Source organism: Lysinibacillus sp. NPDC097279 (assembly GCF_044761745.1).
GTDB lineage: Bacteria > Bacillota > Bacilli > Bacillales_A > Planococcaceae > Lysinibacillus.
In genome coordinates, this window is record NZ_JBIWDA010000001.1 from 797,710 (window position 1) to 855,380 (window position 57,671).

Consider the following 57,671-nt stretch of genomic DNA (forward strand, 5'->3'; position numbering starts at 1 on the left):
CAAATCGAGAAAGCAAAAGCCTGTCTTTCTTAACTATTTTGCGTGCAAGTCCTAAGCGACATTTGCATAGATATTCATTAAAGCTGTCCAGTGAGGCACTATGAAAACCTTATTATTCCTTTTTCTGTGGAGCCAGAGGGTGAAACAAAAAAGAGCACCTGACATAAGTGAAGGACAATCCCCAATTTTCGGAGACGCGAAATTGGGGTTTTTGTATAAGATCAATGGGAGGAATGGTATGTGATGGATCGTTTTACAAAGGGGTTAGAAACGATAAAACAATATGTCAATGAAGAAGAAGTAGCTCGTATGGTCGACTCAGATGCACTAGCTGATATAGCGCCCGATTTACGTAAAATGATTATTGAGTTCGCCTATGGAGATGTTTATTCACGGCAAGGTCTTGACGCAAAAAGTCGAGCACTTGTCGTAATCACAGCAGTTGTTACACAAGGTGCCATCCAACAAACAAAAACGCATATTACCCGCGGTTTGTATGTAGGGTTAACACCTACTGAAATTGTAGAAGCTCTTTTACAATTAGTGCCTTATATAGGATTTCCATGCGTGCAAAACGCATTAACTGTTGCTCAGCAAGTTTTTCAGGAAAAACAGTTAAGTGTAAAATTAGATGATGTGTAAAGTGGTGGTGACATAGTATGACGATCCCTTTAAACATGTAGTCCAACAAAAACATAAAAAAATTAAAAACTACATGTATAGATTTTTGAAATGTGTCCCATACTGTTAAAGGATACACTTAATCATCGAAATTGATGAGGAGGATGCAGAATGAGTAGTTCAAGTTCAACACCAGTAGACAATGAATCTCAGGAAAGTCCGCCACAGCTGAATAAGGTGAATACTTCACATATCTTATGAAGTAGGTAATGAGAGAATACTCTGTGTTACTGAATCTTAGGATGAAGTAGAAACCGCAACTGTACAATCAAATAGAAGGTATAAGTGTCCAAAAGACCCGGAATTTTTCTGGGTCTTTTTCTATTTTTAGTTGATTTTGTAAATGCAACTGTTATACTCTGAGTATGACAGTTTCACACTATGGTTTTTTTATGGAATGCGAATTTAGCAAATACATAGTGCAAAGACCTCATCTAACATATGAGTCGTTTGTAACACTTTTTATTGATAAGGAGGGACTTTTATGAAAAAGTTATTTGTTTTATGCTGTATCGCACTATTATTAGTCGCCTGTTCACAAAAAGAAGAGGCAACAAAGGCGGACAAGAAGAAGGAGGGACAAGTGATGAATGAACAACTAATTGGGAAATGGGCAGGCGACATTGAAATTCCAAATGGATCGCTACCAATAATTGTAGATTTACAAAAAGAGGGTGGAACTCTATCTGTTCCAGCACAAGGTTTAAGCAACTACCCATTTAAAAGTGTAACGTATGATGGGAATGAAGTACAAATTATCATTAACTTAAATGGTTCATTTATTGAAGTGAAGGGATTATTAAAAGACGACCAAATTGAAGCAACATTTAATCAAAATGGTGTGAAATTCCGCCTGCTATTAAAACCTTACGAAGAACAGCCTTCTGAGCCAGTTTCCTATGAAACATTTTCAGTTCCTGTAAAGGATGGCGATTTAACTGTCGCACTGCAAAAAAGTAATAAGGAGCCATCACCTGTCGTCCTCATTATTGCAGGCTCTGGACCGACCGATAAAGATGGGAATTCTGCAATTGCTGGGAAAAATAATAGCTTGAAAATGCTTGCTGAAGGATTGGCGCAAGAGGGCATTGCAAGTGTGCGATATGATAAAAGAGGCATCGGAGATAATACGAATTTGTTAACAAAAGAAGATGATATCTCCGTCGATTTATATGTTGATGATGCTGTTCAAGTACTCAATGCACTGACTGCAAATAAAGCTTTCTCAAGCGTCCATATTATTGGTCACAGTGAAGGCTCGTTAATAGGTATGCTTGCTGCACAAAAAGCGAGCGTGGAATCATTTGTTTCAATAGCAGGTGCAGGCAGAGCTGCTGATGAATTGTTGCTAGAGCAAATAACTGGACAATTAACACCTACTCTAACTGCTGAAGCAACAACTATTCTTGCAGCGCTCAAAAAAGGAGAGCAAGTAAAAAATATCTCTCCTGAGCTACAACCATTATTTAGAACTTCAGTGCAGCCCTATATGATTTCCTGGCTAAAATATAATCCAGCTACGGAGCTACAAAAATTAACAGGTCGCGTATTAATTGTTCAAGGTACAAATGATATTCAAGTAAAGGCTACTGATGCAGAAGCGTTAAAGCATGGGAATGAAAAAGCAGAGCTAATTTATATGGATGGCATGAATCATATTTTAAAAAACGCACCAGAAGATCGACAAGGGAATCTGGCTACCTATGCAGACCCAACATTACCGTTACATCCGAACTTACTACCGACGATTCAAAAATTTATCGCAAATAACTAGCAGAATAAAGCAAATTTGAAAGAAGCTCAAATATGTTATTAGTCGTTAATGTTTTCGTAAAAACGTCGTCGATCGCAACCGTATTGGGGGAATTTTTATAGTGGATACCATTGTCTGTTTGATTATTATGATTCCATTTTTAATTTTTGCAATTGTTTTATCGCAAGGCAAAGGTGCATTTTTACTAGCAGGTTATAACACAATGAAGGAAAGTAAAAAAGAGACTTATAATGAAAAAGCACTAGCTAAATTTATGGGCAAAATCATGTATGGTTACACTTTTTGTATACTATTATGGGCACTCGATGGGGTATTCAAAACGGAATGGCTATTTATTGTTAGTGTCGTTCTATTTATAGGGCTCACCGTTTTTACGCTTCTATATGCGAACTTGGGAAATCGCTTTAAAAAGTAAAGTATGGGGAACGGTACAACGTAAGCCGCAACTTTTATTACATAATAGTTCGACTTACGTTTGGTACTGTTTTAGTATTTATTTACAATAACTTTTTCTCAAAACAAAAACATTCATGTACTCTTGCATAGCGCTCTCTTATCATCTCTTTTTCCTTGCCTACATAGTGTGCAAAGGCTTGAACTGGATAGAGTTCTGGTGTTTCGGTTATAAATGTTTGCTTTATTTCATTTTCACCTTCTATAAATACTTGTAAATAAGAATCAACTATTGAAAACTTGTTGTTTATGTACCATTCGTTTACCCACTTATCATCCCTTGTCCAAGCTTCCAAACGGTTTAATTTTTGTGCTTTCGCTCTTTTTTCACCTTCTTGCAATAATTGATGACCAACGCCCATTTTTTGATAGTCAGGATGAACAGCAATATGCCAAATCATTCCTCCTAATCCTTCACCTTTAGAACAAACAGTTTGCGGTTGCAACTCGTATTCAATATCTAATAGTCCTATGACTTGATGATCTTTTATCGCTACTAATTCAATAGCTGGATTAGCATAGGTCTCTTTTTTCTGAAGAACATTGTCAAAATAAGCAGTATTTAAAAAGGATAATACTCTACAACGAATCCACCCAATTTCGTCTTCGATTTGAAAATCTCTTATTTCCATAAGTTCCTCCTTATTTGCCTAATATACATATGATACTAAATTTATTTGGGAATTTGTAACAAAAATATAATAATTTCTTTTAATTTACCGTTCAACTATTAAATTTCTCACTGCTTCAATCATTTTCTTATGGTATTTTGGATAAGAAAAATAAAAATTTTCCATTTAATGTTTGTGGAGGGAAAGGTTTTGGACATAATTAACAAGGTTTTAAGGCAAAATACGATAAGGAACCAGCTTCGAAGAGGGCATATCGTGATTATTTTTATCATGAGTTTATGTATTTTTATTCCGACAATCTTTAATGAATATCAGCAAACGATTAACCATCAAAAAGAAGAAATGACCAATTACTTAGATGCTCAAACGTACTTTGTTGAAAGCTGGTTAATGGAGCGTTCTGAAGATATACATACAATAACAAATTTAGCTTTTGTCAAAGACTATCAATATGAACAAACGCAGGCATTTTTTCAAGAATATAAAAAACAAACAGTTTTTACTGATTTAGTCTTTGTAAACAAAGAAGGAATAGTACAATTCGATACAGTGACAGAAAATCAACAGAATGGGATTGGCATCGATGTGAAAAATCGTACATATTTTCAAATAGCTAAAAAAACTAAACAGCAATATATTACAGATGTATTAATTAGTAAAGTAACAAAAGAGCCCATCATTGCTTTCGCATCTCCAATATTAGATGAGCAACAACAATTTAATGGTGTAGTTTTTGGTACTGTAAATTTTAGAACAGTTGATTTGCTCTTAAATGAATCAAGAGTGGGCTTTCAGGGTCATGCTTATATAGTCAATCAGGATGGGACATTATTGACTGAATTAGGTCCCAATAAGAAAGAAGCTACTGCAATTATTCCAAATATATTGTCGCAAAACTATAACATTGAAGAACGAATATTAACGATTGCTCAAGCCAATCAAGCTCAATCACCTATCAATTTCTATAAGGATGCAAAAGGAGAATGGGTGTTGGCAAAAAGTAAGCCAATTAATCAAGGGAAATGGTATTTTATTTCTGAAGTTAATCTGTTGGAAGCATATACACCTTTAATCAAACGCTTTGGCTTATTAGCGATTTGTATTTTATTTGGTACATTTTTAACTATAAAAGTTATGTTAATGATAACGAAAAAAATAGAAGAGCCGATCCAACAATTACTTAAAGGTGTTGATAAGGTTGAACAAGGATACTATGATTATCAAATTAATGAAAAACAATTAGCACCGTATGCCAAAGAGTTTCAAGAGCTTTGTACATCTTTTAATGAGATGAGTGCGAAAGTGAAAGAAGATACAATATTACTTAGAGAGTTATCGGTTACTTGCCAACTAACGAAACTATATAATCGGCGTTATTTAATTGAGCAAGGTGAGCTTGTTTTTCAAGAATGTAAAAGCAATAAGCATCATTGTTCCTGTATAGCGATTGATATCGATTTTTTCAAAAATGTTAATGATACATATGGGCATCTAGTTGGGGATGAGGTATTAAAGCATGTAGCAAAGATAATTAAAGAATCCGTACGAATAAAAGATATTACAACGAGATATGGTGGAGAGGAATTTGTAATATTATCTCCAGCAACGACATTGGATAGTGCTGTAAAAATAGCTGAACGAATAAGAAAAAATGTTGAAGAATGTCCATTTACTATAGGTGAGCAGTTTATTCCGATGACAGTGAGTGTGGGCATTGCAGAATTTGCAAATGATAAGGAAATTTCGACTTTTTACGATTTAATTGATAAGGCAGACCAGGCGCTTTACATTGCTAAGGAAAGTGGTCGAAATATGTTAAGAGCGTATGATGGTATAAATAACTTTGTGATACGGTAACTTTTTAAATCTTATTTTTTCACAATAGTGAATATGAACGTGTAGTAATTTTAAAAATGGTCATACTAACATGGATTCACTTATGAAGTCTATATTGATGAGGAGGATGTAAAATGAGTAGGCCTGAACAACTAGACCCGAAATCTCAAAAAATCCACCGTAACTGGACAAGGATTAAGCGTTCAAAATCTCAAGTAAATGGTGAAACGGAGATAACTCTTCATAACCGTATCTTGAGAAGTGAAGCGAAAGCCCGACAGTTCTAATCATGCTAGAAGCAATAAGTGTTATCAAGCTCAGATAGTATATCTGAGCTTTCAGCTTGTCGACAAAAGGGATTAAGAATAGAAATCTTAATCCCTTTTGTAATTTTTTTGTAAAAAAGGGGCTCTTACTTTCGTCTTGCCATTCTATTCGAGCATCCCCTCCCTATGAAGCTGTTCGCCATAATTGTAGTAGACGGCTAGTAATACATATAAAGTTGCTTGGAGTGGAGGGCGGGCGACTCATGCTCAGAATGCACAGTACGTAAGACGCACCAAAGGCGCGCGCTAGCGAGGGTTATGGCTTACGATGGGCCCGCGGAAAGCGCCCGCCCGTAGCGTAATTCAACCGCAGTAGTCATCTCCAATAGTAGTTTTAAATAAAAAAGACTATAGACAAATTCGAAAAACTTCGAGTTTGTCTACAGTCTGCAAGCTCAGATAGTATATCTGGGTTTTTTTGCATGATTAATTAAAACAAATAATATCCATGTAATAATTTATAGTAAAATATAAGAAATAAGGGAATAGGAGGGGGAAGGAAATGAACAATCCAATTACCATTCGTGTGGCACGACTTGCGGATGCACAAAAAATGCTTGAAATACAACGTGAAGTTTTAGCAGAAGAATTATTTTTAATAACAACCACTGAGGAATTTCAACAAACTATTGAAGGACAGCAAGCATGGATCCAGACGAAATTAGCAAATGACCATGAAATAATTTTCGTAGCAGAACATCATAATGAGGTCATAGGGTGGCTTGCATTTCAATCGCCGAATCGAAAACGTTTAGCTCATACTGGCAGTTTTGGCATGATGATACAAAAAGATCAAAGAGGGCAGGGAATTGGTAAACGGCTAATAGAGGCATTACTGACATGGGCAGTTGCCAATCCAGCAATTGAAAAAGTGTGCTTAGGCGTGTTTTCAACAAATGTAGGCGCCATTGCGCTTTATCAAAAAATGGGTTTTATTGAAGAAGGTAGAAAGATTAACGAAATTAAAGTAAGGGACGGTGAGTATGTTGATGATGTGTTAATGTATAAAATGGTTTAAGTAGTATGCGCAATTCTATAAAAAGATTAGGTAAAGAGAGGCAGTTATTATGAAAATGTATCATTTCTCAAAGGATTGTGGTAATGCAATTGTCAATTACGACTCTTTTCATTCATCTTATACTAAAATATTGAAAACTGTAGAGCCAACATAGAAGCGGGTGGTGAAGTTGGATTACATGAAGCACCAGTTCCACAGCTATTCATTGTTATTCAGGGAGAAGGATGGGTATATGGTAAAGAGAGGGAAAAATTACTTGTAAAACAGGGAGATGGGGTTTATTGGAAAGAGGGGCAGGCGCATGCATCGGGAAGTGACACAGGGTTAACAGCCCTCGTTATTCAATCTACACAAATTGATTTGCCTGTATAAAGGGAGAGCAAATAACGGGGTGCAAGTGACTCCGTTATTATTTTGCTAACGCAAGCTCTAATCGTATTGTTCTTAAAATATGCCCATCAAAAAAATCATCGAACTCTTCTACTTGCTGAAAGCCTTTTGCCTTGTAGAAGTGTCCTCCAATTGTATTGTCCTTCTCCACGCATACAGTCAGTAAAGTGATATCTTGTATTTTTTCAATTCCACATTCTAATAGAGCTGAGCCAATACCATTGTTTTGGGCTTCAGGAAGTAAATAAATAGCGAAAAGCTCTGCTTGTCCATTGTCATTAACATCTGAAAAGTTAGCAAAGCCAACAAGTGATTCACCGAATTCAGCAACTAAAAATAGGCTATTTTGAAGACGTGTGAATAAACGTTTTTCGCTATAGGCAGCTTCGAGAAAGCGCTCCTGAATTTGCATCGGTATGATTCCGTCATATGTTGCAAACCAACTTGTCTTGGCAATTTCCTGCACAAAAGAGATGTCATCTTCCGTCATTTGTCGTATAATGAGTGTCAACACTTATCACCTACAATTTCAATAATTTCTAATTATTGTAACATTTTAATTGATAAAAGGGGATGGATGAATGGAAGTTTTGGAAAAAGCATTTGGTTATATTACGAGGGAATGGGAGGGGCGAATCCAAATACTTGTATTTGAACAAAATACCGTTGGAGCTGGTATCCAAATTCCAAAGGGGACAGTTGAAGACGGAGAAACGCCTTTAGAAGCAGTACTACGAGAAATGGTAGAGGAAACGGGTTTAACAAATTTGAAAGTAAAAGGCTTAATTGCTCAAGATTATGCTGAACATTATTCTGGAGCCATACATAAACGTTATTTTTACCATTTACTATCAAATGAGTCACGTCCTACATGGCAACACAACCCGACAGGATTAAATGAAGGTAACTTACGATTTACATTTTACTGGATTGAAGAAAACGATAATGTTGTATTAGCAAAAGGACATGGCGATTATTTATATCGGGTATTAAAAAATCCTTTATGTTAAATAAGGGGTTATTATCATAAAGACAAGGAAGCCTAATTTGAGAGTAAAGGAGGAAAAACTTTGACGATTTATTATGAAGAGTTTGGAAACAAAAATGCGCCACTTATCGTGTTTTTACATGGGGGAGGTGTCAGTGGATGGATGTGGGAAAACCAAATAGAATACTTTGCACAACACTATCATTGTTTAGTCCCTGATTTACCTGGACATGGGAAAAATAGCGAAAATACATATTTTTCAATGAAACAAGCTGCAAAGCAAGTAATTGACCTAATAGAAAAGGTATCTAATAATCGAAACATAACAATTATCGGTTTTTCCTTAGGGGCGCAAATAATTGTGCAATTGCTAAGTATGAGACCAAATTTAGTTGATCGTGCAGTTATATATAGTGCTTTAGTAAGGCCTATGCCTAGTTTTAAAAAATGGATTGCTCCTGCGATAAAACTCACTTCTCCTCTTATTTCAAATCGAACATTTTCAAAAATTCAAGCTAAGACCCTTTATATTCCTCAAGAAAAGTTTACGCAATATTATGAAGATAGTTGCCGTATGTCTCAACAGACGTTGATATCTGTCCTAACAGAAAATATGTCATTTTCAATACCAGAAAACTTTAAATACGTGAAAACGTCCATGCTCGTGTTGGTTGGGGATAAAGAAAAATCAATGATGAAAAAATCCGTGAACGACTTGGTGAAAAGCAACGCTAACTGTAAAGGAATGGTCGTAGCCGATATTGGACATGGTATTTCCTTTGCAAATCCAGCATTGTTTAATGAAATTATTGATAATTGGCTTAGTGCCAGTCACTCAAACAATTCTGAATTTTTTTCGCGCAGTTAAATTTTGAATAACAAATTAAAAACCCACTTAACTCCTGCGGCTTATACTGTGCCGCAGAAAGCGAAGTGGGTTTGAAGTGCCAGTCACCCAAACAATTCTGAATATTTATGCTTTAGCAGCAAATTCTAATGCTTGGGCAAAGTCGGCAATTAGATCATCAACATGCTCTAATCCTACTGAAAATCGTAATAGGCCATCTGTAATTCCGCGTTTTGAACGTTCTTCAGGCTCCATCGCAGCATGGCTCATTTTAGCTGGGTAGGAGAGAATGGATTCTACACCACCGAGAGATACTGCAAAAACAGGGATTTTCATAGCTTCCACTAATGCTTTTGCTGCGGCATAGTTTGGTAGGCGGAAAGACAATACTGCACCTGGACTTGTACATTGGCTATGATGGATATCGTAACCAGGATGTGAAGCAAGACCTGGATAATACACTTGTTCCACAAGTGGGTTCGATTCTAAAAACTGTGCAATCTTTTGTGCGGATGCCGTAGAACGACTAAAGCGCACATCCGTAGTTTTCATGTTTTGCAGTAATGTGAAGCAATCTTGCACACCTAATATATTACCAAAAGAATTTTGGATAAAGTAAAGGTCGTTTCCTAATTGCTCATCGGCTGTAACTGTTAGACCAGCAATAATATCAGAGTGACCAGATAAAAATTTCGTAGCACTATGAATGACTACGTCTACCCCTAAATCAAGAGGACGTTGGTGTAAAGGTGTCATAAACGTATTATCTAAAAATGTTAAACATTGATATTGTTTAGCTAACGCAACTACCCCACGAATGTCAGTAATCCCGAGTGTTGGATTTGATGGTGTTTCCATATAAAGAAGCTTTGTTGCAGGTGTAATCGCTGCTTCAATCGCCGCTAAATCAGAGAAATCAACGAATGTATGAGAAATCCCAAAACGAGGTAATACTTTCGAAACAAAGCGATATGTGCCACCATAGACATCTTCAGTAATAACGATGTGGTCACCTTGAGATAATAACATTAATGCTGCGGAAACAGCCGCAATTCCTGAAGAGAAGGCGTGTGCTCGAACGCCACCTTCAAGCTCTGCGACAGCTTTTTCTAATGCATCGCGCGTCGGGTTACCAGAACGTGCATAGTCATACTCCCCGAACTCATCGATGCTCTCTTGATGAAAAGTAGAGGATACATACATTGGCACATTTACTGCACCTTTTTTATTTTCATAGCCATCACGCACACCAGCGTGGATCAGCGCTGTTTCAATATGTTGCTTCATGTTTTATGCCTCTTTTCTCAGCGTATCAAAAACTTGTTTTAAATCTGCAATTAAATCTTCAACTTCTTCAATACCAACAGAGAAGCGTAGTAAACGATCGCAAACGCCGCGTTCTACACGTTCTTCGTAAGGCATATCTGCATGTGTTTGTGTCGCAGGATACGTGATAAAGCTCTCAACGCCACCAAGGCTTTCTGCAAAAATTATTAACTTTAAGTTACGAAGGAATGGGTCGATCCATTCAGGCTTTTGCAGTCGGAATGACAGCATACCACCTTTGCCCGTATAAAGTACGTCTGTTACAAGTTCTTCTTCTTCTAAATAAGCAGCGATTGCCTTCGCATTTGCATCATGCTGTTTTAAGCGAAGATGCAATGTTTTTAAACCACGAATTAATAACCACGAATCCATCGCACCTAATACCATTCCGCTACCATTATGAATATAGCCGATACGTTCTGATAGCTCAGCGCCTTTAGCGACAACTAGACCAGCTAAAACGTCATTATGGCCCCCAATATACTTAGTAGCAGAATGGAACACAATATCTGCACCTAGTTCGATTGGTCGCTGGAAATATGGCGTGTAAAAAGTATTATCAACGATTAACAAAGCACCGTGTTTATGTGCAAGTTCAGCGTATACTTCGAGATCGAATTCCTGCATAAGTGGATTTGTTGGTGTTTCGATAAAAAGGGCACGAGTATTTTCGTTGATTAAGGACTCTACTTGCTCAACAGTCTCAAATTTCGAATAGATTGGTTTAATATTGTATGTTTCTTTAAAAAAGTTAAAAAGTCGATATGTACCACCATACAAATCATCTGGTACGATTAATTCATCTCCTGGCTTGAACAGAGACATAATGAGTTGAATCGCTGCCATACCTGAACTACAGGCAAAGCCAGCGTCTCCACCTTCTAAATCAGCAATTCCTGCCTCTAAAATGGTACGTGTTGGATTTTTTGTTCGTGCATAGTCAAAGCCTGTAGATTCACCAATGCCTGCATGTTTATATGCGGTCGATAAATGAATGGGAGGGCTGACAGCGCCAGTTGTTGGATCACTTAAATTTCCTAGCTGTACAAGTTTTGTTTCAATCGTTCTATTGTTTGTCATGTCGTCACTCTTTTCTTCATCATTGATATAGAAAGAGCCCCCTAAGGCCTCAATTTCTTCATAGAATAATTTGATTAGTATCTTCAAGATTCTCTATAATTGTTACCAATTTAACATGTATAGTACAGAAGGACAAGATGATTTCAGAAAATTACATAGATTATTGAAATTAAATCATGTAGGAATAGTAGGGGATTAATTTCCGAGGGTGGAACAGTAAGCACATGCAAAAAGGCTATAGAGTATTCGTTTGAACGAATTGCTCTATAGCCTTGTCCATTATGCTTGTTGTTTTTTTAATAAATCTCGAATTTCTTTAAGAAGTTCCTCTTTTGGATCAAGCTCTGGTGTAGGCTCCTCCACAACAGCTTCCTCTTTTTTTCTTGTAAATTTGGTCATTAGACGCAATGCTAAGAAAATAGCGAAAGCAATAATTAAAAAGTCAATGATAGACTGTAAAAACACACCGAGCTTGACTTGGGCTGTACCTGAGCCAAACATAAAGCTTTCTGTTAAATCAATGCCACCCGTTAAAACACCGACTAATGGCATAATAATATTTTCTACTAAAGAGGTAACAATTTTACCGAAAGCACCACCAATTACGACTGCAATCGCTAAATCAATTATGTTACCTTTCATCGCAAATTCCTTAAAGTCTTTCCACATAAAATAAATCCTCCTACTATTATCCAATAAAACAATCGCTTTGTATTTTACTATATTGGCCTCATTATAACAAAGTAAAAATATAAAAAGAAAAAATCTACAACATAAAACGGTAAATTTGGTAATATGGAAGTAGACAAAGAATGATTAGGTGTGACATATGGCGAAAAAAAAACAAAAGAAACCACTGCTATCACCAACTGTAAAGATGGGGATGATAGCATTATTAATTCCCGTAGCGATTACTGTCTATGTACTAGCCTTTTTTGCGTGGAAGGAACTTCAAACATTACCTATCTTTGAAAAACTCGCACAACAACAAGAAATTGAAGAAATACAGCAAAACTTTGATATGAATATTCCCGAACAATATATCCCCGTATACGTTGCTGCTGAAGAAAAATATGGGGTGCCTTGGACATTGTTAGCTGCCCATCATCGCATTGAAACGCGATTTTCCACTATGAAATCGCTTGTATCGCCAGCTGGCGCTATAGGTCATATGCAATTTATGCCTTGCACGTTTGTTGGCTGGAAGCACCCAACTTGCTCTGGACTGGGCAAGGGCAATATTTCAAAGACAGAGTTAATGGATCCAGCTATTATAAAAAAATACGGTGGCTATGGAGTAGACGGAAACGGTGATGGAGTTGCCGATCCATATGATATAGAAGATGCAGTGTTTAGTGCAGCAAATTATTTATCAAAATATGGCGCGGCTAAAGGCGATGTAAAACGGGCAGTTTTTAATTATAATCATAGTGAAGAATACGTCAGTAATGTGTTATATTACTATAATTTATATAATGATTACCATGATGAATTAAAAACAGCAGTTCTTCTGAACGTAAAAAAATAACTGGATTAAATTTACATAATGTAGAAAATATCTGCCATAGTGGATGTCTATGAAATTAAAAGGTGTTAGATTGAACGCAATCAATCTAACACTTTTTTTGTTTATCATTGCATTAAGGCTGTATGAAAAAAAGCGTAAAACAGCACAAGCAAGGAACAATGCAGCGTGCGAAATGCCATCGCATTATTTAGCAAGAGAACAAAAAATAAAAAACTATTGACATTTTTCTGAATAATTAATATCATCTTTATAAGTTTACTTGGTATTAAAGTAAAGATGTACTTTGATAGTAAATCCACGTAAATTAATAAACCAATAACAATAGAACTTTTCGTTACGAAAAGCTGACTAGTAAAAACTAGAGGCCCTTAAGTATTTATTTACTTAAGGGTTTTATTTTGTTCAAAAGTAAAGGAGGCAAGCAAGTGAGTGAACGAGCACTCGTAATTGAACATTTGAATAAAATTTTTACAACGCAGAGTGAGCAGATTGTGGCATTACAAGACGTCGATTTGCATGTGAAGCAAGGAGAATTTATGACAGTCATTGGGCCAAGTGGCTGTGGAAAAAGCACGCTGCTGAAAATTATAGCTGGGCTTGATGTAGACTACGTCGGGAAAGTGGAACTAAATGGTCAGCCTATCAAAGGACCAACTTTAGAAAAAGGCTTTATTTTTCAAGAGCCGCGATTATTTCCTTGGTTAACGGTAGAAAAAAATATTGCGGGCGACCAATCTTTAAAAGATCCTGAAGTGCGTGAACGTGTAAATAGGCTTATTCAGTTAGTAAAGCTTGAAGGATTTGAAAAAGCTTACCCTAAAGAGCTTTCAGGTGGCATGGCACAGCGTGTATCAATTGCGCGAGCATTACTACGAAACCCTGACATTTTATTACTAGATGAACCTTTTGGCGCTTTGGACGCATTTACACGTTCACATATGCAAGAAGTATTGTTAAATATTTGGGAAACAAATAAAACGACAATGATTTTTGTGACACATGATTTAGATGAAGCTGTGTTTTTAGGGCAACGAGTAGTAGTGATGAATCCAAGACCTGGTCACATTAAATCTGTATTACCGATTGAGTTATTCTTTCCAAGAAAGCGTTCATCACACGGATTCCAGGAGATGCGTCGAGCAGTGTTAAATGAATTTGAAAAGGTCGAAGAAGAATCTTACACGGTAGGTGCTGGAATTTAAAAGGGGATGAATGAAGATGAGAAAACAAGTGACAATATTGGCGTTATTTTTAGCGCTCATTGTTTTTATTATAGGTTGTGCACAGGATGATACAACTTCAAAAGATTCGCAAGCTTCAAAAGATGTAGTAGTCAAAATTGGTGTTCAAGGAAGTGGTGGCCTATTCGGTAAGGCACAAGAAGAGAAGCTATTTGAAAAGGCATTTGCAAAATACGGAGCAACAGTCGAATGGGTCGAGTTTCAAAGTGGTCCTCCTATGACTGAGGCAATTGCGTCAAATAAATTAGACTTTGCTGGGCTTGGCAATATGCCAATTATTGCTGCCCAGGCTGCTGGTATTCCATTTACTGTAATTTCACAAGTGCTAGAAGGAAAGAAAAATGTTGGTGTTGTGGTGAACTCAGCAAGTGGCATAACAAGCTTGCATGATTTAGTTGGCAAAAAGGTTGCAGTTGGCAAAGGGACGAACGCATATGACTTTTTATTACGCGGGCTCTTTAAAGAGGGGATTGATCCAGAAAAACTTGAAATAATTAATCTAAATCCAGACGAAGCACAGGCTGCGTTTGATGCAAAAAGTGTGGATGCGTGGGCAGTTTGGGAACCGTATTTAACGATCAATACTTTATCTGGGAAAGGCACAATTATCGCAGATGGGGAAAAGCTTAATCTTTTGTCACCATCCTATCAAATTGTTCGTACTTCATTTGCCGAGAAACACCCAGATTTAGTAGTTGCTTTTTTACAGACCTATGATGAGCTGTTGCAATGGGAGTTAGAGCATGAAGAAGAAGCAGTGAATCGTTATGCTAAAGAACGGAATTTGCCAGTTGCATTAATGGAAGAGACGCGAAAACGTGCACGTGGCATCAGTATTCCAGTTAGTGAGGAAGTTATTGCAGAGCACCAAAGAACGGCAGATTTCCAATTTAAAATAGGCACCATTCGAAAAGAAATTAATGTCAGTGATGTATTCGATAATCAATATATTGAAAAAGCATTAAAGTAATGATTAGGGGTTGACGGGATGGAATCGATAATTGAAAAAAATATGCAAGTACGACGAAAAAAACAACGACTGAAATCGCCTGTACAGCTTCGAACACTACTATTGGGATCGATTTTACCCATTGGACTTCTCATTGTATGGGAAGTTGCTGGACGCAACGCGTATTTAAATCCGTTGTTACTATCGATGCCATCTGACATTTTACTTGAATTCATCTATTTAATGCAGCATGGGCACTTGTTAGGGCATTTACAAATTTCAACTTGGCGTGCATTAAGTGGATTCGTTTTAGGAGGAGTGCTAGGGTTGCTAGCTGGAATTGTAGTAGGCTTTTCATATTTGTCCGAAAAGCTACTAAATCCATCCATTCAAATGCTACGAATGTTACCACATTTAGCGATTGCCCCATTATTTATATTGTGGTTTGGCTTTGGGGAAACATCGAAGCTGTTGTTAATAGCGAAAGGATCTTTTTTCCCGCTTTACGTAAATACGTTTCTAGGTATTCGTTCGATGGATCGGAAGCTATTTGAAGTGGCACATGTACTGCAATTTAATAAATGGCATTTATTGACGAAGGTTATTATTCCATCAGCCCTTCCGAACATCTTTTTAGGACTTCGATTATCGCTAGGTATTGCATGGCTTGGATTGGTTGTAGCTGAGATGATGGGCTCGACGTCGGGGATTGGGTTTCTCATTAATGATGCACGTGCAATGGCGATGATTTCAACAGTGTTCGTAGGAATTATTATTTTTGCTGCACTTGGGAAAATATCAGATTCACTTATTCTATTGATTGAACGCAAATGTTTACGTTGGCAGCAAAATTTTAAAGGAGGTTGAATGGATGGCAGTTGTAAACAATGAACAAATCTATGTAAAGAAACAGAAGCGTCCATTGAATTGGATGGATTTAATTTATCCATGGATTGTCCCTTTACTCGTCATCCTTCTATGGCAAGCCATTGGAAGTTTCGGTTTTGTCGAAGAACAAATCCTCCCAACGCCCATAAAAATTATATCAACTTTTGTAACATTACTTGGAAATGGAGAACTTTTCTATCACTTCACTATCAGTGGGCAACGTGTGTTAGGAGGATTTATTGTTGGGGCTGGAACAGGTATTTTACTTGGTATTTTGACAGGCTTTAGTCGTTTCGCGCAAGAGGTGATTGATCCAAGCTTGCAAATGCTTCGGACAGTACCGTTACTTGCGTTAATTCCATTATTTATATTGTGGTTTGGGTTAGGTGAATTTGGGAAAGTGCTAATGATTGCACTCGGGGCATTTTTTCCCGTGTATGTAAACTTCTTTTTAGGGATTCGGTCAGTCGATCAAAAGTTGATGGAGGTTTCAAAAATATTGCAGTTTTCGTTTTGGAAAACAATCACGAAGGTTATTCTGCCATCAGCACTTCCAAATATTTTACTAGGTTTACGATTAGCATTAGGCACTTCATGGTTAGTACTTGTTGTTAGCGAAATGATGGGAACAAGTGCAGGGCTTGGCTATATGATTCAAGATGCACGAGCATACGCGCAAACAGACATTGTATTTGTTGGACTTTTGATGTTTGCAATGTTAGGGAAATGTTCAGATTCAATCATCTATGCAATAGAACGCAAATGTTTAAGATGGCGAGATACTTTTAAAGGATAAGAGGGATCAATTATGGTGAAAAGAAATGGACAATTACGATTAGGGGCTTTTATCTACTACAGCGGCCATCATAGTGCAAGCTGGAGACACCCTGAAGCCCGCAGCAACGAAATATTTTCAGTAGATTTATATAAGGATTTAGCACAGACAGCAGAACGTGGGAAATTCGATATGATGTTTTTAGCAGACTTATTATACGCAATCAACGTAGAAAAGGCAGCTTCTGGTATGCTTGACCCAGTCACTCTACTGTCAGCGATCTCAACTTCTACAACAAAATTAGGGCTAACCGCTACTGTATCTACTACGTATAATCAGCCTTATAATGTAGCGCGGCGCTATGCCACTTTAGACCATATAAGTAAAGGTCGAGCTGCTTGGAACATTGTAACCTCTCAACTGGATATGGAAGCACATAATTACGGCAAAGAGAAGCATCCTGAACATGCACTCCGTTATGAGATGGCTGAAGAATTTGTAGATCTAGTTACAGCGTTATGGGATAGCTGGGATGATGATGCCATTGTATTAGATAAAGAGAATGGAATATTTGCACATGCGCAGAAAGTGAAAGAAATTGATTACCAAGGTCGGTGGTATAGCTCGAAAGGACCGTTAAATGTACCTCGTCCCCCTCAAGGTTATCCAGTACTTGTAGTAGCAGGTTCATCTGAAGCGGGCAAAGAGTTTGCTGCGAAAACAGGTGAAGTAGTGTTTACTGCACAGCAGTCTCTTGAAGCGGCTAAACAATTTTATCGTAGTATTCATGAAAAATTAGCTGCACATGGACGACATGAAAATAGTATAAAAATTATGCCAGGGATTTCGCCTATTGTTGCACTAACAGAAGAAGATGCTTGGGCAAAACATGAAAGCTTGCAAAAACTAATTACAGTAGAGGATGCGGTTACAGCGGTTGCAGGCTTTATTGGCTTTGACCTATCCAGCTACGATCCACATGGACCATTACCAGAAAACTTACCCGATGTAGCGGCAGCTTCGAATGGGATGAAAAGTCGTGTCCAATTATTTCTTGATACTGCAAAGGCTGGGAACTTATCAATTGTAGAATTAGGTCGTAAAATGCTTGGAGCACGTGGACATTTGCAATTTGTCGGCACACCTGAGCAGTTAGCAGATTTATTGGAGCTTTGGTTTAATGAGTATGCCTGTGATGGTTTTAATATTATGCCGCCTGTACTGCCAGTTGGGTTGGATGATTTTGTAGATTTAGTTATTCCAGTGCTGCAGGAGAGGGGGCTATTTCGTAAAGAATATGAAGGGAACACGTTGCGTGAGCATTTAGGTTTAGAGCGACCATCTTATCATCATTTTAAAAAGCTCCAGTCAATTTAACTATTGCTAACTTTTTCAATAGGCATAAAAAGTTGCTTATAAGTACAAAAAGAGCTATCTAAAAAGATAGCTCTTTTGTACATATTTAGGCGGCTTTACGCATACCCTTTAAAATAAGACTTACAATGAAGATAAGTACGATTGCACCTATTAATGCTGGGAATACATAAAAATCACTGACTCTCCAACCCCAATTTCCTAAAACCATACTACCTATCCAAGAACCGACGATCCCGGCAATAATATTACCAATAATGCCTCCAGGAACATCTTTTCCTAATATGACGCCAGCTAACCAGCCTAAAATTCCTCCGATGATTAAATACCAAATGAAACTGATCATAATTATTCATCTCCTCAAAGTTAAGATATAATGGCATTACTTAGTTATATCCTTTTTGAGTATAATTAAACCTAAAACAGCTCCATTTTTTTTTAATTCACAAGTTATTTCACAACGGTTGCACCTAGCGTATTTTCAAAATGACGTAAAGCCCATTGATGACCAGCTGCGTCAAAGCTAGCGACAGCATTTGCATAAATAACTGTAGAAATGCCCAAATTATAAGCATCTACAGCAGTATGCAAAATGCAAATATCCGTGCAAACACCAACTAAATGAATTTCCTCTATGCCACGTTCTTTTAGTAAGATGGCTAAATTTGTTCCTGCAAATGCACTATAGCGTGTTTTATCGAGCCAAATTACTTCTTCTTTGTGCAAGTCATAAACTTTACCAACATGACCATATAGATTGCGCCCAAGCGTGCCCCTTATATTATGAGGAGGAAAAAGCTTCGTTTCGGGATGGAACGGATCATTTTCTTCATGTAAGTCATTAGCAAAGACCACTAAATTTTTGTCAGCAAGAAATTGCTCAATTAATGTCGCAATAGGCGTATCTAGTAATTGTCCTGGTTCTCCACATGTTAGTTTGCCTTCTGTCGCTACAAAATCATTTGTATAATCAATGACAAGTAATGCTTTTTTCAAAATTTTTCTCCACTCCTTTAGGCATGATTTCACTCTTTATCATGCCATATTTGGTTTTGGTTGTCAGAAAAATAGTTATATTTTAATATTAAGAATAATTTGAAAATTGATGAATGAGCGCGTATAATGTGAAAAAAGGAGAGGTGATAGATTATGAATATGACTGCTATGAAACGTTTAGATCGCCAAGGATTCTTAATCGCTGCGTTACATTTAGTGGTGGTGTTAAATTTAGCTGCGGAGTTTTTATTTGCCTCGTAATTAAAAATACAATAGAAAGGTGAGAACAATGCTTGACCTATACTAAAACAACCGTGAAGGCAATTTCGTCGTAGTCCACGGTTGTTTTTTGTTGTCTATTATTTTGTAATGCTAGAATGCAAGAACAGTTAAAAGCCCCTAGTAAATTTAAATATGAAAGAGAAAAGGGATTTATCTTAAAAAGGTGAATTTTTCTTTCTACTGTCAAATATATAAAGCATATGGAGGGATTTAATGACGACAAGATTTCAACAAGCTTTTAATGGACTAGAGCGACCATTTGCCTGGCTTGACTTTGATGCACTAGATGAAAATATTAAATATGTTCAACAAGCATGTGGGCAGAAAAAAATACGCATTGCCACAAAATCAATTCGTTCGGTGGAGGTACTGCAATATGTACAGCAAAACCTTTCGAATGTAGTAGGCCTCATGACTTTTACTGCAGCAGAAACATTATTTTTACTTGAACAGCAATTTGAGGATGTGCTACTTGGCTATCCCATTATGGAAGAAATAGCAGTTCGCCAGCTTTTACAATTTGTGAAAGAAGGAAGAACGGTCACATTTATGGTGGATAGACATGAACATATAGCATTTCTACAGAAAATTGGGTCGGAGCTAGATATTAAAGTATCCATATGTATCGATATCAATTTGTCGACCGATTTTAAAGTGCTTTATTTTGGTACGAAGCGTTCTTCTCTTCATTCACTTGAGTTAATCACACCTTTCTTATTATATATAAAAGAGCAATCGCATATAGAAGTGGTAGGCGTCATGGGCTATGAAGCGCAAATTGCTGGTGTTGGCAATCGACCTGAAAACGCTATCAAAGGAAGATTAATAGATTTAATGCAAACACAAGCAAAAAAGCAAGTCACACAGTTTCGTAGATTAGCTATTGCGCATATTAAGGCATATTTTCCAAAATTACGTTTTGTTAATGGTGGTGGGACAGGCAGTATGACATATACAGCTATGCAGAAGGAAGTTACGGAAATCACAGTTGGTTCAGCATTTTATGCACCTGCGCTGTTTGATCAGTTTGCTCATTTACAGCTTGCCAAAGCAGCAGGCTTTGCACTTCGTGTTACGCGAAAACCAGCGCATCATATTGTGGTTTGTCATGGTGGGGGCTATCCGGCATCGGGAGCGATAGCTACTGATCGATATCCAGCATTTTATGAGCCTGCTTATTATTCATTTCTCGATTTAGAAGGAGCAGGAGAGGTGCAAACCCCTATTAAGGTGAAGGGCAAAACAATCTCAATTGGTGACACGATTTATTTTCGTCATGCAAAAGCCGGTGAGCTGTGTGAAAGATTTCAAGCACTCCATGCAATAAGGGGAGATAAATACGTAGGTAGCTTTGCAACATATAGGGGGGACGGTCAATGTTTTCTATAGAGAAGTGGAAAAGTGGAGAAAAATGGACGAATTGGGCGGGGAATATTATTTCGTATCCAAGTGAGAAGTATTTACCTCATTCTATAGAAGAAGTAGTCAACGTAGTGAAGCATGCACGAGATGCTAAGAAAACAATACGAGTAACTGGTGCGGCTCATTCTTTTAGTGCTGTTGCCATGCCTGAGCATATTGCACTTTCATTACATAATATGCGGGGGCTTATTTCAATTGATGCGGACAAACAAGAGGCCACTTTATGGGCAGGAACATATTTATATGAAATCGGTCCACAGCTTGCCACACATGGTTTTGGTCTAATCAATATGGGCGATATTCAAGAACAAACAATTGCAGGTGCAGTATCAACAGGTACACATGGGACAGGTGTTACGTTAGGCTCGCTATCGTCGGCAGTGACTCGCTGGTGCTTTGTCGATGGCAATGGAACATATCACGAACATAATAGAGGTGTTGATGATTTATCGGAAACGCTCCATGTCTCACTCGGGATGCTTGGTGTTCTTGTAAAAGTAACAATAAAAGTGGTACCGCTCTATAGCTTACATTATATTGGGGCGAGGGACACATTAACAAATGGGCTTGAGACATTCGCAAAAGATATTCGACAGCATCGTCATGTGGAGTGGTTTTACTTCCCTGGCAGTGAGACGATTCAAATTAAACGAATGAATGCACTGGCTCCTGTGTATCAGAGTCAATGGAGTAAATACGTAGAAAATATAAAACTACAAATAGTAGAAAATGGTGCGTTTTTTGCTATTTCTGAACTATGTAAGTGGAAGCCATCCTTAAGTAGTACGATGAGCAAATTAGCAGCTGCAAATGTAGTGGAGGCTGAGAAGATTGGTATAAGCTATGAAATTTTTCCTTCTCCTCGAAGTGTAAAATTCCAAGAGAGTGAGTATGCAATAGCATTACCGCAATTTGAAGCATGTATGGAGGAGATTCATGCAACGTTTAAAAAAGGACATTTGAATGTGCACTTTCCATTGGAATGTCGAACAACAGCTGGTGAATCTGGTTATTTAAGCCCTACTCAGGGACAGGAATCAGCTTTTATTGCATTTCATATGTATAAAGGCATGTCGGAAGAGCCTTATTTTAAATGGGTGCATATGCTTATGCAAAAATATCAAGGACGGCCACATTGGGGAAAACAAAGTCATTTGACTGCCTCACATGTTCATGCATTGTATCCAAATGTAGATAAATTTTTAGCAATCCGTGCACAATACGATCCTGAAAAAGTATTTTTCACACATTACCTAGAGCAATTATTCGTATTGTAAAATTCTGAATTTCGGAAATTTAGGTGCCAAACATAATGGAAAACAATAAGTACTTTTACAAATAATTCATTATGAATGTTGTTTATAATAAAAAAATTAAAATTTGAACGAAATGTCAAAATATTTATCAATTCGAGATAAAAGTGATGCTTAATCAGCATGTAAACGATTTCATATTTAGCAGAGTATTTGAATTTTTTAAACAATTCAAAAAACACTGTTGACTTAGCCTAGTTATTCGTACTATGATAACAACAATTTAATACGTTCGTTACAACAAAGTTGCCGAAAAGGCGTGATGCTAGTTAAAAACAAAATAGACAGAACATTTTGTATATAAAAACGAACATAGCAATAAATGAGGGGCGTTTAATATGAGAAGTGACATGATTAAAGTAGGCGTAGATCGTGCGCCGCATCGAAGTCTTTTATATGCAACAGGTAAAGTAAAAGCAAAAGATTTAGGTAAACCATTTATTGGGGTTTGTAACTCTTATATTGACATTATTCCAGGTCATGTTCATTTACGTACATTTGCTGATGTAGTGAAAGAAGCAATAATTGAAGCGGGTGGTATTCCATTCGAATTTAATACAATCGGTGTTGATGATGGTATTGCAATGGGGCATATTGGTATGCGCTACTCCTTACCTAGCCGTGAAATTATAGCAGATTCAGCAGAAACAGTTATTAATGCACACTGGTTTGATGGAGTATTTTACATTCCAAACTGTGACAAAATCACACCAGGGATGTTAATGGCAGCGGTCCGTACTAACGTACCATCGATTTTTGTATCTGGTGGTCCAATGGAGGCGGGAACATCTGCTACAGGAAAACAGCTTTCTTTAACTTCAGTATTTGAAGGTGTAGGGGCTCATAAATCAGGTAACATGTCAGCTGAAGAGCTGTTAGATATTGAAAATAATGCATGTCCAACATGTGGCTCATGTTCAGGAATGTTCACAGCGAACTCTATGAACTGTTTAATGGAAATGCTAGGTGTAGCACTTCCAGGTAACGGTACGATTGTAGCCACTTCTGAGGAGCGTCATAAACTTATTAAGGAAGCGGCTAAACAATTAGTGCGAATGGTTAAAGAAGACATCAAGCCGCGTGACATTATTACGAAAGAAGCAATTGACGATGCATTTGCACTAGATATGGCTATGGGTGGTTCTACAAATACGGTGCTTCATACATTAGCAATTGCAAATGAAGCAGAAATTGACTATAACATCGAAGATATTAATAAAGTTGCAGAGCGTGTACCTTATTTAGCGAAAATTATGCCAGCTTCAGATGTTTCAATGGATGATATTAATAAAGCTGGTGGCGTAAGTGCCATTATTAATGAATTAACATCTATTCCAGGTGCAATTCATCCGAATCGTCCTACTGTTGCAGGTGTAACAATGGGTGAACTAGTAAAAGATTATCAGATTACGAATGATCAAGTCATTCGTACAAAAGACAATCCATATAGTCCTGTCGGTGGTTTATCAGTATTATTTGGCAATATCGCACCAGATGGCTCTGTTATTAAAGTTGGTGCTGTAGATCCTTCTATTAAAGTATTTACAGGAGAAGCCATTGTCTTTGAATCACAAGAAGCAGCCCAAGAAAATATTGATAACGGTACTGTTAAGGAAGGCCATGTAGTCGTCATTCGTTATGAAGGACCAAAAGGTGGCCCAGGGATGCCAGAAATGTTAGCACCAACATCAGCAATTCAAGGTCGTGGTCTTGGTACCAAGGTGGCGTTAATTACTGATGGTCGTTTCTCAGGTGCATCTCGCGGTATTTCAATAGGGCATATTTCACCAGAAGCAGCAGAAGGCGGTCCAATCGCTTTAGTTGAAAATGGTGACATTATTACAATTGATTTACCGAATCGTACAATCAATTTAGAAGTATCCGATGAAGTATTAGCTGAACGCCGAGCAAAACTGCCCGTTTTTGAACCGAAAATTAAACGTGGCTGGTTAGCAAGGTATTCAAAATTAGTAACAAGCGCCTCAACGGGTGGCGTAATGAAAATTTAGCTAAAAAAATAAGTTAAAACGTTGATGAGGTTAAAGGTTCTAGAGCCTTGTATCTACCAGAGAGCCGGTCGTGCTGGAAGCCGGCGATACAACTAGATCCGACATCCCCTCGGAGTGAACTATTAAACGCGTAATCGCCATTAGATAGTTCCGGGCATAATCGAAGTGCTCGTTATTAATGAATAAATGATTTATGACACCGTATTGGATGTGAGGTTACTTGCATGGTCCATAAATGCTTTCATTTATTCGCGAGGTAGCAATTTTTATTGCTATAAACAAGGGTGGTACCATGAAAAGTCTTTTTCATCCCTACGCAAGGTAGTTATTTGCGTTCGGAGAAAAAGGCTTTTTATTTTTTTCAAAAAGAACAATAAATTACGTTTTCCAGCATCAATTTCTCAACCTTTTCAACGTTAAATCATTAAAGTGTTCATTAACTAGAACAGGTAGTCGTATGCTGTTGTGAATCGAAAGACAAGAAGGAGGCATATTTTGATGAGTGTGAATATTTCAATTAATGAAAAAGAACAATTGGCGTCAGAGGAAGTAGAACAAACTTTTCAAGCGAAAGACGGTGCAGACGTTTTAGTCCAAGCGCTACATGATCAGGGTGTAGAGATAATTTTTGGATATCCAGGTGGGGCAGTACTTCAAATTTACGATGCAATGTACAAAAACCCAATTCGTCATATTTTAACTCGTCACGAGCAAGGTGCCATTCACGCAGCTGAAGGCTATGCACGTGTATCGAATAAACCAGGAGTTGTTATTGCAACAAGTGGGCCAGGGGCAACGAACCTAGTAACAGGCATTGCGGATGCAATGATTGATTCGATTCCACTAGTTGTTTTCACAGGACAGGTAGCGACATCTGTTATTGGGACAGATGCATTCCAAGAGGCAGATATTATGGGCATTACAACACCTATTACAAAGCATAACTATCAAGTACAGGATGTTAATGACATTCCACGCATCGTGAAAGAAGCTTTCCATATTGCCAATACAGGCCGTAAAGGACCAGTTGTTGTGGATTTCCCGAAAAACGTCTCTCAAATGCTGTTTGATGTCGATAATCCACCGAAAGAACCAGAAGAAATCTATTTACCAGGCTATCAGCCAACATATAAGCCGAACTATTTACAAATTCAAAAGGCCATTCAAGCCATTTCATTAGCAAAAAATCCAGTAATTTTAGCAGGCGCTGGTGTACTATTTGCTGATGCACGTGAAGAATTAACAACATTCGCTGAAAAGTATCGAATTCCAGTGGCCAATACTTTATTAGGGCTAGGCTCAATCCATGGTGACCACGAATTATTTATTGGTATGGCAGGGATGCATGGGACGGTCACAGCGAATATCGCGATTACAAAATCCGATTTACTTTTAAATATCGGTGCTCGCTTTGATGACCGTTTGACAGGGAATTTAGCAACATTTGCACCAAACGCGACAATTGTCCATATCGATATTGATCCGGCTGAAATTGGTAAAAACGTACCAACGGATATTCCAATCGTTGCGGATGCGAAAGAGGCGTTAAAGTCATTATTGAAAAAGGACTTTGATGGTCCAGATACTGCGCAATGGCTAGAATTTTTAAGCAATCATGCAAATGAATATCCGCTTTGGTATACAAAAGAAGCTGGTGACTCAGAAGTTTTACCGCAGGAAGCGCTAGAGCTTGTGCATAAAATTACTGAAGGTGATGCCATTGTTACGACGGATGTCGGTCAGCATCAAATGTGGGCTGCACAATATTACCGCTTGAACAATGATCATGGATGGGTAACGTCTGGTGGACTTGGTACGATGGGCTTCGGCTTCCCAGCCGCAATTGGAGCCCAGTTTGCGAAGCCAGACAAAAAAGTTGTTTCGATTGTAGGCGATGCAGGATTCCAAATGACTGCACAAGAGCTTTCCTTATTACAAGAATTCAACTTACCAGTAAAAATTGTGATTTTAAATAACAGCTGTTTAGGAATGGTTCGCCAATGGCAACAAACTTTCTATGAAGAGCGTTATTCATCTTCACTTATGCCGATCCAGCCAGACTTTGTTAAATTAGCGGATGCATACGGCATTAAAGGCTATCGCATTAACACAATTGATGAAGCGGAAAGTATTTTCCGTGAGGCGCTTCTTAATGACGAGCCAGCGTTAATCGATTGCCGTGTAAAACAGCTTGAATGTGTATATCCAATGGTTGCACCAGGTAAAGGGTTACATGAAATGATTGGGGTGAAAAAGAATTGAAACGAGTAATTACCGTAACAGTGATTAATCAAAGTGGTGTACTAAACCGTGTAACAGGTTTACTTATGAAGCGTCAATTCAATATCGAATCGATCACAGTTGGTCATACAGAACAGCCAAACTTCTCTAAAATGACGTTTGTTGTAAACGTAGAAGATGAGCGGAAAATTGAACAACTTGTGAAGCAACTATCGAAGCAAATTGATGTGTTAAAGGTCAATGACATTACAGATAAATCTATCGTGCTTCGTGAGCTAGCGCTTGTGAAGGTTATTTCACCACCAAATTTACGTCTGGAAATGAACTCAATAGTTGAACCGTTCCGTCCACAAATTATTGATACAGCGAAAAACGTTGTGACATATCAAGTAGTAGGACATCCAGAAAAAATTGATGCCTTTATTGAGCTTATTCGCCCATATGGCATTAAAGAATTAACACGTACGGGTGCAACAGCATCTGTTCGTGAAACACAAAAAATCATGAATACACAGCTCTCTATTTTAAAATAGTTTGCATATAAAATGGAAACTTGTGATTTGAAATACTGAATAAGTAGTAATGATCACAAGCAAAAAAATAAACCCACTATTAGGAGGAAACAAACAATGGCTACTATGTACTATGAACAAAACATCAACGAGGACGTATTAAAAGGGAAAAAAATCGCAATTATCGGTTACGGATCACAAGGTCACGCACATGCATTAAACCTAAAAGAATCAGGTTTCGATGTAGTAGTAGGTGTTCGTCCAGGCGGATCTTTCGACGCAGCTAAGGCGGATGGCTTAGATGTTAAAACAGTTGCTGAAGCAGCGCAACAAGCAGATGTAATCCAAATCTTACTTCCAGATGAGCGTCAAAAAGCAGTTTATGAAGCTGAAATCGCGCCATATTTAGAAGCTGGTAAAGCACTTATGTTTGCGCATGGCTTCAATATTCACTTCGGTCAAATTACACCACCTGCAGATGTTGACGTATTTTTAGTAGCACCTAAAGGTCCAGGGCATCTAGTTCGTCGTCAATTCCAACAAGGTGCAGGTGTACCAGGTTTGTTCGCAATCCATCAAGATGCAACTGGTCAAGCAAAAGATTTAGCACTTGCTTACGGTAAAGGTATTGGTGCAGCACGTGGCGGCTTACTAGAAACGACATTCAAAGAAGAAACAGAAACAGATCTATTCGGTGAGCAAGCAGTACTTTGTGGTGGGGCAACACAATTAGTAAAAGCAGGCTTCGAAACATTAGTAGAGGCTGGTTACCAACCAGAACTTGCTTACTTCGAAACATTACACGAATTAAAATTAATCGTGGACTTAATGTTTGAAGGTGGTATGGCAACAATGCGTTACTCAGTATCTGATACAGCTGAGTGGGGTGATTATGTTGCGGGTCCACGTATCATTGATGAATCTGTAAAAGGTCGTATGAAGGAAGTACTAACAGATATCCAAGATGGTACATTTGCTCGTCGTTGGATTCAAGAAAATGAAAACGGTCGTCCTGACTATACAAAATTCAAAGAAGCTGGGGCTAACCACCAAATCGAAGAAGTTGGTGCTAAATTACGCGAAATGATGCCATTCATCAATGAAGGTAAGGAAAAAGTTGTGAGAGAAGTGGCGACTAGTGCGAAAAATTGATATTTTCGATACAACACTTCGCGATGGCGAACAATCTGCAGGTATTAACTTAAATACGGCAGAGAAAATTGAAATTGCTAAGCAACTTGAACGACTAGGTGTAACGATTATTGAAGCAGGTTTTCCTGCTTCATCACCTGGTGACTTTGAGGCGGTTAATCGGATTGCTGGTACTGTGAAAAACTCAATCGTTACAGGGCTAGCACGTTGTGTCCAAAAAGATATTGATACAACTTGGGATGCAATTAAAGTAGCAGAGCAACCACATATTCATATTTTTTTAGCAACCTCTCCAATTCATATGGAATACAAGCTAAAAAAATCACCAGATCAAGTAGTAGCGCAAGCAATTGAAGCAGTGAAATATGCGAAAAAATACTTCCCTCTTGTGCAATGGTCAGCAGAGGATGCTTTCCGCTCAGATCGCGCATTTTTAGTCCGAATTATGAATGAAGTCATTGCAGCAGGTGCGACGACGATTAATGTGCCTGATACTGTTGGCTATGCATCACCACAAGAATATGGGGCATTGTTTAAATTTTTACTAGAAAATGTGAAGGGTGCTGAAAAAGTTAAATTCTCAGCACATTGCCATGATGACTTAGGGATGGCGACAGCGAACACAATCGCAGCTATCGAAAACGGTGCATCACAAATAGAAGGAACAATTAATGGTATTGGAGAGCGTGCGGGGAATGTTGCCTTAGAAGAAATTGCGGTTGCGCTTCATATTCGTAAAGATATTTACCCAGTTGAAACAGGCATTAATCTACAAGAGATTAAGCGTACATCTCAACTAGTAAGTAAACTAACAAATGTCGTTATTCAGCCGAACAAAGCAATCGTTGGTAAAAATGCATTTGCACATGAGTCTGGTATTCACCAAGATGGCGTGCTAAAAAACCCTGAAACTTACGAAATTATATCGCCTGCATTAATAGGCGAAGGGGAAGTGCCACTTGTCCTTGGAAAACATTCTGGGCGTGCTGCCTTCCGTGATCGTGCCGTAACAATGGGCTTTACACTATCAGATGAAAAGCTAAACAAAGCCTTTACTGAGTTTAAACAGTTAGCAGATCGTAAAAAGGAAATTACGGAAGAAGATTTACTAACGCTACTTACGGAGCAACAAGTTCAAATTGAAGATGTGCCATTATTTGAACTGAAAATGGTCCAAGTGCAGTATGGTACTGAAAATATTCCGACTGCTACTGCAACTGTTGTGACACCAGAAGGACATTTGAAAAATGTAGTGGCAACGGGCTCAGGCTCAGTGGAAGCTATTTTTAATACATTAGAACAACTTGTTCCTGGTGACATCAATGTTATTGATTATCGTGTGAAATCTGTTGGTAAAGGAAGAGATGCCCTTGGTGAGGCTGTTATTAATATTCGATATGACGGTGTATCCACAACGGGACGGAACTCATCTCAAGATGTATTAGAAGCATCTGCGAAAGCGTATTTAAATGCGATTAATCGACATTTAATTCAAGTAAGTCTTCGAGCGCAAGGTCAATTAGTTTAATTGGAATTGGCTCTCATCTATATAAATAGGTGAGAGTTTTTCCTAAAATAGCGTAACCATACTCTATAAAAAGAAAGGTGTTTTATTAATGGAGAAAAAAATTACAGTACTACCTGGCGACGGAATTGGGCCAGAAGTGGTTGCGTCAGCTATACGTGTATTACAAGTAATCGGCAAACGATTTAACCATACCTTCCATTTAGGCTATGGAACGATTGGAGGCGCTGCTATCGATCAACACAATAATCCACTACCCGATGAAACAATTGAAATGTGTGAGGGCAGTGATGCTATTTTATTAGGAGCAGTAGGGGGTCCGAAATGGGACAATAACCCTCCAGAACTACGTCCAGAAAAAGGATTGTTACGTATCCGCAAGCACTTTGACTTATTCGCAAATTTACGTCCAGTAAAGGCGTTCCCGAGTTTACTAGATGCTTCACCTTTAAAACGTGAAGTAGCCGAAAACGTCGATTTAATGATCGTACGTGAACTTACAGGCGGCGTATACTTCGGGGAACCACGTATGCGTACTGAAAATGGCGCAATTGATACTACAGTATATTCAACAGCAGAAGTAGAGCGTATCGTTGAAAATGCCTTTGAATTAGCACGTTTACGTGGAGGCAAATTATGTTCTGTCGATAAAGCAAACGTACTTGAAACAAGCCGATTATGGCGTGAAGTTGTAGAAGCGAAGAAAAAGGATTATCCAGATGTGCAAGTTGAGCACAACTTAGTAGATTCAGTAGCAATGAAGTTAATTACAAACCCAGCTCACTATGATGTCGTTGTGACGGAAAACATGTTTGGAGATATTTTAAGTGATGAAGCATCTGTTATCACAGGGTCTCTTGGTGTTTTACCATCTGCATCTATCCGTGGTGATAATTTTGGGCTTTATGAACCGGTACACGGTTCAGCACCAGAAATCGCAGGGCAAGGTGTTGCTAATCCAGCAGCAACAATTCTTTCAGTTGCTATGATGTTACAATACTCTTTTGGCCTAGCAGAAGAAGCGGCTGAAATTGAACGTGCAGTTAGCGCTGTCTTTGATGATGGTTACTTTACAGCAGATCTTGCCCGTGATGGAGGACGCACACTATCAACAAATGAATGGACAGATAAAGTAATTAACGAAATTGATACTAGCTTTGTATCGGAAAGTATTATGACAACATACATTTAAGAAATAGGTGAAGACAATGGGAAAAAATATAATTGAAAAGATTTGGGATAAACATGTTGTTTATCAGGAAGAGGGCAAACCGGACCTGTTATATATTGATCTTCATTTGATTCATGAAGTAACTTCTCCGCAAGCATTTGAAGGCTTACGCATGAACGGACGTAAAGTGCGTCGTCCTGATTTAAGCTTTGCAACGATGGATCATAACGTTCCAACGAAAAATTTACCGACGATCAATGACCCTATTGCACGCAATCAGATTGAAACACTAGCGAAAAATGCGGCTGAATTCGGCATTGAACTTGCTGGTATGGGTCACCCTGATCAAGGAATTGTCCACGTTATTGGACCAGAATTAGGGTTAACACAACCTGGTAAAACAATCGTTTGTGGTGATTCGCATACATCTACACACGGTGCATTTGGAGCGATTGCATTTGGTATCGGTACATCTGAAGTAGAACATGTTATGTCCACACAAACGTTATGGCAAAATAAGCCTAAAACAATGGAAATCCGAGTTGAAGGAGAACTACCATTTGGTGTTGCGGCAAAGGATATTATTTTAGCAATTATCTCGAAATTCGGTATTGGCGTTGGTACAGGACATATTGTGGAATTCACTGGAGAGGCAATCCACAAACTGACAATGGAAGAACGAATGACAATCTGTAATATGTCAATCGAAGCAGGAGCAAAGGCTGGTCTTGTATCACCAGACCAAATTACAGTAGATTATATTCGCGGTCGTAAATATGCACCACAAGGTGAAAAATTTGAAGAAGCTACAGCATATTGGCTAAGTTTAGCATCAGATGAGGATGCTACATATGATGAAGTTCGCATTATTAAAGCTGAAGAAATTGAGCCAATCATTACTTGGGGAACAAATCCTTCAATGGGTTCAGGCGTATCGCAAAATATTCCGACGCAGGCAGATTATAAGGATGAGTCTGACAAAGCGGCACTTCGTAAAGCGCTTGAATATATGGGCTTAGAAGAAGGGCAGCCATTAACATCCATCGATATCCAATACGTATTCATTGGCTCATGCACGAACTCACGGTTAAGTGATTTACGTGCTGCGGCAAACGTTATTCAAGGCCGTAAAGTCCATGAAAACGTTACAGCAATCGTTGTGCCAGGTTCCCATTCAACGAAAAAACAAGCTGAGGATGAAGGGTTGGATAAAATTTTCATCGATGCTGGTTTTGAATGGCGCGAATCAGGTTGCTCGATGTGCTTGGCAATGAATGATGATGTTGTACCAGCTGGAAAACGCTGTGCATCAACATCAAACCGTAATTTCGAAGGTCGACAAGGTGCAGGCGCGCGCACGCATTTAGTATCACCGCCAATGGCAGCGGCAGCAGCGATTGCCGGACATTTCGTTGATGTACGGGAATTCGTGAAGGAAACTGTGTAAAAGCTAAATTTACACGGAAGGGATGATTGAAATGGAACCAATTAATATTGTAAATAGTGTTATTACACCACTTGATCGTAAAAATGTTGATACAGATCAAATTATATCGAAAGAATTTTTAAAACGAATTGAACGTACAGGCTTTGGTCAATATTTGTTTTATCACTGGCGCTTTGATGCACAAGGAAATGAAGTGCAAGACTTTGTCTTAAATAAAGCTGAATTTAAAAACTCTAAAATTCTAGTTGCCCAAGATAATTTTGGTTGTGGCTCTTCTCGTGAGCATGCACCATGGGCCATTTTAGATTATGGCTTTAATGTAGTCATTGCACCATCGTTTGCAGACATTTTCCATAATAACTGCTTTAAAAATGGTATTTTACCAATTAAGCTAACAGAAGCAGAGTGCGACGAAATTTTAGAAAAAGGTTTAACAAAGCCTTATCATGTTGAAGTAAATTTAGAAGCACAAACTGTAACGGGCGAAGATGGTAAAGTTTATACATTTACTATCGACTCGTATTATAAAGAAACATTATTAAATGGCTGGGATGAAATTGCCCTAACAATTAAGTATGAAGATCAAATTGCTGCATATGAAGCGCAGCGTGTAGCCTACTAATTAAATGGTACAGATAAAAAGTGTTAGATTGACTGCGAGCAATCTAACACTTTTTTTGCTGGAAACATTGCTGTCAGTTATAGCGAATATTTGCCATCACCGATACAATTGGTGGAATCGCCGATACATGGCGAGAAAGAGCCGATAAAACGAGTAGAATCGCCGATACATGGCAACAAATCGCCGATAAAACGTGTGAAATCGCCGCTACAACGTAACACTGCTAACAAGTAAGTCTTTGTCTTTCTATTGTTGACTCTGTAAAATGGTAAGGAAGATTGGAAAGGATGATGCAGATGATAACCGTAATTGGTAGTTTGAATATGGATTTAGTAATACAAATGGCAAATTTTCCTCAGCAAGGAGAAACAGTACTTGGTGAAGCATTTCGAACGAGCCCAGGTGGAAAAGGTGCGAATCAGGCAATTGCCGCTGCACGTTTAGGCAGTGAAGTATCAATGGTTGGTTGCGTAGGCAATGATGACTTTGGTAATACATTGCGAACAGTTTTAGAGCAGGAGCATGTAAATACGAATACGCTTATGTCAGCTTCAGAGCCTACGGGTGTAGCTAATATTTTAGTTCATCATCATGATAATCGCATTATTGTTGTACCAGGTGCAAATTATAAGTTGAATCCGTCCCATTTAGATGCAGTTAAAGACGTGATAGAACAGAGCAAAATCGTAATTTTACAGCTGGAAATTCCAAAAGAAACGACGGCATATGCATTGGAATTATGTAAAGATGCTAATGTGCCAGTATTATTAAACCCAGCACCAGCAGCCAATTTTGATATGCAATGGATGGAGGATATCACATACATTACACCGAATGAAATAGAGTGTGCCCAGTTATTTGGAGACAATATTGACAGTATACTAGAAAAATATCCGAATAAGATGATTGTTACATTAGGAAGTGATGGTGCGCGTTACTTTGATGGAGAATATCCTATACATGTGCCTGGCTATATGACAAAAGCAGTAGATACAACAGGAGCAGGCGACACATTTAACGGTGCACTTGCTTATGCATTAACAGAGGGGCAATCTTTGGATGAAGCTGTTTATTTTGCAAATATAGCGGCATCACTTTCTGTGGAGAAATTAGGCGCACAAGGCGGTATGCCAACACTTAGCCAAGTGTATGCGCGAATGGCGGGTTTTGACGAATAGACAAGATAGCACTTAAAATTGAGCTTTTAATGCATTAGTTGTTAGCGAGAAAATTCTCATTGCATTTACCTATTTGTGCAATAAATAAAGAAAATAAAGAAAAACAACTAAGAACTAAATCCTATTTGTGACAACCCGAACTAAGTAGTTTGTCCTTTTTTGTTATTAATTTTCAACTATGTATAAGAATTAGAATAGTTTCATTTATAATGAAACTATAGATACATAGGAAAGAGGTTTTGAGGATGACGAATATTGACACTACGCCAATCGACTATACAGCCTCAGCGAATAATATTTTGCCACAGTTTGTGGATCGTTTACGTCAACTGCACAGCATTATTGTACAAAATACATATGTAAAAGATACAGCTAAGCACTTAAATCGTATAATCCAAGATGCAAACAATGAAACAATGGTACTTATAGTCGGGAAAGAGCGGGTAGGAAAAACAACACTTGTGAACGGACTTCTTGGTCGTTCTATTTTACCTGTTAGCGATCAAAATCCGACAGGGGTTAATACGTTTTTACGTTACGGTGAAAATGAGGAAGTAAAAGCTTATTTCTTAGATGGTATGGTGGCAATATTTGATATGAGTAAGCTAGAATTACTCACTACTGGAGATACTTTTGCATCACAAATTTTACGTGAACATTTAGATTATCTAGAAGTATATATAAAACATGATTTATTGAAATCTGTTACAATTATCGACTCTGTGTCTTTAGAAGCAGGCGGGGGAGAAATGGCCTATTTCTCTGAATCTTTAATAAATCGTGTGGATGAAATTTTCTGGGTGCTACGCTCGCAGTCAATGGCAATCGATGCAGAAATTTTATTAATGGAAGCTTTAAAAAATAAAGGGGTCGTCCCTCTTTGTATTGTAAATGCAATCGATAAAGATAATAATACAGAGGCGTTTATAAGTTCTGAAAAAGAACGAATTGGTCATTTAATTAGCGACTTTGTTCCTGTTTCGGCAGTAAATGCACTTGAAGCACAACGAACTGAAAATAAAGAATTATGGCATCAAAGTCAATATGATCATTTAATTGCGCAAATTCAACGGGTTGCGATGAATAGTGATAAAAAAACGTACGCTATTATTATTCGTTTTTTACAATGGCTAGAACGTTTCCGTTTCGAATTAACAGTTATACCACAACGTGATCCATTCCAATCAGCCGTTGAAAATATAGAAAAGGTCGCGGGAGATTCACAATATGAATTTTCACGTTATCAGCGTGATTTAGCGATTGTACAAGAATACGAACAAGAATATGGACAAGTAGCAAATGTATTCAAAAATGTACAAACGTTGTATCAGCTCTTACAAACGATTTCTCAAAATGATTATTTACAAGATGATTACGTAGAACAGTTTACTGAAAAGGCAATAGTCTACCAACAAGCTTTACGTGAATATCGAAATATGCACAACGAATATATGCGAGAATATGAGCGCTTAGATGCGCAACATAAAAAAATTCATGGCAAAGGACTCATGAAAGCCATCTTTGGCCAACATACCCAAAATGAATTTTTCAAAGAGCGTGTTTTACGCTTAAATGAACAGCAAGAAGAATGTGTTTCTCAATATGCGAAAGTACGTGAAGCGGAAGCCTCAATTATGGACGAAATGCAAACAGTTCAAAGCTATTTGATTGGGTTATCGAAACAGCGTCTAGCTCGAATAGAAAAAAGAGTTAAAGAGCTTAACCAACAACGTGCCAAAGAAAAAAAGCAACTAAAATTATATGCGGCTAAATTAAATGAGTTTTCATGTTTAATTGAAGCACAAGGATTTATTAAAGATAATATCCAACCATTCCTAATGGGGGATAGTATGCCACTTCGCATAAAAGATCAACAAATGCTGAAAGAAACAATCGACAGTATTATTGATATAGATTTATCAAAAAATGGCTTACTTGCTAGAAGTCAGATGAACAATAAAATGGAAAGTATAGAGATTCCTTTTGAGGTTCACAGTAAATACCCTCTACAAGAATTACGCCTTGCAGAGACGGATGTTAAATCCAACGATATTCCAGCAATACCAAATAAATTAGAAATTCAATATGAAGCATAGTATTTGTTAAGTCAAAGTCCTAAAAGTGATGGATTCTTTTAGGGCTTTGTTTTATTTACCTATGATTAATTTGAGTATGAAAGGAAACAACTTCAATTTTAGCTTGCAGCTTAACTAGATACATCCTATTAACATTCTTCTAATGATGATATAAAATAGGCATACAAAGATGAAGTGGGTGGTTTTTTGGTTTCTTCTAAAGATGTAGCAAGGTTTGCGGGTGTCTCACAGACAACTGTTTCTCGAGTATTAAATACTCCTGAACTAGTTAAACCGAAAACAATAAAAAAAGTGATGGAGGCAATTGAAGAATTAAACTATATACCAAATGATATTGCAAGATCACTTGTACAACAAAAGACAGGGATTATTACGTTAATTTCTGGTCCTTTGCATAATCCCTTTTTTGTTGATACAACAACAGCAATAGTTAATTTTGCTAATGCGAGGGGTTATAAGGTAAATGTACATTTTGGAACGGAAGAAAATTTACATACAATTTATAATTCCGTATTAGAAACGAAAGTTGATGCGATTATATTATCTTCTATCGGATATACAGATCCATTATTTTATAAGCTCGAAAAATTAGATATCCCCTTTATTATGTTTAACCGTAAACATAAAGAAAATAAGCATTTTGTTGAAATTGATAATGTGGAGGCTGGTTATTTAGCGACTAACCATATGTTGTCTTTGGGGCATAGGGATCTTTGCTGGATTGGTGGACCACATGAAATGAGCACTTTCTATGGAAGGTATGAGGGCTTCAAAAGAGCGTTAGCAGAAGCAGAAATAGATGCAAATATCGTGCCAGTATTTTTTACAAATACGAGCAAAGATGATATAAAAAGAGTATTTGAAGAACTATTGCTTCTTAATCCAAGACCGTCAGCGATTTGTGCAGCTACAGATGCAATTGCTATTGAAATTCTTAACCAATGTTTGGAGCAGGGATTCACTATTCCTAACGATTTTAATGTGATTGGTATTGATAATGTGGAGTTAAGTAAACACCATTCAATATCCTTGACTACAGTAGGCATCGAATCGGAAAAAAATCTAGGATTTCTAGCGATTGAAAAATTATTTGATGTAATGGAGAAAAAAAGTGCTTGCATCCAGCAAACGGAATCTGTTAAACTTTTCCCAAGAAACACCACAGGTAAAAAATGAACTGATATTTGTCAGTTTATTTTTTTACCTCATAAATGGTTACGTATTCATTTCTTTATTTTCTGAAATGAATACGTAACCATAAAGAAATGGAAGGTGAAGAGTTGAAGAAAGAATTATTGATAAACGGCGAATGGCGTATGACTGAGGCGTATACGGATGTGTATGCCCCGTATTCAAAAGAATTAATTGCTAAATTCGCTATGGCAAGTAAGGATGACGTGCAAAATGCAATAGAATCTGCACAGCAAGCAACTTCAAAAATGGCATCTTTAACAGCATTCCAGAGAGCACAAATTTTAGAACAATTATCGAATTTATTTGCAGATCATCGAGAAGAAGCCGCATCAATCATTGCCTTAGAATCAGCGAAGCCACTAAAGTATGCAATTGCAGAAATAGACCGAACAATTGAAACATATAAGTTTGCTGCAGAAGAAGCAAAGCGCTTTGCAGGAGAGTTGATTCCGATGGACGCTTCAAAAGGTGGAGAAGGACGGTTTGCTTATACTCTCCGAGAACCAATTGGGGTTATAGCGGCCATAACACCGTTTAATTTTCCTCAAAATCTTGTCGCACATAAAGTAGGACCTGCATTAGCAGCAGGAAATACAATTGTTTTAAAACCAGCAACACAAACGGCCCTATCCGCACATTTTTTAGCGAAACTACTAGCTAAAACAGATTTGCCAGCAGGTGCTTTTAATTTAGTTACGGGGCAAGGAAAACTCATTGGAGATACGTTTTTAGCCCATCCACAGGTAAAAATGATTACATTTACAGGCAGTCCTGCAGTAGGAATATCACTTCGTAATCGAGCTGGTTTGAAAAAGGTGACGTTAGAACTTGGCTCCAATGCAGGCGTTATTGTTGATGAAGGTGTTCAATTAGATAAAATTATGGATCGCATTGTTATGGGAGCGTTTTCAAACCAAGGTCAAGTATGTATTTCACTACAACGAATCTATGTCATGGAAAATGTAATTGACCCATTTTTAGAACAATTAACAGCAAAAATTAATCAACTAACCTTAGGAAATCCACTTCATCCAACGACAGATCTTACAACGATGATTTCAGAAACGGAGCAACAACGAGCACTTACATGGATTCAAGAAGCTGTGAGGAATGGGGCACAAATAATTACTGGAGGTCGTATTGAGAACAATATTTTATTGCCTACAGTGCTTTACAATGTATCCTCTAATAGCCGTGTTTCATGTGAAGAAATTTTTGCTCCAGTAGTGATTGTCAACACAGTGTCTACAATAGATGAAGCAATCGAAGCCATAAATGATTCTCATTACGGGTTACAAGCTGGCATTTTTACACCAACTATCGAAACGGCATTTAGAGCATCGAAAAAATTACAAGTAGGTGGTGTCATCATTAATGATGTTCCTACATATCGTGTAGATCATATGCCATATGGTGGAGTAAAAGATAGCGGGACAGGAAAAGAAGGAATTAAATATGCAATAGAAGAAATGACTGAGATGAAACTAGTTATTTGGAATAACAACTAATCATGGAATGGGGATGTATGTAAATGAAGATGATAAATCAACACGCTAAGCTATTTGTTATGGATAATGGCACGATGCGAATGGATAAAAATTATATGATCGCGATGCATAATCCGGCAACAATCGATCACCCAAATCAACCAAATGAATTTGTTGAATTCCCAGTGTATACAGTTTTAATTGATCATCCAGAAGGGAAAATTTTATTTGATACAGCATGTAATCCGAACTCAATGGGACCTGAAGGACGCTGGGGAGAATTTACACAAAAAGCTTTTCCTATTAATATGCCAGAAGAATGCTATTTACACCATCGTCTTGAAGAATTAAATGTTCGCCCAGAAGATATTAAATATGTTGTAGCTTCACATCTTCATTTAGATCATGCAGGTTGTTTAGAATTATTTACGAATGCTACGATTATTGTGCAGGAAGATGAATTTAATGGCACATTACAAACTTACGCTAAAAATGTTAAGGATGGCGCATATGTTTGGGGTGATATTGATATGTGGATTAAAAACAACTTACAGTGGCGACTCATCAAACGTGGTGAGGATAATGTAAAACTTGCAGAAGGCATTAATATATTGAATTTTGGAAGCGGTCACGCTTGGGGGATGCTTGGCTTGCATATTCATATGCCAGACACAGGGGGAATAATTTTAGCATCTGATGCTATATACACAGCAGAAAGCTTTGGCCCTCCTGTTAAGCCACCTGGTATTATTTATGATTCAGTCGGCTATAATTCAACAGTTGAACGAATTCGACGATTAGCAAATGAGACAAATTCACAAGTTTGGTTTGGTCATGATCCTGTGCAATTTAAATCATTTAGAAAATCAACAGAGGGCTATTATGAATAGATAGGAGTAGATTAAATGAATAAATTAACCTTTACTCCTACAAGTTATACAGGTTGGGGTTGTCTACAACAACTACTTGTAGAAGTAAACAAATTTCAAGCAAATAATATATTAATAGTAACGGACCCATTTTTAAAAGACTTAGGCTTAGTGGAGCAGGTTAATAAGCCATTGCAGGACAATGGATATCAGACGACGATTTATACCGACATTGCACCTGAGCCACCTCTTGCAATTGGCGAACGACTAGTTGACTATACACGAAAACATCAATTTGATTTAGTAATTGGGTTAGGTGGAGGAAGTGCATTAGATTTAGCAAAGTTGGCAGCTGTATTAGCTACTCATGAGGGGCAGGTAGCAGACTATTTAAATTTAACAGGCACGAAAGCAGTTAAAAATAAAGGTCTTCCGAAAATTATAATTCCAACAACTTCGGGGACGGGATCAGAGGTTACCAATATTTCTGTATTATCATTAGAAACAACTAAGGATGTTGTGACCCATGATTATTTGCTTGCTGATGTAGCAATTGTAGATCCTGAATTAACAATTTCATTGCCTTCAAAAGTTACTGCTGCTACGGGTGTAGACGCTTTAACACATGCAATTGAAGCATATGTTTCTATTAATGCAAATGAAGTGACAGACGGTCTTGCACTGCAAGCAATTAGATTAATTAGTAACTCAATTCGTACAGCTGTACATGATGGTAAAAACAAGCAGGCTCGCTCGGATATGAGTTATGGTAGTTATTTAGCAGGCTTGGCATTTTTTAATGCAGGTGTAGCAGGGGTACATGCCTTGGCTTATCCGCTTGGTGGTCAGTACCATATTGCACATGGTGATTCAAACGCAGTATTATTGCCATACGTAATGGGCTATATCCGCAAAAGCTGCGAAAAACGTATGAAAGATATTTTAGATGCAATGGGAATATCATCGATGTACTTATCTCAAGAAGAAGCTTCCTACAAATGTGTGGATGCATTACAACAACTAGTAAACGATGTAAATATTCCTTCTACTTTGAAAGGCTTTAACATACCAGAATCTGCACTTGAACAATTAACAGATGATGCAACAAAGCAAACGAGAATTTTAGCTCGCAGCCCGATGGCATTAAATCGAGATGATATTTTTGCTATTTATCGTGCGGCATTTGATGGAGAAATTCGAGAGCCAAACTGGCCGTTGTAGGGAGTAAATTGTGAATACAAAAAGGGATGTATCAACTACGTTTGATACATCCCTTTATTTTTATTTAGCTTCAGTATCTGGCGTGAAAGAGCGATTCGCTAATTCTGCATCAAGCATAAAAATAGCATTAGAATCATTCTCAATCCGTTCGATTTTACGAATTAGCGTATCAAATGTTGATTCTTCTTCCACTTGCTCATCGATAAACCATTTTAAAAATGCCATCGTTGCGTGCTCACGTTCATCTAATGCAATATCAGATAAGTTATAAATACGACGAGTCACTTCTTTTTCATGAGACATAGCTGTTTTAAAGGCATGTAAAATAGAGTCGAAATGATTTTCAGGACTGTCAAATCCATGTATTGATGCACGATAGCCCATATCACTTAAGAAATTATAAAATTTCATTGCATGGAAACGTTCTTCTTCAGCTTGCACTAAAAAGAAATTTGCAAAGCCATCGTAATCTTGATCTGTGCAAAATGCAGCCATTGCCATATAAGCATGAGCGGAGTAAAATTCAAAATTCATTTGTTCGTTTAGCGCTGTGTGTAGTTTTTCAGATAACATAAATGTTCCTCCCTTTGCAGTAAATACCTACTACTTCTTCTAGTATATAGCGAAAGATGGTCATCATACAGAAAAATATATTTTTCGCCATAAATGGTGCAAAAGTGAATTGATATTCGTTCTCAATTAGAAAATTTAATCAAATTCATTTTTTAATCGCCATATTACTTCTAATAGGTTTGTAAATAGATTAATGAAATCTAGATATAGATTTAATGCCATCCCAATGACTTCTTCGTCAGACACATGATTATGTCGAATACGGTTAAAATCATATACTGTAAAAAGACTAAACAGTAAGACAGAAACTGCTGCAATAATAAGCCCAATAACATTACTAACTGGAATAAACATAAAAAGAAGCGAAAACACAAGCACGACGATCAGTACAGTGAATAAATAGCTTCCCCAATTTGAAATATCCTTATTCATCACCATACCTACTAGAGCGAGTATGATGAAAATGATTAAGGTTGCTCCGAAGACTAATAAAACTAATTGTGGTCCGAGCTGGTCAATAAAAAATTGTGTTGTCCAAAAGAGTAAAATCCCCATTAAAAAGGGGATTGCGTACATAATCGAGTTGGCTAGTTTTAAGCTACGAACGAAGCAGGCAATGATTAGGAGTATAATACATATAAGCGAAAGCGGCATGACCACTGTCGATGGTAATAAAGTGGCAACAAATATTCCTATCGCGGTTAATACCCACATAAAGGTAAAGTGTTTTAAAATTTTATTTAAGTTTTGATTACGGTTAGCATAAGCCATTTAAAAATTCCTTTCTTTTTAAGCTTTCTTAATCCAATACCCGATTTTACAGTAGCAAGCATTGAGAGAGTAGGGGAATCGCCATTATATCAAGTGAAATCACCCCTAAGCTTTGACGAACTGCCATTAACTATTATAAAAAATTCGCCAAGACATTATGTCTAGGCGAATTTTATTATAAGCGTTTATGCTTCTTTCTTTTGGTTTTTGACACCTACTAAGTAGCCACTTAGAGCGATTGCAACTAATACAATCCAGAATGTCGCTTTCCAAAGCGTTGAGTGTGGGAAATCATGTGGAATAACACCTAATTTTTCATGTGCTAAAGTTAAGACAGCTAATTTCACACCAACCCAACCAACAATTAGGAAAGCAGCCGTTTCAAGTGACGGGAATTTTTCTAGTACACGTACGAACCAACGTGCTGCAAATCGCATCATTACGACCCCAATAATACCACCAAGGAACATAACACCGAATTGTCCTGCGTTAATGCCACCAACATCGAAATTCCCTAAATGTGGTAGTGTAACCGCAATGGCAACTGCTGCTAAAATGGAATCTACTGCAAAGGCAATATCAGCAAGTTCAACTTTTACAACGGTCATCCAGAAACCAGATTGTTTTTTAGGCTCTTTAATTTCATCGGAGTCTCCAGCAGCTTTCCGCGAATCGTAAATATGCTTAATTGACATAAATAATAAGTAAGCAGCGCCTAGAGCTTGAATTTGCCAAAAATTCACGAGTGTTGTAATTAAGAATAAAGCGGCAAAACGGAAAATGAACGCACCTACTAATCCGTATAATAATGCCTTTTGTTGTTGAGCTTTTGGTAAATGTTTAACCATAACGGCCATAACGACTGCATTGTCCGCTGCTAAAAGTCCTTCGAGTACTATTAATACAACTAATACCCATGCGTATTCTAATAAAATGGCTTCCAAATGTGTTTCCTCCTTTATTTTGGACAGAAATGAATATGATGCTCTTCCTATTTTTATTTTTAGGCAAAAGAAAAAGACCCATGCCTAAAAAATAGGCAAAGGTCTTGCTAAGCACAACTATTTGGAAGCTCCAAATAATAAATTGCACCGAAAACTTTCGGTACAGCACTCATCTATTAGATGAGTTTGCTATCACACCCGATGGCGAAAGCCATGTAATGACGAATGTGAAATCAGATGTATCGCTCACATCTGCTAGCTACTCCCCTTTGACAAAAATGTCAAAAGCTATTCAATTCTTCTTACCAAGATTATAGCATGTAGTGGACGAAAAGCAAATCAAAAGTAATCCTATATTTAAAAATTATTTTCCGAATTATTATCACAAGTGGTACTATTGGTGATAAGTGAAATTTTTTAGCAACTTAGAAGGGAGTCATATATGTATAAAAAATTTTTTTCTTACTACAAACCACATAAACGATTATTCGTAGTCGATTTTTCTAGTGCGATTGTTGTAGCAATATTAGAGCTTGCCTTTCCATTAGCTGTACAATGGTTTATTGACAAACTGCTACCTACTGGTGAGTGGAGTATGATTGTCAAAGTAAGTATTTTGTTATTACTAGTGTATGCACTTAGCACTGTATTAAACTTTATTGTCAATTATTTAGGGCATAAATTAGGAATCAATATAGAGACCGATATGCGACAAGAACTGTTTAATCATGTACAGCGCCAATCATTCCGTTTCTTCGATAATACGAAAACTGGTCATATTATGAGCAGAATAACGAATGACTTATTTGATATTGGCGAATTTGCCCATCACGGGCCAGAAGATTTATTTATTGCGATTATGACGTTTTTGGGTGCGTTCGTCATTATGTTCAATGTCAATCCAACACTTGCATTAATTGCAGCTATTATGGTGCCGTTTTTAATGTGGCTTGTGACAGTTAGTAACATTAAGATGAACAACGCATGGAAAACGTTATACGTTAAAATTGCAGATGTAAATGGCCGTGTGGAGGATAGCGTTTCTGGCGTTCGCGTTGTGAAATCATTTACGAATGAAGCATTTGAAATGGAGCGTTTTAAGGAGCAAAATGGTTTTTTCCGTTCAGCAAAATTATACGCTTATAAGATTATGGCAGGGGCTCATTCCAGTATTTATATGATGACTCGTTTGTTAACGTTAGTTGTCCTTGTAGTAGGTGCTTGGTTAAGCTTTAATGGAAAATTATCGTATGGAGGTCTTGTAAGCTTTGTATTATATACAAATGTTCTTATTAAACCAATCGATAAAATTAGTGCTTTATTAGAACTATACCCAAAAGGGATGGCAGGTTTTAAACGTTTCCGTGAGTTAATAGAGCAGGAGCCAGAAGTTCAGGATCGTGAGGGAGCAAAGCAAGTAACGCATTTATGTGGTGATATTTCGTTTCAACATGTTGACTTTAATTATGATACATCTAAAACTGTTTTACAGGATATTTCATTTGATGTACAAGCAGGACAAACAATTGCCTTTGTTGGCCCATCTGGTGCAGGGAAGACGACAATCTGTTCCTTAATTCCAAGATTTTACGATGTCACTAAAGGGGCGATTACGATTGATGGCTTAGATGTGCGGAATATGACACAAGCCTCTCTACGTTCACAAATTGGCATTGTACAACAAGATGTCTTTTTATTTACGGGAACTATTCGAGAAAATATTGCTTATGGTCGTTTAGGTGCAAGTGATGAAGACATTGAAGAAGCAGCTAGAAGAGCGCATTTAGAATCATTTATTGCAGAGCTTCCAGATGGTTATGAGACACAGATTGGTGAACGTGGCTTAAAGTTATCTGGGGGGCAAAAGCAGCGTATCGCGATTGCTCGTATGTTTTTGAAAAATCCACCGATTTTAATTTTGGATGAGGCAACATCTGCGCTCGATACAGAAACAGAAATGATTATTCAACAATCGTTAGCTGAGCTTGCAGAAAATCGAACAACACTCATAATTGCACATCGGCTAGCGACAATACGTAATGCAGATCGTGTGCTTGTCGTTACTCAAAATGGTATTGAAGAAGATGGTACGTATGCGGAATTAGTAGAGCAAGACGGTATTTTCGCGAAATTACATCATATTCAATTTAGAAAAACTGAACATGAAAAAGTTATGCAACAACAGCTTGACTATTAAGCATTATCAAAGGGCATTGAGTAAATTTTTACTCAATGCCCTTACATATTATTTTTCAATTGTTTCGATAAAAGATTCCCGCCCTGGATTCACTTTAATCGCTTTTACTTTTATTTTGCGAATAGAATCTTCTGTTAACTCGATTTTCCCATCCTTCTCTAGTTTCTTCCATGTTTTAACGTCTTTTCGGTATAGCTGTTCTGATAAACGATAAATATCGGTGTTCAGTGCCAGTGCTTCTTTAAATGTGTTCCTTATTTCTTGTTCTACCTGCTTTGTTACTTCTTGTCGAATTTCTTCTGTCGTAATTTTTTCTGTAATGCCGAGAACATTTGCCTCCATTTTCACTTCTATGTCAAATTGCACATTATCATTTTTTACAATAGGAAAAATTTCAACTTTTATATGTTCTAATGTAACAGTGACGAAGGTGTCTTCTTCACCAATTTGTCCTGTTATTTCACTGCGTATAGTTTCGTTGGTCATCCATTTGATTCCGCTTGTTTTTTCTTCGGTAAGAAACCCTTTTAATCCGTCTTTGGAGAGTAACGTCACACCTTTCATTTCAATAGATTCCGACTCTCCTTTCGACGATACCCATCCCTTATTTATTGATACTAACGGAAGATAAACTTCATGACTTGGCTCATTTAACCCTATCACTAATTTGCGAATATTTATCGGTTTAACAAATGATTCTTGTTTAAAAGAATTTAATGGATCGCCAAGCTTTGATAATGTAAGCGCCTTATTATTTATCGGTGTAATTTCAAGTATTTTATCGAGTGGTTCTTTTGTGCCGTATACCCATATTTGGTAACGCGTTTCACGAAAACGTGTTAAAAAGTCTAGCACCTGATTAACCTTGTTACTCTTCATTACTTCTTCTGAAAGGACGATGTAAGTAATATGTCCCCAAAACACCTTTTGATCAATGGAATGATACAAATCGAAAAGAGAATCTTCTACGGTTTTTCCTTTACCATTTCCGATTTCTGCTTGTTGAGCTTGCGGATTATTAGGCTGTTCTGATTTAGCTATATTGGCAAAATCAATAATCTGCATATACGTTACATAATTATCATCTTTAAAATCAATACCGAGTGCATGAACATAAAACATTCTTTGTGGTTCAGTAACATCCCAACATCCTGATAGCAGTGTCGTAAATACTAATAATAGACAGAGTATTTTTTTATTCATTTTTATCCTCACTCGTACGTGTTTGGTCCTGTGGAGCTATATAATTTGGACGTTTCGTGTAACCTTTAGGCGATAGTCGAAATAGTGTTTTCTTAATGGTAGACCATTCTAAATCACCGCCAATTTGCATATAGGAATAACCAAATATTCGAATATTGCATAAGTAAAGAAGGGTTAAATAAAATGATAAGAAAAAGCCAAATAGCCCAAAAAAGCCGCTTAATAAAATGAAGCCAACACGAAAAATACTGACGGCTGTTACGAGCGATTGGTTAACAAGTGTAAAGGATGCAATTGTAGAAACAGCAATAATAACAATCATTTCTGGACTTGTCACACCTGCCCGTATTGCCGCATCACCAATAATTAAGCCACCAACGACACTGATTGTTCCACCGATTACAGATGGAAGACGTAATCCAGCTTCTCTAAATAGCTCAAACATTAAAAGCATTAATAACATTTCAAGTGAAGATGGAAGGGGTAGACCAGTGCGCCCTTGCACAACCGTTGCTAATAGTAATAAAGGCAATTGATTTTGGTGATAAGTTGTCAAAGCGAGCCAAAAAGCAGGTAACAGTAGTCCGATAAAAATACCTGATATACGTAGTAAACGTTCTAGTGAACTAAAAATAATAGGGTATTCATTATCCTCACCTGTCTTTAACAGTAAAAATAAATTTACAGGCGTAATAACTGCATAGGCTACACCATCAATTAAAATTATAAAACGTCCTCGAATTAATGCTTGAATGGCGTAATCAGGACGTCCTGTATAATCAGATTTTGGGAAAAATCTTGTGTTTTTGTTAACGTACTCCATTAGTAAATTTCCACTAATAACAATATCTGTATCAACTGATTGTAATTGTACTTTTATACTATTTAAAATATCTAAGTTCGCAATATCACCAAAATAAAGTATGGCGACCGTTGTCTTTGAACGTTTTCCCAATTCCATTTTTTCAACACATAAAGAATTTGTCGGAAGGCGTTTTCTAATTAGAGCAATATTAACTGAGACATCTTCAATAAAATTATCTCTTGGTCCTTTTACAAGTACTTCCATCCTTGTTTCTTCAGGATTTCGGTTAGGCTTATGGGCAATATTAGTGGCATATAGTAAGTTATCTGTTTCAAAAAACAGAAGTAAATGGCCATTATAAACAAGTGATATGGCTTCAGATTCATCTGTTACTTGTTGTAAGTCAGGGATGTGTAGCTTTGTATTAATAGCATCTTGAAGGGATGCTTCATGTAAATTATCGAAAAGGGCATGAATACGGCTTACAATGACGTCATTGAGAAGTTGTTGATCAATCATTGCCTCACAGATGACAAATTGTACGCGGTGTTGCTGAAACAAATATTCTTGAAAATAAACGTCTGCTGATTTTCCAAATAACTGCTTTAAGGCCGATAAATCTAAGGGCTTTTCTGTTGAAGGCATCAAGTGTCACCACTTTCCGTGTCTTGGTAATCGGATGTAGAGTTTTTGGCTTTTTTTCCTTTTTTTCCTGACATGAAAGCTACAATCATTAAAAAGATGGATAGTAAGAAAAAGAAAATAAATGTAGCTGTTAATATATAATTTCCTTTGAGTCGTAGAAATATGTGTTCATTTAATAACATTAACGGTAGACAAATGATAAAGAACGGAAATGCTAGCATCTTCCAAATGCGAGGTTTATCTCCAACCATACCTAATAAGTCGGTTACGATATATAAAATAAAACCGACACGTATAAATGTGCCTGTCAACCATTGATAAATAGAAAGAAAGTCTAAATGTTCAACATAGCGCCCTATTGTTACTAAACCCCATTCTTCGTAGGCAGGATAGCGCTGTTTAGAGGCTTCAGCAGGCCCAAATTCTGTTATGGCACCGACGAGTGGTCCCATCGTTAGCCCTGTTAAAATTAAAAGCATAATGGCGAAGTGATGCCAACGCAGACGGTCTTTAATTTTATGTTGTATAAGTAAAAATAAGATTAATTCCGAAAACCCTGAGGCGGGGTAGACGAGCCCTTGTAAAACAGGTTGGAATCCATGCTCAAAAAAGGGACGCAGTAAGTCATAGTCCTTAACTTGTAAATTTGTAAAGGCTACAAAAAAACCAAAAACGACGACGGCCAATAAAACGAATACATTGACGATAACAATCGTTTGTAAACTAGTTGTAACAAGGAGGATACAAAGAACGACATAAATCGCAAGTAAAATTAACTTTGGTGTTTTCGGTAAGAAGGTTGTATTAATCCACTGCAATGTTTCAATCATTGTAAATGCTACAATAATCATTAGAAATATAGCGATAGTATAAATGACGATAGTAGATCCGACTTTTCCAATCTTTTGTGGTAACCAATCTCTCAAAGGTTCTTGATTTGATTTTCTATGAATATAAACTAAAAGAAAGAGCCAAGGAAACATAATAATTGTTGTTATGAGAACGGATAGCCAGCTATCTCTTTTTGCAATTTCCAATAATGGTGGCATAATTGTAACGTGATTTTTTAAACCAATCACGGTCATTGCTAGGAAGACAACATGTAAAATACTAATTGATCCTATACCTTTCATTTGAAAACCCTCTAACATGTTTGATACATATAAGTTTTGACAAAAAGTTATAGGATTATAAGTCTTAAAAAAGCACTATCTCACGATTCATGAGATAGTGCTTATGTTTAATGAATATATTTATTACTTACAAGACTGTTTTGTAAAACATCTGTCGGAATTTCAAATTCCACTACACCCATATAGCCAGGTGCTACTTCATATTTATCAAATGAAATAACAAGTTTCCCTTTATTAGAAATATAGAATTGTTGTTCCTTATTAATCGTTGAGAACTCTTCAATTAAATCTTCATCTGGCAAGCCTGCTCCTTTCACCCAATATACTTTTTCTTCGTTTGTTGCAGCGATTTGTGCACGCATTTGATCTTTAATGTTTTCACTAATAGCATCAATATAGCTGTCATCTTTAAATAGACTTGGCAGCGTAATTAAAATTTCATTTTGTTTATCAATCGTATCATAGTGCATGACTGTTGATGAGGATCCAACTGTATTGACGATGTAACGTCCAATTGATAAAATCTGGTCATTATCCGTTTTGATGTCATAGCCACTATCGATTCCATAATGTCCTCCGCCATTTGCCTTTAAATCACCAACTTCTGCAATAAAGTCATCGTAAAGTGCTTTTCCCTCTGAACGATATTTTTCATTTAAAGCATTTGCAAGATCAGTATTATCTAAATTCTCAATAGAAGGTACTTTAATATTTGCGTCATATGTGTCATCGGCTACTTCATATTCAGTCCATGTTAATACTTTTACGACACTACCAACAACTGGTATATCTGAAAGTGAACGTGCCATTGCAGGGCTAATATTTAAACTAGCTGTAAGCAGCATAGCAGCTGCCGCAGTTCCAAGTAACCATTGTGGCCCTCGTTTTTTTTTCTTTCTTTTTCCTTGTTTAATTGCACTTTCCACTACAAAGTCAAGCTCCTTTGGAATTGGTACGTCATTATATTGTTTTTGTAATTCTTCTAATTTTTTATCCATGTGCTGTTTCTCCCTTCCCATCTTGGAGTTGTATTTTTAACAATTTTAAAGCTTTATATAGGCGCGATTTAGCAGTGCTTAGCTTTATGTCCAGTATGTTGGCAACATCAGCTAGCTTTAAATCTTCGAAATAATGTAAAATCACAACTTCACGGTACATTTGAGGTAATTCCTCTAAAGCATGCTCTAAGTCGAGGTTCTCATAACTATCTTCTTGAGCAGGTGTTAAATATTGTAATGTGTTATCGTCCGTTACTTGTAAACGGTTATGCTTGCGCAAAAAATCAATCGCAGTTCTTACAACAATTTTGTAAAACCAGCTTTTCATATAGTCCACATGCTCTAATCGATCGAGAGAAAGCATCGCTTTTTGAATACTGTCTTGTACGATATCAAGTGCATCCTGTTCATTTTTCGTATAGCTATAGGCAAGCAAATAAAATCGTTCTTTCTGTTCACGAATTAACTGGACAAACACCTCTTCATGTTGAAATGCATTTCTTGTTTTCATGTCCAAAGAAGCTCCTTTTTAACATTTTCAATTTGTATACAACTACTAGACGTATGAAAGTGGGGAAAAAGTTGATGGAATGAAAAAAAACTTACCTTATATTCAAGGTAAGAATTGTTTCACGAAAAATAGTCATATGTATTTTTCAGAAGTAATAGGACTGTTACAACGATAAATAGTTTACGCACGTAACTACTTCCGCGTTTAATGGCAAATTTCGAACCGACTATCGCACCTGCAATTTGAGCAAGACCCATAGCAAAACCGTATGTGTAATGTATCTGACCTAAGTAAATAAACATTAGAAGCGCTGCGATATTGCTTCCGAAGTTTAAAAACTTGGCATTGCCAGCTGATTTTAAAAAATCAAAGCCAACAATTAAAAAGGCAAACAAGAAAAATGATCCTGTCCCTGGTCCTAAGAAACCATCATAGAAGCCAATTAAAGTAATAATAAGCACAAAAAAAGCATATCGTTTAGGTGTTAGCTTTTTATAGGTGGAAATACTACCCCAGTCTTTTTTGAAAATCGTATATATAGCTACAGCGGCTAGCATAATTAACATTAATGGCTTTAAAACGCTTGGATCGATTAAATGGACAATCCATGCGCCAATCATGGAGCCGAAAAAGACAAAAGGAAATAGCTTATAAACGGATTTAATATCTAGCTTCCCAGAGCGGTAAAACGTAATCGTACTAGTTAGAGATCCCATTGTACCAGCCAGTTTATTTGTTGCAACCGCGGCAGATGGTGGTAAACCTACAAATAAAAGAGCAGGCAATGATATAAGTCCGCCACCACCAACTACAGAATCGATAAATGCGGCCAAAAAGCCAAAAATTATAAGAATTAACAATATATTTAGATCTAAATCAAAAGGCACTAACGTCATCTCTTTTCTGTAATAATAATCTGATATTAGCGGAACATCGAGTGACTGTAAATAGCCTCTAATAATTTCTAGTTAACGCGTTTAGTATGTACGGATTGTTTCTAATATATAAAATCTGCAAAATACAAAAATATTCTACTTTATGTAATAATTTTAATGTATTATGAAGAAAAGGTGTTTTTGCGTAAAGGGGACGTGATGACATTTGTCTTTAGGAAATCATTTTCGTGTGTTTATTTGTGTAGTGTTTATGGGAGTGCTCGTTGGCTATGTGTTTAATGCGAAAAAAGATATTACGGATAATGTCTATATCGATACGGTCAAGGAAGGTTATTTGGTTGATTTTACTGACGTTAAAGTTCGTGATGCCTTTAATTACGCTTTTACAGAGCCTTATTGGCGTTACTATAAGGCGAAAACTGGTCAACATGTAGTAGAACTTTCAGGGGATATAATATTTTTAGAGGAAAAAGGACATGCCATATTGCAATTCATAGTAAATGAGGAAGCGAATGAATTTAAGCTTTATGCCATGAAATTTAACGATGTTGTACTTGATTCACAACAAAAAGGCTCGCTTGTTGGGATGGTTTATGAAACTTGGGAAATGAAACAGCTCGCTTATCAGTAAGTGCTTTTACTTTGTAAAAAAGGATGACTATATTACAGTAGAAAGGAGAGCATACAGACAGAGAGGGTGTTTTCATTGAAATTAAGTATTTTAGATCAAATTCCTGTACCGAAAGGTCATACTGCTGAACAGGCCTTTTTGCGTACAGAACAATTAGCGCTTTTAGGAGAAGAACTTGGCTTCCATCGTATGTGGCTAGCAGAGCATCACAATAGTGAATCATTAGCAAGCTCAGCACCTGAAATTACAGCAGCCTTTTTAGCTGCGAAAACAAAGCGTATGCGCATTGGCACGGGAGGCGTCATGATGATGCATTATTCTCCCTACAAGCTAGCGGAAGTATTTAAAACATTAAGTGCGCTTGCGCCAAATCGTATTGACTTTGGTGTTGGTCGCGCTCCTGGTGGAGACCATGCATCCATTTACGCATTAGCAGAGGGTCGCAGACAGCATTTTAATGAACAATATGATAAGCTCGATACCATTTTAAAATTGATGAATAATCAAAAAACGGGTGAATCTGTTTATAATCAAGTTATTGCTTCACCTACAAACATACAATTACCAGAAGCGTGGTTGCTCGGCTCAAGTGGTCAAAGTGCCATGCATGCAGGACAACGTGGTGTAGGTTATTCATATGCTCAGTTCTTTACTGGTAATATGTCTAAGGATATATTTGATACGTATAAGTCTTACTTTACACCTTCATATTATATGGAAAAACCGCAAATTATCGTTACCTATGCGACTACAGTTGCCGATACGTTAGAGGAAGCGGAATACTTAGCTAAGCCAATCGATATTACACGCCTACAGCTGATGAAGGGGCAAATTATTCAGGCGATGTCACCAGAAGAGGCGAAGGATTATCCATTGACAGAGATGGATAAAATGATGATTGCTAACAACCGTAAAGCAAATATTGTCGGCACACCAAAGGAAGTTGCTGCATATTTAGTAGCAGAGCAGGAACAATATGGCTTTGATGAAGTAATGCTAAACTGCAATCAATACGCGCAGGAAAGTCGCTTAAATTGCTATAAACTACTGGCAAAAGAATTGATTTAAGCTTGGACTAAAGAGAAAAAGTGTTAGATTGACTAATCATCAATCTAACACTTTTTGCTGTTTCCATTGTTGACTGCTACGCTACGGTAGGTATATAAATAGTCTCAACTGTCGCTATCGTGCGAGTAGTTCGCATCCTTCCTTCCGTTCTATGCATCCAAGTAGAGTGGGAGCGTTTGGAAATCAACGGTTTATTATAGGGAATCACCCACAAAAATGTCCAATGCATGCAGGTGCATTGGACATTTTTGTTGTTATAGTTTCGCTGAGCCACTTGTAAAAGTAGTGTCTTGATAATACATATTTTTAACTAAGACGTTTGGTCCTAAGCATTTCACAGCTGGACAGTGACAGTTTAATGATTTTGCTAAATCTGTATCCATCCATTTGTCAAAAACTGCTGGCAGTTTATCATGAACGATATTACCAAGTGCAGATGCATCGCCAAAGTCTGTAACGATGACATCACCTGTGAAAATATTGATATTTAATCGAGAACGACCGTCAGGATCATTACGCATCGTGACATTTTTTGCTTCTCGTAATCGTTTTAATAGCTTTTGATCTTCCGTATCGGTGCTACAAGGATAGAATGGCAATGTACCAAAGAGCATCCAAGTATTTTCATCGCGTACATCAAGTAAATGATGAATTGCTTCACGTGTTTCCGCTAGTGAAAGAGATGATAGCGAACTTGCAAAATCAGATGGATACATCGGGTGTACCTCGTGACGTGCACATTGCATTTCGTTAATAATTTGGTTATGGATATGCTCCAAGTACGGTAAAGTTTTTTTGTTAAGCATTGTTTCCGCCGATACCATGACACCATGTTCTGCAAGCATTTTTGAGTTATCAATCATGCGTTGGAACAAAGCTGCACGCTGTTCGTAAGTTGGTTTTCGCTCCATCATGGCAAAGCCTGTTTCAACAAATTCATCAACTGTACCCCAGTTATGTGAAATATGTAAAACATCTAAATAAGGAGCAATCAGTAAATAACGTTCAGGCTCAATGGTTAAGTTAGAATTGATTTGTGTACGAACCCCACGTGCATGTGCATATTTTAAAAGGGGCAGGACATAATTTTGAACTGATTTTTTAGACATCATTGGCTCGCCACCAGTAATGCTAAGTGTTTTTAAGTGAGGTATTTCATCCAGTCGCTTAGTAATCAATTCCATAGGCAATGCTTGCGGGTCTTTATTTTGTAATGTATAGCCGACTGCACAGTGAGCACAGCGCATATTACAAAGGGTTGTAGTTGTAAATTCAATATTTGATAGGGTCATATGACCATGTTGTTCGACATCTAAATACGCTTCCCATGGATCATAGCTGGGCGTCATTTTTTGTAAGGTCGTCATAATTCGTACATCTTCCTTTCTAGCATTCTATTGTCTCATATTCAGTGATAATTTCAAATATGAAATTATTGAAAGAGCTTTTTTACGTCCTTTCTAGAAAATTTTATTCGTGAAAGGATAGAAAAAATGCTTTTACATGTTCTCCAGCCTGTTTCGATTTTCAGAAGGAACTATAAAATGTCAAATTAGGTAAGAAAAAGCTGTTTTTTTCATATGCGATGCAAAGAAAAGAATGAGTGTATACACTGCTTTTTTTCAGATAAAACGTTATGATAGAGTTAGCAAGGCGGCAAGACCGTAACGAAGAAAGTAGGAAATAGTTTTGAGTAAGTATGAAATACTATTATTTGATGTAGATGACACATTATTAGATTTTAATTTAGCTGAAGATGCTGCACTAAGCCGTTTATTTGAACAAGAAAAAATTGCAACTACACCGACGATGATTTCCCGCTATAAAGAGATTAATGAATCAATGTGGCGTGCTTTTGAACGAGGCGAAGTAACAAAAACTTCATTACATAATACTCGATTTTCAATCGCTTTAAAGGAATTTGGCATTGATGTAGACGGTGAATATTTTGAAACGGTTTTCCAAAAGTATTTGCAGGAAGCGCACCATTACGTAGATGGGGCATATGAGCTTATTGCACAACTTGCAGACAATTACGATTTATATGTCGTTTCAAACGGTGTGACTAAAACACAAAATAAACGATTAGCAGATGCAGATTTGGCAAAATACTTTAAAGGTATTTTTATTTCAGAGCAAACGGGTTTCCAGAAACCGATGCCAGCCTTCTTTGATTATGTTTTTGACCGTATCGACGGATTAAATAAAGAAAAGACACTTATTGTCGGTGATTCACTGACATCTGATGTGAAAGGCGGCTTGCTAGCGGGAATTGATACATGCTGGTTTAATTTTCGCGGTATCCCCAATATAACGGAGATACAGCCTCATTATGAAATTAAAAAATTGCATGAGCTGCATACGTTATTAAATAAATAATTCAAGAAGGTAAAAAACTTCGCCTACTATAATTAGTAGAGCGAAGTTTTTCCTTTTTAGATTTGGTAACTTATAAGAGCATATGCTAAAAATACTATTTTTTTACACAATTAAATCTATTATGATAGAAATAGGAAATAAAAAGGGAGGAGCATTATGAAAAAACTATTTCAAACAACGATTATAGTTGCGGTGTGGGGGATATTGATCTCTTTTCCGATAGAAGCATCCGCCTATGAAGAACCGACGCACTATGTACATATGAAAACAGAAAATATGACGGTTTATTCCGCCTATGGTGCTACAATTACTGCAACTGAAAAAAATGGAATCTATAGCATTAAAGCGAATATCGTCAATAATCGTCAGCCACTAGAGGTCGTCATTTTTAAAAATGGTCAATCTGGTGTGCTACAGCAAGTGCTGAAAAAAGGAATGGAACCTGTAGCCTATCGAGACGAGGGGGACCGCGTAGTTGCGATTATCCATAACAATGCAGAGTTGAAGTTTGTACAACCTGAGCAACTATATTTCCGAGATTTAGCAAAGACAACAACTAGCTCCTATATTCAAACTTTGGCGGAGCGGGGAATCATTCGAGGGCGTACACCTGATAATTTTGGTGTGAACGACTCTTTAACACGTGCACAGTTTAGTGCTTTGCTCGTCCGTGCATTTAGCTTTCAGCAGGAGCCAACGAAACAGTTTTCAGACATCAATCAAAAAACATCGTGGTATGGTGGACATGTAGGTGCTTTACATGCTTTAGGCATTATTCATGGCAAAACGCCAACGATTTTTGATCCGAACGGCAAAATTACACGTCAGCAGGCAATTTTAATGCTTGGACGCACATTGGATGCGGTTGATTTTGTGCAAGAAGATAAAGATGATAAATCCATTTTACCTTTTGAAGATAGTCATACTTTCCAAGGAGAGCTATTACGCCACATACAAACACTGTATACAATCGGCGCTTTAGATGATAATACAAATTTAAACCCAAATCAGTATATTACACGTGGTCAATTCGCAAAAATGTTAGCTGTTACTTTACAAGCTGCTGGCAGATTATAAGTGTCTTTTTTAAGTGCCTGGCACTCTATCGGCGATTCAGCACCTTTTCATTCTTACATGGATGGAAAGGTGTTTTTATTATGAAATCAGTCGATTATAAAGAACACATAATATCAGTGAAAATGCGCACATTAAAACTGTAAAAAGGTATAAAAACCAAACTATCGGGTAAAACCATTTATGAGACTAGTTTTCACGAGAGGGGAAAATGCTGATGAGTACTATATTAAATGCAACAAAACGTCATAAAGGACAACGCTCAACATTAACAAAACTAAGACAAAGTGGTGCCATTCCTGGTGTAGTTTACGGTTATCAAATGGAGCCCACGTCCATATCACTTGATGCGCGAACATTCGCTAAAGTATTAAGCGAAATTGGTACTAAAAGTGTATTTCAATTAGATGTCGAAGGAAAAAAAGTAAATGCAGTGTTAACAGAAGTACAACGTTGTGCGCTTAAAGGTTTTGTAAAGCATGTAGACTTTAAATCAATCAATATGTCAGAAGAGCTAGAAGTCGATATCCCTGTTACTGTAGTAGGAGATGCTATCGGTGTGAAAGATGGAGGATTCTTGTTACAACCAAATCGTGAAATTCGCATTAAAGTGAAACCTTCGGCAATACCCGAAACGGTAGAAATCGATGTTACAAATGTAGCAATTGGTACATCACTTTATGTGGGTGATATTCGTCAAAATTTACAATTTGAAATTTTAAATGAAGACGACTATACATTAGTGACAGTCACGCCTCCAGCAGCAGAAAATGTACAAGAAGATGAAACAGTAGATGGCACACCAGAAGTAATAGAAGCTACAGGGCAAAATACAGAAGAACCGAGAGAATAACATCCTTTTCTAACAACCTACATGGATCATAAAAAAGCTTGTGAAAGTTTTCATTTCACAAGCTTTTTAAATTATATATATTTTTAAACGACAGCGCTCTTAACACCAGTCCATTTTGTAAATAATTTCTCATTGGAGGTTAAGGCA

The 57,671-nt window shown here is 37.3% G+C and carries 56 protein-coding genes (2 of these 56 only partly in view); 38 read left to right on the plus strand and 18 right to left on the minus strand.

All coding sequences use genetic code 11. The features are described from left to right. The 4 genes from argH to ACIQ1H_RS03860 all read left to right on the plus strand — a co-directional run. On the plus strand, positions 1-33 hold the 3' end of the coding sequence (argH, locus tag ACIQ1H_RS03845) for an argininosuccinate lyase (RefSeq protein WP_402886636.1). It extends 1,341 nt beyond the left edge of the window; 33 of the gene's 1,374 nt are visible here — the last part of the coding sequence; its start codon lies beyond the left edge, outside the window; its stop codon occupies positions 31-33. Positions 34-240: 207 nt separating this feature from the next. Continuing rightward, positions 241-642, plus strand: coding sequence for a carboxymuconolactone decarboxylase family protein (locus tag ACIQ1H_RS03850; protein ID WP_402886638.1), 402 nt, complete (start codon positions 241-243; stop codon positions 640-642). Between the two features lie 523 nt (positions 643-1,165). Beyond that, positions 1,166-2,455 carry a serine aminopeptidase domain-containing protein gene (locus ACIQ1H_RS03855; protein WP_402886640.1) on the plus strand — a complete coding sequence of 430 codons (1,290 nt, stop codon included), beginning with the start codon at positions 1,166-1,168 and terminating at the stop codon, positions 2,453-2,455. A gap of 100 nt (positions 2,456-2,555) precedes the next feature. After that, on the plus strand, positions 2,556-2,870 hold the full coding sequence (locus ACIQ1H_RS03860) for a DUF3784 domain-containing protein (RefSeq protein ID WP_402886642.1): 315 nt from the start codon (positions 2,556-2,558) through the stop codon (positions 2,868-2,870). An 82-nt stretch (positions 2,871-2,952) separates the two neighbouring features. On the opposite strand, the gene ACIQ1H_RS03865 is transcribed toward ACIQ1H_RS03860, so the two are convergent. Further along, on the minus strand, positions 2,953-3,540 hold the full coding sequence (locus ACIQ1H_RS03865) for a GNAT family N-acetyltransferase (RefSeq protein WP_402886644.1): 588 nt from the start codon (positions 3,538-3,540) through the stop codon (positions 2,953-2,955). 255 nt (positions 3,541-3,795) lie between these two features. On the opposite strand from ACIQ1H_RS03865, the gene ACIQ1H_RS03870 reads away from it, so the two are divergent. From ACIQ1H_RS03870 to ACIQ1H_RS03885, 4 genes are all read left to right on the plus strand, one after another. Beyond that, the gene (locus ACIQ1H_RS03870; protein ID WP_402886646.1) at positions 3,796-5,397 is read left to right on the plus strand and encodes a sensor domain-containing diguanylate cyclase; all 1,602 of its coding nucleotides are present in this window, start codon (positions 3,796-3,798) and stop codon (positions 5,395-5,397) included. A gap of 113 nt (positions 5,398-5,510) precedes the next feature. Beyond that, positions 5,511-5,663 (plus strand): YpzG family protein, encoded by a 153-nt coding sequence (locus tag ACIQ1H_RS03875; protein WP_069513162.1) that lies wholly within the window; start codon positions 5,511-5,513, stop codon positions 5,661-5,663. 541 nt (positions 5,664-6,204) lie between these two features. After that, entirely contained in the window at positions 6,205-6,720 is a 516-nt protein-coding gene (locus tag ACIQ1H_RS03880; protein WP_402886647.1) for a GNAT family N-acetyltransferase, read from the plus strand. 204 nt (positions 6,721-6,924) lie between these two features. Further along, the gene (locus ACIQ1H_RS03885; RefSeq protein ID WP_402888541.1) at positions 6,925-7,092 is read left to right on the plus strand and encodes a hypothetical protein; all 168 of its coding nucleotides are present in this window, start codon (positions 6,925-6,927) and stop codon (positions 7,090-7,092) included. 37 nt (positions 7,093-7,129) lie between these two features. Here the strand turns inward: ACIQ1H_RS03885 and ACIQ1H_RS03890 are convergent, their stop codons facing one another. Beyond that, complete coding sequence (locus ACIQ1H_RS03890) at positions 7,130-7,624, minus strand: GNAT family N-acetyltransferase (RefSeq protein WP_402886649.1); 495 nt, start codon at positions 7,622-7,624, stop codon at positions 7,130-7,132. A 67-nt stretch (positions 7,625-7,691) separates the two neighbouring features. Here ACIQ1H_RS03890 and ACIQ1H_RS03895 point away from each other — a divergent pair, with 67 nt between their 5' ends. Next, positions 7,692-8,120, plus strand: coding sequence for an NUDIX hydrolase (locus ACIQ1H_RS03895; RefSeq protein ID WP_402886651.1), 429 nt, complete (start codon positions 7,692-7,694; stop codon positions 8,118-8,120). Positions 8,121-8,180: 60 nt separating this feature from the next. Next, positions 8,181-8,966: an alpha/beta fold hydrolase gene (locus ACIQ1H_RS03900; protein ID WP_402886653.1), complete on the plus strand. Its 786-nt coding sequence runs from the start codon at positions 8,181-8,183 to the stop codon at positions 8,964-8,966. Between the two features lie 105 nt (positions 8,967-9,071). Here the strand turns inward: ACIQ1H_RS03900 and ACIQ1H_RS03905 are convergent, their stop codons facing one another. The 3 genes from ACIQ1H_RS03905 to mscL all read right to left on the minus strand — a co-directional run bounded on the left by ACIQ1H_RS03905 (position 9,072) and on the right by mscL (position 12,020). Beyond that, positions 9,072-10,232 carry an aminotransferase class I/II-fold pyridoxal phosphate-dependent enzyme gene (locus ACIQ1H_RS03905; RefSeq protein ID WP_402886655.1) on the minus strand — a complete coding sequence of 387 codons (1,161 nt, stop codon included), beginning with the start codon at positions 10,230-10,232 and terminating at the stop codon, positions 9,072-9,074. Between the two features lie 3 nt (positions 10,233-10,235). Then, the gene (locus ACIQ1H_RS03910; protein ID WP_402886657.1) at positions 10,236-11,351 is read right to left on the minus strand and encodes a methionine biosynthesis PLP-dependent protein; all 1,116 of its coding nucleotides are present in this window, start codon (positions 11,349-11,351) and stop codon (positions 10,236-10,238) included. A 279-nt stretch (positions 11,352-11,630) separates the two neighbouring features. Further along, positions 11,631-12,020: a large conductance mechanosensitive channel protein MscL gene (gene mscL, locus ACIQ1H_RS03915; protein WP_402886659.1), complete on the minus strand. Its 390-nt coding sequence runs from the start codon at positions 12,018-12,020 to the stop codon at positions 11,631-11,633. Positions 12,021-12,180: 160 nt separating this feature from the next. Between mscL and ACIQ1H_RS03920 the strand changes: the two genes are divergently transcribed. The 6 genes from ACIQ1H_RS03920 (at position 12,181) to ACIQ1H_RS03945 (ending at position 18,109) form a co-directional block, all read left to right on the plus strand. Continuing rightward, a complete protein-coding gene (locus ACIQ1H_RS03920; RefSeq protein WP_402886660.1) occupies positions 12,181-12,879 on the plus strand; it encodes a lytic transglycosylase domain-containing protein in 699 nt (232 codons plus the stop codon). A 425-nt stretch (positions 12,880-13,304) separates the two neighbouring features. Next, positions 13,305-14,081, plus strand: coding sequence for an ABC transporter ATP-binding protein (locus tag ACIQ1H_RS03925; RefSeq protein WP_402886662.1), 777 nt, complete (start codon positions 13,305-13,307; stop codon positions 14,079-14,081). A 16-nt stretch (positions 14,082-14,097) separates the two neighbouring features. Continuing rightward, the gene (locus tag ACIQ1H_RS03930; protein WP_402886664.1) at positions 14,098-15,090 is read left to right on the plus strand and encodes an aliphatic sulfonate ABC transporter substrate-binding protein; all 993 of its coding nucleotides are present in this window, start codon (positions 14,098-14,100) and stop codon (positions 15,088-15,090) included. Positions 15,091-15,108: 18 nt separating this feature from the next. Then, the gene (locus ACIQ1H_RS03935) at positions 15,109-15,936 is read left to right on the plus strand and encodes an ABC transporter permease (RefSeq protein ID WP_402886666.1); all 828 of its coding nucleotides are present in this window, start codon (positions 15,109-15,111) and stop codon (positions 15,934-15,936) included. Positions 15,937-15,940: 4 nt separating this feature from the next. After that, positions 15,941-16,753, plus strand: coding sequence for an ABC transporter permease (locus tag ACIQ1H_RS03940; RefSeq protein WP_402886668.1), 813 nt, complete (start codon positions 15,941-15,943; stop codon positions 16,751-16,753). A 12-nt stretch (positions 16,754-16,765) separates the two neighbouring features. Continuing rightward, positions 16,766-18,109: an LLM class flavin-dependent oxidoreductase gene (locus tag ACIQ1H_RS03945; protein WP_402886669.1), complete on the plus strand. Its 1,344-nt coding sequence runs from the start codon at positions 16,766-16,768 to the stop codon at positions 18,107-18,109. 85 nt (positions 18,110-18,194) lie between these two features. Here ACIQ1H_RS03945 and ACIQ1H_RS03950 read toward each other — a convergent pair whose 3' ends face one another. Both ACIQ1H_RS03950 and ACIQ1H_RS03955 read right to left on the minus strand, forming a co-directional pair. Continuing rightward, a complete protein-coding gene (locus ACIQ1H_RS03950; protein ID WP_173478931.1) occupies positions 18,195-18,452 on the minus strand; it encodes a GlsB/YeaQ/YmgE family stress response membrane protein in 258 nt (85 codons plus the stop codon). A 104-nt stretch (positions 18,453-18,556) separates the two neighbouring features. Then, positions 18,557-19,102, minus strand: coding sequence for a cysteine hydrolase family protein (locus ACIQ1H_RS03955; RefSeq protein ID WP_173478930.1), 546 nt, complete (start codon positions 19,100-19,102; stop codon positions 18,557-18,559). A 495-nt stretch (positions 19,103-19,597) separates the two neighbouring features. Between ACIQ1H_RS03955 and ACIQ1H_RS03960 the strand changes: the two genes are divergently transcribed. From ACIQ1H_RS03960 to ACIQ1H_RS04035, 16 genes are all read left to right on the plus strand, one after another. After that, positions 19,598-20,773 carry an amino acid deaminase/aldolase gene (locus ACIQ1H_RS03960; RefSeq protein WP_402886672.1) on the plus strand — a complete coding sequence of 392 codons (1,176 nt, stop codon included), beginning with the start codon at positions 19,598-19,600 and terminating at the stop codon, positions 20,771-20,773. Beyond that, entirely contained in the window at positions 20,761-22,083 is a 1,323-nt protein-coding gene (locus tag ACIQ1H_RS03965; protein WP_402886674.1) for a D-arabinono-1,4-lactone oxidase, read from the plus strand. Before ACIQ1H_RS03960 ends, ACIQ1H_RS03965 begins: the two co-directional genes overlap by 13 nt. Positions 22,084-22,457: 374 nt before the next feature. Next, positions 22,458-24,128 (plus strand): dihydroxy-acid dehydratase, encoded by a 1,671-nt coding sequence (gene ilvD, locus ACIQ1H_RS03970; RefSeq protein WP_173478927.1) that lies wholly within the window; start codon positions 22,458-22,460, stop codon positions 24,126-24,128. A 498-nt stretch (positions 24,129-24,626) separates the two neighbouring features. Continuing rightward, positions 24,627-26,390, plus strand: a complete 1,764-nt coding sequence (gene ilvB / locus ACIQ1H_RS03975) for a biosynthetic-type acetolactate synthase large subunit (protein ID WP_402886676.1) — start codon at positions 24,627-24,629, stop codon at positions 26,388-26,390. Beyond that, complete coding sequence (ilvN, locus tag ACIQ1H_RS03980) at positions 26,387-26,902, plus strand: acetolactate synthase small subunit (RefSeq protein WP_173478925.1); 516 nt, start codon at positions 26,387-26,389, stop codon at positions 26,900-26,902. Before ilvB ends, ilvN begins: the two co-directional genes overlap by 4 nt. 96 nt (positions 26,903-26,998) lie before the next feature. Further along, entirely contained in the window at positions 26,999-28,033 is a 1,035-nt protein-coding gene (gene ilvC / locus ACIQ1H_RS03985; RefSeq protein ID WP_173478924.1) for a ketol-acid reductoisomerase, read from the plus strand. Beyond that, the gene (locus tag ACIQ1H_RS03990) at positions 28,020-29,561 is read left to right on the plus strand and encodes a 2-isopropylmalate synthase (protein WP_402886678.1); all 1,542 of its coding nucleotides are present in this window, start codon (positions 28,020-28,022) and stop codon (positions 29,559-29,561) included. Before ilvC ends, ACIQ1H_RS03990 begins: the two co-directional genes overlap by 14 nt. Positions 29,562-29,649: 88 nt before the next feature. Next, positions 29,650-30,750: a 3-isopropylmalate dehydrogenase gene (gene leuB / locus ACIQ1H_RS03995; RefSeq protein ID WP_173478922.1), complete on the plus strand. Its 1,101-nt coding sequence runs from the start codon at positions 29,650-29,652 to the stop codon at positions 30,748-30,750. Positions 30,751-30,766: 16 nt separating this feature from the next. Then, complete coding sequence (gene leuC, locus ACIQ1H_RS04000) at positions 30,767-32,176, plus strand: 3-isopropylmalate dehydratase large subunit (RefSeq protein WP_402886680.1); 1,410 nt, start codon at positions 30,767-30,769, stop codon at positions 32,174-32,176. Positions 32,177-32,207: 31 nt separating this feature from the next. Further along, entirely contained in the window at positions 32,208-32,798 is a 591-nt protein-coding gene (gene leuD / locus ACIQ1H_RS04005) for a 3-isopropylmalate dehydratase small subunit (RefSeq protein ID WP_402886682.1), read from the plus strand. A 296-nt stretch (positions 32,799-33,094) separates the two neighbouring features. Beyond that, positions 33,095-33,976 (plus strand): ribokinase, encoded by an 882-nt coding sequence (gene rbsK / locus ACIQ1H_RS04010; RefSeq protein ID WP_402888543.1) that lies wholly within the window; start codon positions 33,095-33,097, stop codon positions 33,974-33,976. Between the two features lie 245 nt (positions 33,977-34,221). Next, positions 34,222-36,072, plus strand: a complete 1,851-nt coding sequence (locus ACIQ1H_RS04015) for a dynamin family protein (protein WP_402886684.1) — start codon at positions 34,222-34,224, stop codon at positions 36,070-36,072. A 186-nt stretch (positions 36,073-36,258) separates the two neighbouring features. Next, positions 36,259-37,248, plus strand: coding sequence for a LacI family DNA-binding transcriptional regulator (locus tag ACIQ1H_RS04020; RefSeq protein WP_402886686.1), 990 nt, complete (start codon positions 36,259-36,261; stop codon positions 37,246-37,248). Between the two features lie 104 nt (positions 37,249-37,352). Then, entirely contained in the window at positions 37,353-38,774 is a 1,422-nt protein-coding gene (locus tag ACIQ1H_RS04025; RefSeq protein WP_402886687.1) for an aldehyde dehydrogenase family protein, read from the plus strand. 23 nt (positions 38,775-38,797) lie between these two features. Then, a complete protein-coding gene (ahlS, locus tag ACIQ1H_RS04030) occupies positions 38,798-39,643 on the plus strand; it encodes an AhlS family quorum-quenching N-acyl homoserine lactonase (protein ID WP_402886689.1) in 846 nt (281 codons plus the stop codon). A gap of 15 nt (positions 39,644-39,658) precedes the next feature. Then, a complete protein-coding gene (locus tag ACIQ1H_RS04035; protein WP_402886691.1) occupies positions 39,659-40,843 on the plus strand; it encodes an iron-containing alcohol dehydrogenase in 1,185 nt (394 codons plus the stop codon). Between the two features lie 60 nt (positions 40,844-40,903). On the opposite strand, the gene ACIQ1H_RS04040 is transcribed toward ACIQ1H_RS04035, so the two are convergent. The 3 genes from ACIQ1H_RS04040 to ACIQ1H_RS04050 all read right to left on the minus strand — a co-directional run bounded on the left by ACIQ1H_RS04040 (position 40,904) and on the right by ACIQ1H_RS04050 (position 43,131). Next, entirely contained in the window at positions 40,904-41,416 is a 513-nt protein-coding gene (locus ACIQ1H_RS04040) for a ferritin (RefSeq protein WP_173478913.1), read from the minus strand. A gap of 135 nt (positions 41,417-41,551) precedes the next feature. Further along, complete coding sequence (locus tag ACIQ1H_RS04045) at positions 41,552-42,187, minus strand: Bax inhibitor-1/YccA family protein (protein WP_402886693.1); 636 nt, start codon at positions 42,185-42,187, stop codon at positions 41,552-41,554. Positions 42,188-42,372: 185 nt separating this feature from the next. After that, positions 42,373-43,131, minus strand: coding sequence for a TerC family protein (locus ACIQ1H_RS04050; RefSeq protein WP_173478911.1), 759 nt, complete (start codon positions 43,129-43,131; stop codon positions 42,373-42,375). Between the two features lie 442 nt (positions 43,132-43,573). Here ACIQ1H_RS04050 and ACIQ1H_RS04055 point away from each other — a divergent pair, with 442 nt between their 5' ends. Then, a complete protein-coding gene (locus ACIQ1H_RS04055; protein WP_402886695.1) occupies positions 43,574-45,328 on the plus strand; it encodes an ABC transporter ATP-binding protein in 1,755 nt (584 codons plus the stop codon). 48 nt (positions 45,329-45,376) lie between these two features. On the opposite strand, the gene ACIQ1H_RS04060 is transcribed toward ACIQ1H_RS04055, so the two are convergent. From ACIQ1H_RS04060 to ACIQ1H_RS04085, 6 genes are all read right to left on the minus strand, one after another. Continuing rightward, the gene (locus ACIQ1H_RS04060; RefSeq protein ID WP_402886697.1) at positions 45,377-46,531 is read right to left on the minus strand and encodes a Ger(x)C family spore germination protein; all 1,155 of its coding nucleotides are present in this window, start codon (positions 46,529-46,531) and stop codon (positions 45,377-45,379) included. Then, on the minus strand, positions 46,524-47,981 hold the full coding sequence (locus ACIQ1H_RS04065) for a spore germination protein (RefSeq protein WP_402886698.1): 1,458 nt from the start codon (positions 47,979-47,981) through the stop codon (positions 46,524-46,526). The genes ACIQ1H_RS04060 and ACIQ1H_RS04065 overlap by 8 nt, the downstream gene beginning before the upstream one ends. Continuing rightward, a complete protein-coding gene (locus tag ACIQ1H_RS04070) occupies positions 47,981-49,114 on the minus strand; it encodes an endospore germination permease (protein WP_402886700.1) in 1,134 nt (377 codons plus the stop codon). Before ACIQ1H_RS04070 ends, ACIQ1H_RS04065 begins: the two co-directional genes overlap by 1 nt. Before the next feature lie 107 nt (positions 49,115-49,221). Next, positions 49,222-50,112, minus strand: a complete 891-nt coding sequence (gene rsiV / locus ACIQ1H_RS04075; protein ID WP_402886701.1) for an anti-sigma-V factor RsiV — start codon at positions 50,110-50,112, stop codon at positions 49,222-49,224. Beyond that, positions 50,105-50,623, minus strand: a complete 519-nt coding sequence (locus ACIQ1H_RS04080) for an RNA polymerase sigma factor SigV (RefSeq protein ID WP_173478905.1) — start codon at positions 50,621-50,623, stop codon at positions 50,105-50,107. Before ACIQ1H_RS04080 ends, rsiV begins: the two co-directional genes overlap by 8 nt. Positions 50,624-50,742: 119 nt before the next feature. Beyond that, positions 50,743-51,510: a TSUP family transporter gene (locus tag ACIQ1H_RS04085; RefSeq protein WP_402886703.1), complete on the minus strand. Its 768-nt coding sequence runs from the start codon at positions 51,508-51,510 to the stop codon at positions 50,743-50,745. Positions 51,511-51,724: 214 nt separating this feature from the next. Between ACIQ1H_RS04085 and ACIQ1H_RS04090 the strand changes: the two genes are divergently transcribed. Continuing rightward, entirely contained in the window at positions 51,725-52,150 is a 426-nt protein-coding gene (locus ACIQ1H_RS04090) for a hypothetical protein (RefSeq protein ID WP_228134081.1), read from the plus strand. 75 nt (positions 52,151-52,225) lie between these two features. After that, a complete protein-coding gene (locus ACIQ1H_RS04095) occupies positions 52,226-53,218 on the plus strand; it encodes an LLM class flavin-dependent oxidoreductase (RefSeq protein ID WP_402886705.1) in 993 nt (330 codons plus the stop codon). 254 nt (positions 53,219-53,472) lie between these two features. Here ACIQ1H_RS04095 and yfkAB read toward each other — a convergent pair whose 3' ends face one another. Then, positions 53,473-54,585 (minus strand): radical SAM/CxCxxxxC motif protein YfkAB, encoded by a 1,113-nt coding sequence (gene yfkAB, locus ACIQ1H_RS04100; protein WP_402886707.1) that lies wholly within the window; start codon positions 54,583-54,585, stop codon positions 53,473-53,475. 322 nt (positions 54,586-54,907) lie between these two features. Here yfkAB and ACIQ1H_RS04105 point away from each other — a divergent pair, with 322 nt between their 5' ends. The 3 genes from ACIQ1H_RS04105 to ACIQ1H_RS04115 all read left to right on the plus strand — a co-directional run bounded on the left by ACIQ1H_RS04105 (position 54,908) and on the right by ACIQ1H_RS04115 (position 57,524). Continuing rightward, complete coding sequence (locus tag ACIQ1H_RS04105; RefSeq protein ID WP_402886709.1) at positions 54,908-55,597, plus strand: YjjG family noncanonical pyrimidine nucleotidase; 690 nt, start codon at positions 54,908-54,910, stop codon at positions 55,595-55,597. Between the two features lie 156 nt (positions 55,598-55,753). Then, a complete protein-coding gene (locus ACIQ1H_RS04110; RefSeq protein ID WP_402886711.1) occupies positions 55,754-56,674 on the plus strand; it encodes an S-layer homology domain-containing protein in 921 nt (306 codons plus the stop codon). Positions 56,675-56,888: 214 nt separating this feature from the next. Further along, a complete protein-coding gene (locus tag ACIQ1H_RS04115; RefSeq protein WP_402886713.1) occupies positions 56,889-57,524 on the plus strand; it encodes a 50S ribosomal protein L25/general stress protein Ctc in 636 nt (211 codons plus the stop codon). An 83-nt stretch (positions 57,525-57,607) separates the two neighbouring features. On the opposite strand, the gene ACIQ1H_RS04120 is transcribed toward ACIQ1H_RS04115, so the two are convergent. Further along, on the minus strand, positions 57,608-57,671 hold the final stretch of the coding sequence (locus ACIQ1H_RS04120; protein ID WP_173478898.1) for a YczE/YyaS/YitT family protein. Its footprint extends 563 nt past the window's final position; only the last 64 of its 627 coding nucleotides appear in the window; the start codon falls outside the window, past its right edge; the stop codon is at positions 57,608-57,610.

What these genes read in the sequence shown, in the direction of transcription:
- ACIQ1H_RS03940 (WP_402886668.1), top strand. Translation starts at nt 15,941, where the DNA reads ATGGCAGTTGTAAACAATGAACAAATCTATGTAAAGAAACAGAAGCGT.
- ACIQ1H_RS03875 (WP_069513162.1), top strand. Translation starts at nt 5,511, where the DNA reads ATGAGTAGGCCTGAACAACTAGACCCGAAATCTCAAAAAATCCACCGT.
- ACIQ1H_RS03880 (WP_402886647.1), top strand. Translation starts at nt 6,205, where the DNA reads ATGAACAATCCAATTACCATTCGTGTGGCACGACTTGCGGATGCACAA.
- ACIQ1H_RS03910 (WP_402886657.1), bottom strand. Translation starts at nt 11,351, where the DNA reads ATGACAAACAATAGAACGATTGAAACAAAACTTGTACAGCTAGGAAAT.
- ACIQ1H_RS04115 (WP_402886713.1), top strand. Translation starts at nt 56,889, where the DNA reads ATGAGTACTATATTAAATGCAACAAAACGTCATAAAGGACAACGCTCA.
- ACIQ1H_RS04060 (WP_402886697.1), bottom strand. Translation starts at nt 46,531, where the DNA reads ATGAATAAAAAAATACTCTGTCTATTATTAGTATTTACGACACTGCTA.
- ACIQ1H_RS04015 (WP_402886684.1), top strand. Translation starts at nt 34,222, where the DNA reads ATGACGAATATTGACACTACGCCAATCGACTATACAGCCTCAGCGAAT.
- ACIQ1H_RS04110 (WP_402886711.1), top strand. Translation starts at nt 55,754, where the DNA reads ATGAAAAAACTATTTCAAACAACGATTATAGTTGCGGTGTGGGGGATA.
- ACIQ1H_RS04065 (WP_402886698.1), bottom strand. Translation starts at nt 47,981, where the DNA reads ATGCCTTCAACAGAAAAGCCCTTAGATTTATCGGCCTTAAAGCAGTTA.
- rsiV (WP_402886701.1), bottom strand. Translation starts at nt 50,112, where the DNA reads ATGGATAAAAAATTAGAAGAATTACAAAAACAATATAATGACGTACCA.
- ACIQ1H_RS03930 (WP_402886664.1), top strand. Translation starts at nt 14,098, where the DNA reads ATGAGAAAACAAGTGACAATATTGGCGTTATTTTTAGCGCTCATTGTT.
- ACIQ1H_RS04045 (WP_402886693.1), bottom strand. Translation starts at nt 42,187, where the DNA reads ATGGCTTATGCTAACCGTAATCAAAACTTAAATAAAATTTTAAAACAC.
- ACIQ1H_RS03945 (WP_402886669.1), top strand. Translation starts at nt 16,766, where the DNA reads ATGGTGAAAAGAAATGGACAATTACGATTAGGGGCTTTTATCTACTAC.
- ACIQ1H_RS03865 (WP_402886644.1), bottom strand. Translation starts at nt 3,540, where the DNA reads ATGGAAATAAGAGATTTTCAAATCGAAGACGAAATTGGGTGGATTCGT.
- rbsK (WP_402888543.1), top strand. Translation starts at nt 33,095, where the DNA reads ATGATAACCGTAATTGGTAGTTTGAATATGGATTTAGTAATACAAATG.
- ACIQ1H_RS03920 (WP_402886660.1), top strand. Translation starts at nt 12,181, where the DNA reads ATGGCGAAAAAAAAACAAAAGAAACCACTGCTATCACCAACTGTAAAG.
- ACIQ1H_RS03905 (WP_402886655.1), bottom strand. Translation starts at nt 10,232, where the DNA reads ATGAAGCAACATATTGAAACAGCGCTGATCCACGCTGGTGTGCGTGAT.
- ACIQ1H_RS03895 (WP_402886651.1), top strand. Translation starts at nt 7,692, where the DNA reads ATGGAAGTTTTGGAAAAAGCATTTGGTTATATTACGAGGGAATGGGAG.
- ACIQ1H_RS03855 (WP_402886640.1), top strand. Translation starts at nt 1,166, where the DNA reads ATGAAAAAGTTATTTGTTTTATGCTGTATCGCACTATTATTAGTCGCC.
- ahlS (WP_402886689.1), top strand. Translation starts at nt 38,798, where the DNA reads ATGAAGATGATAAATCAACACGCTAAGCTATTTGTTATGGATAATGGC.
- ACIQ1H_RS04080 (WP_173478905.1), bottom strand. Translation starts at nt 50,623, where the DNA reads ATGAAAACAAGAAATGCATTTCAACATGAAGAGGTGTTTGTCCAGTTA.
- ilvB (WP_402886676.1), top strand. Translation starts at nt 24,627, where the DNA reads ATGAGTGTGAATATTTCAATTAATGAAAAAGAACAATTGGCGTCAGAG.
- ACIQ1H_RS04055 (WP_402886695.1), top strand. Translation starts at nt 43,574, where the DNA reads ATGTATAAAAAATTTTTTTCTTACTACAAACCACATAAACGATTATTC.
- leuD (WP_402886682.1), top strand. Translation starts at nt 32,208, where the DNA reads ATGGAACCAATTAATATTGTAAATAGTGTTATTACACCACTTGATCGT.
- leuC (WP_402886680.1), top strand. Translation starts at nt 30,767, where the DNA reads ATGGGAAAAAATATAATTGAAAAGATTTGGGATAAACATGTTGTTTAT.
- mscL (WP_402886659.1), bottom strand. Translation starts at nt 12,020, where the DNA reads ATGTGGAAAGACTTTAAGGAATTTGCGATGAAAGGTAACATAATTGAT.
- ACIQ1H_RS03950 (WP_173478931.1), bottom strand. Translation starts at nt 18,452, where the DNA reads ATGATCAGTTTCATTTGGTATTTAATCATCGGAGGAATTTTAGGCTGG.
- leuB (WP_173478922.1), top strand. Translation starts at nt 29,650, where the DNA reads ATGGAGAAAAAAATTACAGTACTACCTGGCGACGGAATTGGGCCAGAA.
- ACIQ1H_RS03935 (WP_402886666.1), top strand. Translation starts at nt 15,109, where the DNA reads ATGGAATCGATAATTGAAAAAAATATGCAAGTACGACGAAAAAAACAA.
- ACIQ1H_RS04035 (WP_402886691.1), top strand. Translation starts at nt 39,659, where the DNA reads ATGAATAAATTAACCTTTACTCCTACAAGTTATACAGGTTGGGGTTGT.
- yfkAB (WP_402886707.1), bottom strand. Translation starts at nt 54,585, where the DNA reads ATGACGACCTTACAAAAAATGACGCCCAGCTATGATCCATGGGAAGCG.
- ACIQ1H_RS04040 (WP_173478913.1), bottom strand. Translation starts at nt 41,416, where the DNA reads ATGTTATCTGAAAAACTACACACAGCGCTAAACGAACAAATGAATTTT.
- ACIQ1H_RS04070 (WP_402886700.1), bottom strand. Translation starts at nt 49,114, where the DNA reads ATGAAAGGTATAGGATCAATTAGTATTTTACATGTTGTCTTCCTAGCA.
- ilvD (WP_173478927.1), top strand. Translation starts at nt 22,458, where the DNA reads ATGAGAAGTGACATGATTAAAGTAGGCGTAGATCGTGCGCCGCATCGA.
- ilvC (WP_173478924.1), top strand. Translation starts at nt 26,999, where the DNA reads ATGGCTACTATGTACTATGAACAAAACATCAACGAGGACGTATTAAAA.
- ACIQ1H_RS03965 (WP_402886674.1), top strand. Translation starts at nt 20,761, where the DNA reads ATGTTTTCTATAGAGAAGTGGAAAAGTGGAGAAAAATGGACGAATTGG.
- ACIQ1H_RS03960 (WP_402886672.1), top strand. Translation starts at nt 19,598, where the DNA reads ATGACGACAAGATTTCAACAAGCTTTTAATGGACTAGAGCGACCATTT.